41 protein-coding genes and 2 pseudogenes (2 of these 43 cut by a window edge) are annotated in these 57671 nt (G+C 46.6%); 6 read left to right on the top strand and 37 right to left on the bottom strand.

Translation table 11 applies throughout. From position 1 onward, the window contains the following. From C400_RS0106815 to C400_RS0106770, 10 genes are all read right to left on the bottom strand, one after another. On the bottom strand, positions 1 to 2260 hold the 5' portion of the coding sequence (locus C400_RS0106815) for a type I polyketide synthase (RefSeq protein WP_017426438.1). It extends 1775 nt beyond the left edge of the window; 2260 of the gene's 4035 nt are visible here — the first part of the coding sequence; it begins with the start codon at positions 2258 to 2260; its stop codon lies off the left edge, out of view. 3 nt (positions 2261 to 2263) lie between these two features. After that, positions 2264 to 4288 (bottom strand): non-ribosomal peptide synthetase, encoded by a 2025-nt coding sequence (locus C400_RS0106810; protein ID WP_017426437.1) that lies wholly within the window; start codon positions 4286 to 4288, stop codon positions 2264 to 2266. 5 nt (positions 4289 to 4293) lie between these two features. Continuing rightward, complete coding sequence (locus tag C400_RS0106805; protein WP_017426436.1) at positions 4294 to 5505, bottom strand: pyridoxal phosphate-dependent aminotransferase; 1212 nt, start codon at positions 5503 to 5505, stop codon at positions 4294 to 4296. A 31-nt stretch (positions 5506 to 5536) separates the two neighbouring features. Continuing rightward, positions 5537 to 10459, bottom strand: a complete 4923-nt coding sequence (locus C400_RS0106800) for a condensation domain-containing protein (protein ID WP_017426435.1) — start codon at positions 10457 to 10459, stop codon at positions 5537 to 5539. Then, a complete protein-coding gene (locus tag C400_RS0106795; protein ID WP_017426434.1) occupies positions 10456 to 18081 on the bottom strand; it encodes a non-ribosomal peptide synthetase in 7626 nt (2541 codons plus the stop codon). Before C400_RS0106795 ends, C400_RS0106800 begins: the two co-directional genes overlap by 4 nt. A gap of 73 nt (positions 18082 to 18154) precedes the next feature. Next, the gene (locus C400_RS0106790) at positions 18155 to 19303 is read right to left on the bottom strand and encodes an archaeosine biosynthesis radical SAM protein RaSEA (protein WP_017426433.1); all 1149 of its coding nucleotides are present in this window, start codon (positions 19301 to 19303) and stop codon (positions 18155 to 18157) included. A 2-nt stretch (positions 19304 to 19305) separates the two neighbouring features. Next, positions 19306 to 20712, bottom strand: coding sequence for a condensation domain-containing protein (locus C400_RS0106785; protein WP_017426432.1), 1407 nt, complete (start codon positions 20710 to 20712; stop codon positions 19306 to 19308). A 12-nt stretch (positions 20713 to 20724) separates the two neighbouring features. Then, positions 20725 to 21756 (bottom strand): class I SAM-dependent methyltransferase, encoded by a 1032-nt coding sequence (locus tag C400_RS0106780; RefSeq protein WP_017426431.1) that lies wholly within the window; start codon positions 21754 to 21756, stop codon positions 20725 to 20727. Beyond that, positions 21753 to 24668: an excinuclease ABC subunit UvrA gene (gene uvrA, locus C400_RS0106775; protein WP_017426430.1), complete on the bottom strand. Its 2916-nt coding sequence runs from the start codon at positions 24666 to 24668 to the stop codon at positions 21753 to 21755. Before uvrA ends, C400_RS0106780 begins: the two co-directional genes overlap by 4 nt. Before the next feature lie 39 nt (positions 24669 to 24707). Beyond that, a complete protein-coding gene (locus tag C400_RS0106770; RefSeq protein ID WP_232795325.1) occupies positions 24708 to 27797 on the bottom strand; it encodes a cyclic peptide export ABC transporter in 3090 nt (1029 codons plus the stop codon). Positions 27798 to 28387: 590 nt separating this feature from the next. Here C400_RS0106770 and C400_RS27500 point away from each other — a divergent pair. Then, a pseudogene (locus C400_RS27500) lies at positions 28388 to 29268 on the top strand (condensation domain-containing protein). Further along, positions 29228 to 32878 (top strand): non-ribosomal peptide synthetase, encoded by a 3651-nt coding sequence (locus C400_RS0106765; protein WP_232795324.1) that lies wholly within the window; start codon positions 29228 to 29230, stop codon positions 32876 to 32878. The pseudogene C400_RS27500 and the gene C400_RS0106765 overlap by 41 nt, the downstream one beginning before the upstream one ends. A gap of 180 nt (positions 32879 to 33058) precedes the next feature. On the opposite strand, the gene C400_RS0106760 is transcribed toward C400_RS0106765, so the two are convergent. The 26 genes and pseudogenes from C400_RS0106760 to C400_RS0106640 all read right to left on the bottom strand — a co-directional run bounded on the left by C400_RS0106760 (position 33059) and on the right by C400_RS0106640 (position 52638). Next, positions 33059 to 34024, bottom strand: a complete 966-nt coding sequence (locus tag C400_RS0106760; protein ID WP_017426428.1) for a glycoside hydrolase family 25 protein — start codon at positions 34022 to 34024, stop codon at positions 33059 to 33061. Positions 34025 to 34178: 154 nt separating this feature from the next. Further along, positions 34179 to 34625: a phage holin family protein gene (locus C400_RS0106755; RefSeq protein ID WP_016821295.1), complete on the bottom strand. Its 447-nt coding sequence runs from the start codon at positions 34623 to 34625 to the stop codon at positions 34179 to 34181. Positions 34626 to 34716: 91 nt separating this feature from the next. Next, a complete protein-coding gene (locus tag C400_RS27165; protein WP_017426427.1) occupies positions 34717 to 34860 on the bottom strand; it encodes a CD1375 family protein in 144 nt (47 codons plus the stop codon). 59 nt (positions 34861 to 34919) lie between these two features. Continuing rightward, positions 34920 to 35207 (bottom strand): hypothetical protein, encoded by a 288-nt coding sequence (locus C400_RS0106745; protein ID WP_017426426.1) that lies wholly within the window; start codon positions 35205 to 35207, stop codon positions 34920 to 34922. Between the two features lie 15 nt (positions 35208 to 35222). Next, the gene (locus tag C400_RS27495; RefSeq protein WP_017426425.1) at positions 35223 to 35900 is read right to left on the bottom strand and encodes a tail fiber protein; all 678 of its coding nucleotides are present in this window, start codon (positions 35898 to 35900) and stop codon (positions 35223 to 35225) included. Positions 35901 to 35915: 15 nt separating this feature from the next. Then, on the bottom strand, positions 35916 to 36305 hold the full coding sequence (locus C400_RS0106735; RefSeq protein ID WP_017426424.1) for a phage tail-collar fiber domain-containing protein: 390 nt from the start codon (positions 36303 to 36305) through the stop codon (positions 35916 to 35918). 42 nt (positions 36306 to 36347) lie between these two features. Further along, positions 36348 to 37136: a putative phage tail protein gene (locus C400_RS0106730; protein WP_017426423.1), complete on the bottom strand. Its 789-nt coding sequence runs from the start codon at positions 37134 to 37136 to the stop codon at positions 36348 to 36350. 41 nt (positions 37137 to 37177) lie between these two features. Then, the gene (locus C400_RS0106725) at positions 37178 to 37444 is read right to left on the bottom strand and encodes a hypothetical protein (protein WP_017426422.1); all 267 of its coding nucleotides are present in this window, start codon (positions 37442 to 37444) and stop codon (positions 37178 to 37180) included. Between the two features lie 59 nt (positions 37445 to 37503). Next, on the bottom strand, positions 37504 to 38052 hold the full coding sequence (locus C400_RS0106720; RefSeq protein WP_017426421.1) for a hypothetical protein: 549 nt from the start codon (positions 38050 to 38052) through the stop codon (positions 37504 to 37506). 14 nt (positions 38053 to 38066) lie between these two features. Next, a complete protein-coding gene (locus C400_RS0106715) occupies positions 38067 to 40754 on the bottom strand; it encodes a hypothetical protein (protein WP_017426420.1) in 2688 nt (895 codons plus the stop codon). A gap of 1 nt (position 40755) precedes the next feature. Next, the gene (locus C400_RS0106710) at positions 40756 to 41430 is read right to left on the bottom strand and encodes a YmfQ family protein (protein ID WP_017426419.1); all 675 of its coding nucleotides are present in this window, start codon (positions 41428 to 41430) and stop codon (positions 40756 to 40758) included. Further along, entirely contained in the window at positions 41423 to 42574 is a 1152-nt protein-coding gene (locus C400_RS0106705) for a baseplate J/gp47 family protein (RefSeq protein ID WP_017426418.1), read from the bottom strand. The genes C400_RS0106710 and C400_RS0106705 overlap by 8 nt, the downstream gene beginning before the upstream one ends. Next, positions 42574 to 43044 (bottom strand): DUF2634 domain-containing protein, encoded by a 471-nt coding sequence (locus tag C400_RS0106700; RefSeq protein WP_081338585.1) that lies wholly within the window; start codon positions 43042 to 43044, stop codon positions 42574 to 42576. The genes C400_RS0106705 and C400_RS0106700 overlap by 1 nt, the downstream gene beginning before the upstream one ends. Next, a complete protein-coding gene (locus tag C400_RS0106695; RefSeq protein WP_017426416.1) occupies positions 43031 to 43438 on the bottom strand; it encodes a hypothetical protein in 408 nt (135 codons plus the stop codon). The genes C400_RS0106700 and C400_RS0106695 overlap by 14 nt, the downstream gene beginning before the upstream one ends. After that, positions 43431 to 44408, bottom strand: a complete 978-nt coding sequence (locus tag C400_RS0106690) for an XkdQ/YqbQ family protein (protein ID WP_017426415.1) — start codon at positions 44406 to 44408, stop codon at positions 43431 to 43433. Before C400_RS0106690 ends, C400_RS0106695 begins: the two co-directional genes overlap by 8 nt. After that, a complete protein-coding gene (locus C400_RS0106685) occupies positions 44405 to 45046 on the bottom strand; it encodes a LysM peptidoglycan-binding domain-containing protein (RefSeq protein WP_017426414.1) in 642 nt (213 codons plus the stop codon). Before C400_RS0106685 ends, C400_RS0106690 begins: the two co-directional genes overlap by 4 nt. Positions 45047 to 45062: 16 nt before the next feature. Next, positions 45063 to 46940, bottom strand: coding sequence for a hypothetical protein (locus C400_RS0106680; protein WP_017426413.1), 1878 nt, complete (start codon positions 46938 to 46940; stop codon positions 45063 to 45065). 20 nt (positions 46941 to 46960) lie between these two features. After that, positions 46961 to 47089: a hypothetical protein gene (locus C400_RS28400; protein ID WP_013369777.1), complete on the bottom strand. Its 129-nt coding sequence runs from the start codon at positions 47087 to 47089 to the stop codon at positions 46961 to 46963. Positions 47090 to 47112: 23 nt separating this feature from the next. Further along, positions 47113 to 47547: a phage tail assembly chaperone gene (locus tag C400_RS0106670; protein ID WP_007429164.1), complete on the bottom strand. Its 435-nt coding sequence runs from the start codon at positions 47545 to 47547 to the stop codon at positions 47113 to 47115. A gap of 100 nt (positions 47548 to 47647) precedes the next feature. Next, positions 47648 to 48055 (bottom strand): phage tail tube protein, encoded by a 408-nt coding sequence (locus tag C400_RS0106665; RefSeq protein ID WP_013369776.1) that lies wholly within the window; start codon positions 48053 to 48055, stop codon positions 47648 to 47650. 122 nt (positions 48056 to 48177) lie between these two features. After that, on the bottom strand, positions 48178 to 49644 hold the full coding sequence (locus tag C400_RS0106660; protein ID WP_017426412.1) for a phage tail sheath family protein: 1467 nt from the start codon (positions 49642 to 49644) through the stop codon (positions 48178 to 48180). A 2-nt stretch (positions 49645 to 49646) separates the two neighbouring features. Further along, on the bottom strand, positions 49647 to 49865 hold the full coding sequence (locus C400_RS0106655) for a hypothetical protein (RefSeq protein WP_016821321.1): 219 nt from the start codon (positions 49863 to 49865) through the stop codon (positions 49647 to 49649). 10 nt (positions 49866 to 49875) lie between these two features. Then, positions 49876 to 50736: a hypothetical protein gene (locus C400_RS0106650; protein WP_231124955.1), complete on the bottom strand. Its 861-nt coding sequence runs from the start codon at positions 50734 to 50736 to the stop codon at positions 49876 to 49878. After that, positions 50733 to 50867: a hypothetical protein gene (locus C400_RS28395; RefSeq protein WP_258013951.1), complete on the bottom strand. Its 135-nt coding sequence runs from the start codon at positions 50865 to 50867 to the stop codon at positions 50733 to 50735. The genes C400_RS0106650 and C400_RS28395 overlap by 4 nt, the downstream gene beginning before the upstream one ends. Positions 50868 to 51188: 321 nt before the next feature. Next, positions 51189 to 52043: pseudogene (ant(6), locus tag C400_RS0106645) on the bottom strand (aminoglycoside 6-adenylyltransferase). 118 nt (positions 52044 to 52161) lie between these two features. Beyond that, positions 52162 to 52638 carry an ArpU family phage packaging/lysis transcriptional regulator gene (locus C400_RS0106640; protein WP_017426408.1) on the bottom strand — a complete coding sequence of 159 codons (477 nt, stop codon included), beginning with the start codon at positions 52636 to 52638 and terminating at the stop codon, positions 52162 to 52164. A 275-nt stretch (positions 52639 to 52913) separates the two neighbouring features. Between C400_RS0106640 and C400_RS0106635 the strand changes: the two genes are divergently transcribed. The 4 genes from C400_RS0106635 to C400_RS0106620 all read left to right on the top strand — a co-directional run bounded on the left by C400_RS0106635 (position 52914) and on the right by C400_RS0106620 (position 56833). Further along, positions 52914 to 53387, top strand: a complete 474-nt coding sequence (locus C400_RS0106635) for a helix-turn-helix domain-containing protein (RefSeq protein ID WP_017426407.1) — start codon at positions 52914 to 52916, stop codon at positions 53385 to 53387. Between the two features lie 11 nt (positions 53388 to 53398). Next, on the top strand, positions 53399 to 53824 hold the full coding sequence (locus tag C400_RS0106630) for an ImmA/IrrE family metallo-endopeptidase (RefSeq protein ID WP_017426406.1): 426 nt from the start codon (positions 53399 to 53401) through the stop codon (positions 53822 to 53824). A 194-nt stretch (positions 53825 to 54018) separates the two neighbouring features. Beyond that, positions 54019 to 55917, top strand: coding sequence for a 5'-nucleotidase C-terminal domain-containing protein (locus tag C400_RS0106625; protein ID WP_017426405.1), 1899 nt, complete (start codon positions 54019 to 54021; stop codon positions 55915 to 55917). Between the two features lie 244 nt (positions 55918 to 56161). Continuing rightward, positions 56162 to 56833: a 3'-5' exonuclease gene (locus C400_RS0106620; protein ID WP_017426404.1), complete on the top strand. Its 672-nt coding sequence runs from the start codon at positions 56162 to 56164 to the stop codon at positions 56831 to 56833. A gap of 41 nt (positions 56834 to 56874) precedes the next feature. Here C400_RS0106620 and C400_RS0106615 read toward each other — a convergent pair whose 3' ends face one another. Then, a protein-coding gene (locus C400_RS0106615) for a helix-turn-helix transcriptional regulator (protein WP_017426403.1) crosses the window boundary here: on the bottom strand, positions 56875 to 57671 show its 3' portion. The gene runs 187 nt beyond the window's last position; the window shows 797 of its 984 coding nt (coding positions 188-984); its start codon lies beyond the right edge, outside the window — the gene reads right to left on this strand; its stop codon occupies positions 56875 to 56877.

Below are 57671 nucleotides of genomic sequence, written 5' to 3'. Positions count from 1 at the left end.
TCCACAGATGCACGATGCCAGCAAGCTCTGCTCCCCCTTGCGTTTCGGACTCTGCCACGGCTGCAAGCAGCTTGGCATAATCCTCCGCAAAGCCGGGACGAATCCGATAATGTCCCGGATCTACGACCGAAAAAGCAGATGCAGCCTCTACAATGATCGGCGTTTCTCCTTGGGCCTTCATCAACTCACCAAGTGAATCAGCGACCCCTTCTTCATCCGCCAGAATAAGCCAAGATTTCCCGGCAGAAGGCCGCTCTGGGAGGGTAGAATCCGTGAGAGGACTGGCTATCCAATTCAGTTCATAAAACCAATGATCCACCTGTTTCTCCGGTTCAGATTTCATGGCTGGAGAAGTCGCTTCGTGCTCTAGCGCATGCTCGGGAATATACTCCACCCAATGCCGCTTTCCTGAAAATGGATAGACAGGCAAAGGAACACGGCGCCTTTGCTCCAAATCATGCAGGGCAGCCCAATTGATCTCGCTACCTTGCATATATTCATCTACAACCTGCTCCAGACTGGTGTCGGGCTGCACCTTAAAGCTTTTCTCTTCACGGGTTGTCAGACGGGTATAATAAATCCTCTCTCCCGCCAAAGCTGGACGCACAGCTTCATCTGCGTTTGCAAAACGCTCTATCCCTTCCCTAAGCTCATCAAGGCTTGTAGCTACAATTGCAAGCCGATAAGCATAGTGCCCGCGTCCCTGATTGCTTGTGAAACAAATATCTGGCAGTGTATGAGTTGTACGGTCCAAAAATGTACGGTAACGGTCAACCAAAGCATTGAAGGAAGCTTTGCTCTTGGCAGACAACGTAAATACGTACGGCACGTCTTCTACACTGGCGGACAGGCTCCGCTCATCCTGCTCATATTCTTCTAATATGACATGGCAGTTGGTCCCTGCCAGACCAAAAGCACTGACCCCCGCCCGCCGTGGTACTCCTGCCTCCGTCTCCCATGGAACCAGCTCTGTATTCACATATACAGGCGATTCGATGAAATTAATGTGCGGATTCGGCTCGTTAAAATGTAGGGTTGCCGGAATCTCCTTCTTTTGCAACAACAGCACCGTTTTGATCAGACCCGCAATACCAGCTGCGGTGTCCAAATGACCGATGTTTGTTTTTACCGCACCCAGAGCACAAAAATGCCGCTTGTCCGTGTAGCTGCGGAAGGCATTGGTAATGCCTTCGATCTCAATCGGATCACCTAGACGAGTTCCTGTACCGTGAGCCTCGATGTAGGTTACTGTTTCAGGGGGTATGCCCGCATTGCGCCAAGCTTCCTTCATCAGCTCCGTCTGAGCCAAGGCACTTGGGGCGGTAATACCGTTGGACTTTCCATCTGAATTCATGGAACTCCCTTTAATAACGGCGTAGACATGATCCCGATCCTTCTTGGCCTTTTCCAGCGTCTTCAGTACAATGACTCCAAATCCCTCGCCCCAGACAGTTCCATTCGCTGCAGCATCGAAAGTACGAGCGACAGAATCAGGAGAAGCAATGCCGATATCCACCAGACCCTCGTCTACAGGAAACAGGGTTAGGTTTAGTCCTCCAGCTACAGCCATGTCGCAATCTCCTGTAATCAGCCCTTTAACCGCATGATGTACAGCGGCCAAAGATGCCGAGCAAGCAGTATCAATCAGATGACTGCCGCTGGCGAGATTCAGCAAGTAGGCCACCCGACTGGCTACGACTGAAATGGTATTGCCGGGCAAAGCATAAGGCTCCATGTTCTGAATCAACTGCAAGTAGTCGGCATCCGTATCCCCTACGTACACCCCGGTCCGTGAGCCATACAATTCCTTTTCGGCGTATCCAGCATCCTCCAGTGCTTCCCAGGTAACTTCGAGGAAAATGCGCTGCAAAGGGTCCATACAACGGGCTTCCGCTGGCGTGATATTAAAATATTCTGCATCAAAACGGTCAATATGGTCCAAATACGCTCCTCTGCGATACTTAATCTCAGGCGCATATCGTTTGCCTTTAAAATAATCTCGAATAGGCCGATCTACATCCGCTCTGCGACTTTCCGGAAATTCTCTTACGGCATCCATGCCGTTTACGAGATTATCCCAAAATTCATCCGTTCCATTCGCCCCCGGAAAACGGCAAGCCATCCCCACAACAGCAATATCATCGACTTTTACCGTTTTGGCCTCATTTTCGAATAGCTCTTTTAGCATCGGCAGAGCTTCTGTTTTGGAGAGATGTTTTGCAGCCACCTGAGCTAGCAAGTAATTCTGAACCCGTTTCATATGTTATCCCTCCTTCAGATGGTCCAGCGCCCGTATAGACTGGCTTACATCCAGTGAGCCATCTTCAATTTGGTCCAGCAGGCTCATGAGATCCTGATCCAGCTGTTCGTCATCCTTGGATTGATTTTCAAAATGATTCATATACGCTGCAATCGTAGGATAGGAGAACAGCTCAGCGACCGTCGCCTTGCTGCCCAGCGCGTGTTGCATCTTACGATGCAGTCGAACAATCGAGATGGAATTGCCGCCGATTTCAAAAAAACTGTCATGAATGCCGACGTCCTCCGGACTTATATTTAAAATTCCGGCCCAGATTTTGGCCAGCATATGTTCTCTCTCGTTACGGGGCGCCACATATGCGGTTGAACGATGAACTCGCCGCTCCGGCTGTGGCAGATTTTTGCGATCAATCTTTCCGTTAGGAGTAAGCGGCATCTCCAGCAGTTCCATAAAAAATCCTGGAATCATATACTCAGGCAATAATTCACGCAGGTGAGTTGTCAGATCATCCACTTCGAGCCCTTTTTCCAGCGATGTAAAATAACATAAAAGATTGGTTACACCAAACTCATCAGTTTGGGCAACTACAGCCGTTTCCTTAATCCCTGGAAAGACAGATACAGCCCGTTCCACTTCTTTCAGCTCTACGCGATATCCTCGCACCTGAACCTGATCATCCTTACGTCCGCTGTACTCCAGGATGCCATCTGGTCGTAACAAGCCCAGATCTCCCGTACGATATAATCTTTCGCCCGTTTTGGGATGCTGGGTAAAAGCCTTGTCAGTGGCTTCCGGCTTATTCCAGTACCCCGCCGTCAGACCAATGCCGCCGATACAAATTTCGCCTTTGACCTCAAAGGGGCACACCTGCCCCTCCTTATCCAAAATATAGACATGCGTGTTCGCAAGCGGCCTGCCCAATGGAATACTCAACTCACCTTCAGCCGGAGATGCGTCAATCAGGTAACAGGTTGCATAAATAGCTGACTCGGTCATGCCGTAAATGTTGGCAATCTTGGCTTCCTGGAACGTGCTGTACCAGTCTCGCACCCCATTGACGAGCAAAGCTTCGCCTCCATTGAATACCCACTTTAGTTCCGGCAGCGGATGGTCTGTCTCATCGGTCGGAATCGCATCCAAAAAGAGACTCATCTGGGCTGGAACAAACTGGGTAATGGTAACCTTGTCATCTCGCAGCTGTTCATAGAGCCTTTGTGGATCTTTGACCGTATCCGAACTGAAAATGGACAGCTTGGCTCCATAAATCAAGGGCCAGAAGAACTCCCATACCGAGTCGGTGAAGCTGGCGGAAGTCTTCTGCGCAATCACATCTGCTGCGGCCAGACAGAAAGTATCCTGCAACCAAAAAAGCGTGTTCAGCACAGCCTTATGCGTCATCATGACTCCTTTGGGATCTCCCGTGGAGCCTGAGGTGTAAATCAGATATGCCAGATCATTTTCACAGGCAGGACAGTGCCATGAAGCCTTTCCCTGGTGCTCCCAATCCGATCGTTGATACACAGTCAGCTTATCTGTTTGCACCTTTGTTTCGTCGAGGCAGACAGCGGTCGTCATACTCTCCGGCAAATCTTCCAGCATCGTCTGCAGTTTGGCAGACTCGGTGATCAGCACACTGCAGGCACTGTCGCGCAGCATATATTGAATCCGTTTTTTCGGATAATCCGGATCAATAGGTACATAGGCCGCCCCTGCTTTTAATACACCGAAAACAGCCACCAAAAGCTCAATTCCCCGTTCCGCTACCACCGCTACCCGCTGGTTAGGCCGCACACCTACTGCGTACAGTAGGCGGGCCATTCGGTTCGCTTGTTCCTCCAGTTCGGCATATGTGATGGAAGAACCATATTCTTCGATAGCAGTATGCTGAGGGGTTTTCGCGACCTGACGGACAAACAAATCAGGAATCGTCAGCTGTTCCTCATAAGCCTTGCTGGTCTGATTCATCTCCGCAATGACGCGTTCCTCATTTGCCGATAGAATTTCAAATGCATCAAAATCTAGATCCATAGGAGCTACTCCTGAACCGGAATTGCAGCAGATCCAGCCGATTGACCTACCAAGCTATTTGTGAAAAAGTCCACTAATCGGTCTATGCCTTCGTTGTATCGCGTTGTAGAGTAGGACAGGCGCAGCATTTTCGGCAATCCAAAATCAGAACCCGGCACTGTCGCCACTTGTTTGGCTCTCATTATTTGTTCCGCCAGCTCCAAACTTGTCTCAATGCCGTGCTCGTCCATGTATTTCTCACAATCAAGTGTGAAGTAAAAGCTACCTTGAGCAGGAATGGCACGTACGAGTGGAACCTCATTGAACCGCTCCACCGTATAATCCCGTCTTGCTCTGTACAGGCTGACCAGTTGCTCAATCTCTTCGGGATGCGCCAATGCTTCGAGCGCGCCAAACTGCACGACAGGGTCAGCTGTCAACAAGGTATGATGCTGTATGACCGTGAGCGGTGTGACCAGCTCGTCAGGAACGATACAGTAGCCAACGCGCCGACTGTACATCCGGTATCCTTTGGAGAAAGCATTCGTCGTAATAAAAGCTGATTTGGTATCCGTCAGCTCCAGTACCGAGGTGCTTCGTTCATCAAAGCAAACATTGGCATAAATCTCATCATTAATGACTACAGCCTGTCCGTCGATGATTTCATCAATGGCGTACAGTTCTTCTTTCGTTAAAATATTGCCTAACGGATTGCCAGGCGAATTAATTACCACAATTTTGGTTTTATCCGTGAAGTTTTCCCTGAAGGAATCCAGATCGAGTGCCAGCGTATCCAGATTAATATCATAGTAGCGAACGTTCGCCCCTACCAATTGAGCGCAGAAATGATACAGGGAATAATACGGACGCGGCAGCAGTACCTCATCCCCTTCTTTCGCTAATAAATAAAACAAATTCCGGAACAAGGCACTGGTGCCCACATTAATCAAGATATTGTTAGGGTTAATATCCAGATCGTAGGTTTTCTTGTATTCCTCCGCCAAAGCTTCCTTTAATTCCGGCAAGCCCGGTGGGAATACAAGCGAGCTTTTTTCAAAGGTATCTAATGCATCCTTCATCGACTGAATAATATCCTCGTGCAAAGGTAGCTCGGATTTTCCCAAGGTCATCCGAATGACCTCCTTGGAGCCGTTTTTCTCAAATTCATAAGCCATTTGATCCAGAACGAACATTAAAAACCGATTGTCGTAAAATTCAATAGATGATCTCAATTCCATTTGTAATTGCCTCCTTTGAATGAAACGCACGTTAATGGGATACTTTGGACAGGCTAGACACACTACCAGCAATGGTCTTGATTATTTTGTGATACCTCTCCAACATAGAGTGAACATAAGAAGATTCCAGCAAAGCGGTATTCCACCTCAGGGAACAGGTCAGTCCGGTTGTTAATCTCACAACAGACAGTTGCAGTGCTGCTGGTTCTGAGGGATATACACGTAATCCCACTTCCCCTATCACAGGTAAAGAGCTCGTGCAGTCCTCTTCGCAAAAGATGACGTTAAAACGGGTTGAATCCTCCGCCCCGCTCTTCAACACATTAGGGTCCAGCAGCAAATGAAACGGATATAAAACGGCTTGAAGTGCAGCTTGATGCTTGTCCTTCACTTTTTCTAGCAAAGGATTAAACGACGAAAGCCCCTCCATTGAAACTCTGACTGGCACAGGATGCTGGATGCGTAAAGGTACTCCGCTCCCCTGCACCGGATGTCCCTCGGGATGAACGACATGGATCAAAAGCTCCTCCGCTTGCGTCAATTGCCGCAGCAGCAGGAAATAACAGGCGAATAAAATGTCTGTAACACTACTATCATGACTGGAGGCAAAAGTGTGCAGAGCCTCAGTCTCCTCTGTGGCGAGGGTCAACTCGATGGAATCCCATTCAGACGTTGCAGAAGCATCTTCTCCTCGTTTGAACGGCAATCCGATTTGAGGAAGCGGATTTCGTAAAGCTTCGGTCCAGTACGCTTTTTGCGGCTCCAAATATCCTTCCTGCAACAACTGATGCTGCCAATAGGTAAAGTCAATCTGCGGTATGGGCTGAAATGTGTGGACTGCATCCACTACCGAATCCGTAACAGCGGCGGAATAGCGGATAAACAGTCGTTCCAGCCAATCTTTCATGTCCAGACATTCCATTAGTAATGGATGAACAGCCACGATCAATTGGCACCGTTCGTTGTTGTCACACCCCAAGCGAACCCGATACAGCGGCCCTTGTCGTGGCTCAAACGGGTTACGATACTCGGCAGCCACACTAGAATCCGCCCAAGAAGCTGCATCCTCCTCTATGACATCCGTGAATGTGTAATCCAACGGAAGATGTGTCTTCACCTGCTGAGTCGGCTCGGAGATCTCTTCCCTGAAGATTATTCTGAGCGTACTGTGTTCGGCTTGCAGTTCTTCCAACACCCTGACAAATAACGTCTGATCCACCTTGCCTGTCCACGCTGCACAAACGATCACATGAGGAGTTGATCCCCGATGTCGCCATAACTGCTTTTGGTAAAAAGATAAAGGATGCCACTCAGCCTCTGGTCGCGGACAAATCGGAGGAATCGCAAAAGTGGAGTCCTTTGCTCGTCGTTTCCGCTTCATGTTGTCCGCTTCCTCAGGTGAAAAAATCCGGTACTCCGCCAAAGCTTGTTCAGGCTGGTCCAGAATCTGGTCGATCAGGCTGAGCAAGTGTCGTGCAAGTGTAGTGATTGTCTGTTGGTGAAACAACCGGGAATAATACTCAAAGGTGCAATTTAGCTCTCCCTGCATCCCTTGAAAAATGTCGAGCTTCAAATCCATGGTTGAGCTGTGTTTGGCCCAGTCCACCATGTCCAGCGTCACATCTCCCATCGTAAATTGGGTCCTCTGCATCCCCTGATTATGTAAAATAAGCATGGTGTCAAAAATAGGGTTGCGTGAAAGATCACGTTTCTGATCCAGGTGCTCCACCATCTTTTCAAATGGATAATCCTGATGATCATACGCAGCTATAGTCCGATGAGCCACCTCCTTTAAAAAGTCTGTAAAGCAGCGCTCTCCTGCCGGAGTATTACGAATAGGCAAATAGTTCGTAAAAAGACCTATCGTATGCTCTACCCCCGTATAACGTCTTCCAGCAATGAGAGAACCTACAATGACATCCTCCTGCCCTGTGTATTGATACAGCAGCACATTGTATACAGCCAGAAGTGTCATATATAGCGTAGCCCCGTGTTCTTGTCCCAGGGCTCGCAAGCGGTCAGCAGCTACCTTGTCAATCGTGAACGAATACATGCCCCCTTCAAAAGTCATCACAGGCGGCCGTGGATAATCACTGGGCAGATTCAGAACCGGTAGTCCTGCCTCCCGCCCTTCCGTTAACGTCTTCAGCCAAAATTTCTCCTGTTTCAGCAACTGCTCGCTGTGCAGAAAAGCATTTTGCCATACTGCATAGTCCTTATACTGAATACGTAGCGGTGGCAAGCTCTGCCCGCTATAAAGACTGGTAAATTCCCGAATGAGGATTTCCATGGAAACACCATCTGAAACAATATGATGCATGTCAAACATCAGCAAATGCTTGTCCTCTTCATCACGCTGATCCGTTAATCGCAGCAAGCATACACGAAGTAAAGGCGCCTCTCCCAAGGAAAACGGCTGTACAAATTCTTCCATCAGCTTTTGCACATCGGCTTCTTCTGAAGCCACTCCCAGTGATATCGCAAGCTCAGCTTCCGGAAGAACACTTTGCACAATTTCATCCTCTGCGACATCAAACACTGTCCGAAAGGATTCATGACGATGAATGATCGCAGCAAATGCGTCTTTTAAGCGCTCCACGTCCAAACGCCCAGTGATCATAGCCGCTCCGGGCATGTTGTAGCTCAAATTATCTTCTGCCAGCTGCTTCAGAATAAACTGACGCCGCTGTGCGTTGGATACGGGGTAAAATGCTTGTGGAGACACTGGTTCGATAGACGGGTAATCCGTTGTTTCTCCTCCTGAAACAAGCTTGGCAAGCTCACGAATACAAGGGTGTCCAAACAAATCAACCAATGTAATTCTCGTGTGGAACACCTGACTGATGGCTGTAATCAGATCCGTAGCCAGCAGTGAGTCTCCACCCAATTCGAAGAAATCAGCATCTATAGAGAGCTCGTCAATACCCAAAATCCGTCCCCAAATGCGTGCCAGCCTGTCTTCCGTTTCCGTCGGAACATACCCATCACGAAAGGAAACACGTACTTCGTTATAGGCTGTCAACTGTTCGTTACGACCACGGCTTCGACGTTGGATCGGCGGCTCTACCCAGTAGCGCTGCTTGTCCCAGGCGTATGTAGGCAAAGGAACTTTGACACATCCGTCTGCCGAATAATCCTCCAACCAGCGTCTGTTCTCTCCGTTAACATATCGCCGGGCAATCATTCGTGCATCTGTATCCAGCGTCATTTCTGCCAGGGGCAGGGGCTCGCTATATATAGTGCAAAAAATCCCCTGTTGCTCCAGCCCTGTTCCATCCTGACAGACCAATGCGTTATAAGCCTGGCGCAGCTTTGAGCAAAGACTGATCCGATCCGAAACTGGAATTGCCAATCGATAAGCATGATGCTCTCTGCCCGTGTTCAGGACATAACAGATATTTTCCAAAGACGGAATATCGTCACTCTCCAAAAAATCAATATATCGGGCAGTCAATCTTCGCAGTGAATCCTCACTATATGCCGAAAGCGTAAATACTCGTTCCTCACTGCAAGGTACATCGGAGGACGATGATAATGAGGGCCTGCTGACCGGATACTCCTCCAGCACCACGTGACAATTTGTACCGCTTAATCCCCATGAACTGATACCCGCTCTCAGCGGAATCCCGTCCTCACTTCGCCAATCAGCTAGCTTTGTATGAATATAGACCGGAGAACTATGCAAGTTCATCAACGGATTGGGATACGCAAAATGCAGGGTAGGCGGAAGTTTTTTATGCTGTAAAGCCAGAATCATTTTAATTAGCCCTGCCATGCCCGAGACCGAATCCAGATGACCGATATTGCTTTTGACTGAGCCGATTCCACAAAATTGTCTTTTTTGCGTATACCTGCGAAAAGCATTTGTAATCCCTTTGATTTCAATCGGATCTCCAATTTTGGTCCCTGTTCCATGAGCCTCAATGTAAGAGATCGTCGACGGATCAATGCCTGCACGCTTCCAAGCCTCTACAATCACTTCTTCCTGGGCTCGGGCATTCGGGGATGCCAATCCGTTGGAAGCACCATCCTGATTGATAGCACTTGCTTTAATCACCGAGTAAATATAATCGTGATCCTTCTCAGCTTGTTCCAGTGGCTTGATTAGAACAACGCCACAACCTTCACCCCATCCCGTACCATCGGCATCAGCGTCGAAGCTGCGTGATTGTCCTTGCGACGAGGTGATCCCAAGCCCTCCCGGTTCCAATCTGGTGGGTAAAGCGCCAATGGCTACTCCGCCCACCAAAGCCATACTGCAATCTCCAGCAAGCAATCCTTCACATGCAAGATGCAAAGCGACAAGAGAGGAGGAGCAGGCGGTCGCTACACTGAGTGCAGGCCCAGATAGATTCAAGGCATAAGCCAGACGGCTTGCGATCACGGGCGGAAAATTCCCGACAAAAGCGGTGGATGAATCACTTTCGATCAGCTCCTTGTACCTCGCTTCACTATAGCCGACATATACGCCCATCCGTGAGCCACGGATACGTTCTCCGCCATAACCTGCATCCTCAATGGCCTCATAGCCGGTTTCCATAAACATACGCTGCTGTGGGTCCATATATTTGGCTTCCCCTGGAAGAATATTAAAGAATGCAGCGTCAAACGTATCTATTTCGTCTAGATAGCCTGCTGGCATATACGGCCCTTGATTGTGTTCATCCAAAAAAGGACGGATCAGTTCCAAACGTGAGCTTGGAAACGTTCGTATCCCATTCAGACCATGAACCAGATTGTTCCAATATTGCTCCTTGGTATCTGCTTGCGGGAATCGTCCAGCTACGCCGATGATGGCTATATCCCTGTTGCGGTTTATCCCCTCGTGGACTGCAGACGATGACGCAGCTTTGAGCTGAACTTGATATTGCTTGATCAGAGAATACGCATGCTCTTCAGATAATTCCTGTTTGGCTACAAGCTGCAAAATGGCTTCAACAAACGTATCCCTCATATGCTTTCATATCCTTTCATAGCCTCATCCACTGAAATAGCGTCCTCCTTTACCCGCTTGATCAGACTCCGCAAATCCTCATCCGCATGGTCAAGGTCAGAAGCTTTGACCGATGATTGCGGGCCTTCGGTTATCACTTCTCTCGTACTGGCAGCAAGCCTGCCTTCTATAAATTGCGCCAGCTGTGAAACTGTACCGTATGAGAACAGGTCTCCGGCCTCCACTTCAGGATCAACCCGTTCATTCAGAAGACTCAGCACTTTTAAAATAAGCAGGGAATCCCCACCAATTTCAAAAAAATGTTGACTCACATCAATTTCCTCGTATCCCAGCACCTCGGCCCAAATTTGAGCAATCTGCTGTTCCAATTCTGTGTAAGGTTCTGTCGATTTCCCTTTCAGACTGACCTTCACATCTGTCACCAAACGGTTAGGCTTGACGAATGACGGAGCTCCTACCTCCTTAGTGGATTGCGGTACAGCTCGATGTCGATCCGTCAGCATATCCGGTGCAAGCTGAATTTTCATCATCGGCGCCCATTCACGGAGCTTCTGTGTATCAAACTTGCCAATAGCCACTTGATCCAGCGGACAAGACAAGCTCATGTGGAAAGCAGCCAGTGCATCCGGTACAGGCATATAATCCATACAGCCTGGTCCTGTAAGTCCCTCCCATGCGTACCAGTTGATTGCCAACGTCGTTTGCCCCCGCATGTTCCGCTGTGCGCTGAAGGCATCCATAAAAGTGTTGGCAGCCGCATAATCACCACCGCCAGCTCCGCCCCATAGCGAAGCTACCGAAGAGAAGAGAACGAAGAAATCTGTCTCTTGCTCAGCAAGAAGCTTATCCAGTACTAACGTGCCATGAATTTTAGGGCAAAGTACCTTCCTAAAGTCATCCCTATTCTGAACTTCCAGCGGCCGGCTGGTATCGCCGCTAGCTGCTGCGCAATGAACCACTCCTTTAACGGGGCCAAAACGAGCTTGCACATCTTCAAAAATCAGCTGCACCTGCCTAAAATCAGACACATCTCCCGCGTAGTAATGGACCTGTGAGCCGTGTTTTTCCATATCTACAAAGGCTGACAACTTACGATAAGTTGCAGCATCAGCTTGTCTTTCCACCGGATCATTTATAATTTGTGACCAATGCTCTTTTTCCGGCAGCTCTGTCCGATTCAGAATGACCAGATGGATCGGGGCTTGCTGGGACAAATACCGGCAGACCTCAAGTCCCAAGCCTCCTGCACCACCAGTCACGATATACACCGCACCCGGACGAATGGTGACGGAACGCCGAGCTGGAATATTCGGATGATTCCGGGTATCCGGGGTGCTTACCATGTCCGATTCCAGACGAGCCATGCCTTGGATATATCGTTCCTGACGGATGACAACGAATGAGTCTGTTTTATTTTCTTGCAGCTCGGTCATGATCAGATCCGCAACTTGCTCCCTTGTGTGATGGATCGTATCAACATCCAGTCCGAAACATTGCAATTGTGGATGCTCCTGAGAAATAACCTTCACTAAACCGTGAATCGCAGATTTTTCAGGTGATATATACTGTTCATCCGAAATCCGCTGTGTAAAGTTCGAGACCACTCGCAAATCGAGCGTTTCATGTAAGCCCTGATGCAGTAATGCTTTAGTCAGAAAATAAAGGCTATAAACACCTGACTCCAAAGCAACATCAACAGTTTCAATATTGACTGGAATTAACGGGAGATCTGTGCAAGTCCAGAGATGAACGATTCCGTTCAGGTGCTGATTACGTTGTCTCAGTTCACTCATGAGTTGAAGGTAATCTGCTTCTACCCCTGCCCGGATGGTGTATTGATGATGGCTCTGTTTTTCAAACATTTGCCCCGTCTCTACGATCACCACCTGATGACCAGAATGCGCCAATCGAAGCGCCAGCTCGTCACCAATTCCCAGCTTGTCTTTAAAGATTAGCCAGTTCCCCTGAGCCAGTGCACCTTCTCTTGTCTTCTTCAGTTCTTTTGGAGTCCACCGAACACGGTACATTAAATCTTCGATTGTACTTACCTGTGCTTGTTCACTCATTCGACCGATAATCAGTGCGGTCTCCGCCTTGTCCCGGTTTGACAAACGCACAGGGAAGGTCCGTACTTCCGTGAATTGCTCTTCCTTCAACAACTGCTCCCATGTTTCCGTCGGAACCAGTGGAGAATCCTTTCGTATATCCTGATCTTCGAACAGCCACCATCCCTCTGTCATTCCCCACACGAGATTTTCCGCAGGCTCGTTCTGCACCTTTTCGATCATAAACAGGGCTCCACCAGGGGCAAGTACCTTTTTCAACTGGGACAAGGAGGTTCGCAAACGGCTCGTGGCATGAATCACATTCAGACCAATAATGATATCAAACTGTTCCGGCACAAAGCCTTGCGCCAAAGGATCCTCTTCAATATTAAAAGTCTGATATTGAACAAACGGATACGCTGCAAACTGCTTTTGTGCTTCCAAAATGATGCCTCGTCCCAAATCGGTATAGCAATACTCCACTTGGTGACCTGCTATAGCTGGAAAAAGGACCTTACCCACCGTTCCCGAGCCAGCCCCGACTTCCAGAATGCGGAGCCGTTTTCCCGCTTGTGCTAAAATATGCTGCCTTAATGCGTCCAGCGCCATCGTCTCACACAGATCGCCCAGGGTACGTCCCTGATTGGCAAAGCCCTCCAGAAATTGCGGTGTGCCATCGGGAAACAGTACACTCAAAGGCGATCTTTTCCCCGTTAATACAGCCGGATAGGCGTCCAGACAATACTTCAACACCTTGAAGGTTCCAGCAAATGCCGGATATTGCTCGATGTATTGGGTACATAACACCGACAGGTCGGGAACTGACTGATCAACGGTCAGCATTATATTTTCACCGTCCAAGCGGACGTGGCCCTGCTTCTCTACGAAACGCAGCATGAACCGGAAGAGACGCTGATATGTGGAGGTGATCCCTATCGTATGCAGCATTTCAGACTCTTTGTATACTTTTCCAGGTTCTGTGAGCGTCCCCCATTGCCTGAATAGTTCGATGATAAGCTGGGCCGCAAATTCATCAACCGCCTCTTTATATCCCTGGACTACCGCGAATCCGCTCTCCTCCAATAACCGTTCACCGAATTGAAAAACCATCTCGGTAGCCTGCCAGAAATCAGGAGCTCCCTTCTGCGTGTCAGCGATCAATTCCGCACTGGCTGGTACATCCGGTGATTGCTGAACTTTAGGTTCAACCCAGTAGCGCTTCTCTTCAAACGGGTAGCCTGGAAGAGGGACACGCACCCGGTTCTGTCCGCGATAATAGTCATCCCACTCCAGCTCACTGCCCTGCATATAAGCCTCCACCAAACGTTCCAGTGATTCCGCAGGCTGGACTCTGTACGGCGCTGGATTTCCCCCTGTTTTGCCTATCGTATTTACGTATATTCGTTCGCGATCTAGTAATATGGAAGCCACATTTTGATCGCCCTGCTCTGCAAACAGCTTGAGTTTACGCTGTAATTCTTCCTGCGAGCTGACGACGGTAGCCAAACGATAAGCATCGTTTCCACGACTGATATTGGTGCAGTAACAAATGTCTGCCAAAGCTTCGTGGTTATTTCCCAAATAAGCCGCAAACCTCTCGGCATAAGCGTAGAGCGCTTGTTCGGTCCGGGCAGACAAAGTGAACAAATATTCTTCGCCCGGAGGCGGAGCTTCTCTTTGGAGCGTATATTCCTCCAATACAACATGGCAGTTCGTTCCGCTCAGACCAAATGAGCTTACACCTGCACGACGAATCCCGCATTCAGGCATCCATTCCTGAAGTGACGGAGCGACATAAACCGGAGAATTGACAAAATCAATATGCGGGTTAGGCACTTTAAAATGAAGGGATGCTGGAATCTGGCGTTTGGTCATGGCCAGCACTGCCTTCATAAACCCAGCAATCCCTGCTGCTGAATCCAGATGCCCGATATTGCTCTTGACCGATCCTACCGCACAGAACTGTTTACGATTTGTATAGCGTCCAAAAGCCCGCGCAATGCCTTCCATTTCAATAGGATCGCCTAGCTTGGTGCCTGTTCCATGTGTCTCGATATATGAAATTGTCTGTGGATCAATCCCCGCGCGCTTCCAGGCTTCCTCAATCACATCAGCCTGCGCAGCGGCATTAGGAGCGGTCATTCCGTTGGATCGCCCATCCGAGTTAGCCGCGCTTCCTTTGATCACTGCGTAAATATAATCACCATCAGCCACGGCCTGCTCCAGTGACTTGAGTACAACAGCACCTACTCCTTCGCCACCACCTGTACCGTCCGCCGATGCGTCGTACGCTTTCGTCTTGCCATCAGGCGCGGCGATTCCCATGTTGAAGAGATTTTCATCTACCATCGACAGGTACAGATTGACACCGCCAGCCACAGCCATTTCGCAGCCACCAGACGTGATCTCCTGTACCGCATGATGCACAGCCATGAGTGAAGAGGAACAGGCCGTGTTAATGACCTCTGCCGGGCCTGTCCAATTAAAGACATAAGCAATCCTACCGGCAATCACAGCTTGTAAATTCCCCGGTATAGCAGAGGGCTCAATCTGTGGCATCAGGTCCAAATATTGCGGTGTACCTGTTCCTACAAATACTCCCGTCTTCGACCCGTACACCTCTTTTTCCGAGTATCCCGCATTCATCATTGCTTCCCAAACAACTTGTAACAGCAGGCGCTGCTGCGGGTCCATCATTCGTGCTTCATTAGGAGCTATATGAAAAAATGATGCATCGAATCCATCAATTTGCTCCAGATATGCCCCTTGCGGCAACGAGCCTAACTGTCCAGCTACATTATCTGAACCATGAACTATATCTTGTAACCGATGAGTTGGAATGTCGCGAACAGCATCCACTTCACGACACAGATTGTCCCAGAAGGCATCGCAACTGTCCGCCATGGGAAAACGACAAGCCATGCCAATCACAGCAACATCACCGTGTCTTCCCTTGGCTCCAAGCTCAGCCCTGTGGATATGTTGCCGTCTTGTATCCATTTCGCGAAGGGGTTTGATAGGTTTCTCCACACCGCCGGACTGAATGATTTTGGCCTGCATCGCGATCGTATGATGTGTAAAAAGCTGCGGAATGGTCAGCTGAGTCTTCAGTAAATGGTGGATTCTGCTTTGCAGTCGCACGATAGACAACGAGTTGCCACCTGCTTCAAAAAAACTGTCCTCCACACTAACGGCAGGCACGGACAGCAACTTCTTCCAGATATCCGCCAGTTGTTCCTCCAACTCATTACGTGGTGCCACATATGCACGAGTATGGGCTACTCCAATCCGTTGCAAAGGCAGCGCCTTTTTATCCACCTTGCCATTTGCCGTGACAGGCATGGACTCCAGACAAACTACATGTGCCGGAACCATATAGTCCGGTACATATTGCTTCAGGTACAATTGGATGTCATTGGTTCCTAACGGAGATGCTTTCGAGGTCTTCAGCCTCTTCAATGTATAAAAGGCTGCAAGTTCCTCGGTGTGCTCCCCTGATCCATGCGGGATGACCACCGCTTCTTTGATAGACGGATGACTTCTGAGAAGAGACTCAATCTCTCCCAGTTCCACACGCATTCCTCGGATTTTAACCTGATCATCCGATCTGCCGATAAATTCCAGATTATCGTCTGGCAACCATCTCACCAGATCGCCTGTTTTGTACATCCGCTCTGTTTGGATTCCAAACGGGTTCGGCACAAAACGTTCGTCCGTCAAGCGTGGATTGTATAAGTATCCTCGCGCCAATCCAGCTCCAGCGATGAACAGCTCTCCAGTCGCCCCAAAGGGCAGCAAGCGTTGCTGTGGATCTAGAACATACACCTGATAATTTAATAGCGGCTTGCCTATGGGTAGAGTTGCCCGTTGCTCTACAGGTTGGCATTCATACAAAGTCGTATTAATAGCCGCTTCTGTCGGGCCGTAAATGTTAAACAGCTTGTCTATGTTCAGCTTATCGCGTAATTGCTGTACCAGCTCGCCGCTGCAAACCTCACCTGCCATTATGATAAAAGCAAAAGGATGCTCAATATCCGGTGCCTGCTCCAATAGCACTTCCATTAGTGAAGGAACGGTATTTAACACATTAATCCGTTCCTTCCGTATCAGTCCCCAAAAGACGCTTGGGTCTGTCTTGGCTTCTTTTGGAACTAAGTACAACGTCCCTCCGGTAGCTAAAGGCAAAAAAATCTGCTGCACAGAAGGATCGAATGTGAATGGAGCCATCAAAACATGCCTCAACTCTTCATGGAAATCATAGCTATGTTTCAGCCCAGCCAATTGATTAACAATATGTTGATGCTCTATCATCACGCCTTTGGGCGTTCCAGTCGAGCCTGATGTATATATGACATACGCCATATGATCAGGTCTGCCTTGAACTGGCAGATTGGACGTCTCGCCTGTATAGAAGGCGGGATTGGACAGATCAAGCACTGTTCCTTGAAAAGGATGGGTATCCACATACTGTGACGGTGAAATCAGCAACTCCATCCGACTATCCGTAAAAAGCTGCTGTACCCGCTCTGCTGGAAATGCCGGATCTATCGGACAATACGCACCTCCTGCCTTTAGTACCGCCAGGATCGCTACGATAATCTCCACCGTCGGCTCAGTCATGATGCCGACAATATCATCTGGACCCACTCCATGACGTTGTAAAGCACGGGCAAGTTGATTGGCTCTTGCATTTAGCTCTCTGTAACTAATGCAATATTCTGCTTCGACTACAGCAGCTTGCTCAGGCGTTTGTACCACCTGTTCTTCGAACAACTGATGCAGCATATTCACATCCGTCAGTTCTACAGCCGTCTGATTTAAGCCCTTTACTAGAAGCTCTCGTTGCTGTGGAGCCAGCATATTTGCCGCATCATCCTCCAGAGAAACCGCTGATTTCTTAGGCCATTGAGCCAGAACATACAGCAAGTTGGCAGCAAAGGATTCAAGCAAGGACATCGAGTACACCTCAGGTCGATAAACGAGTTGCAGTATCCGACCTTCTTCTTCGTTCGGTACAAGCTTGATTATCAGATCGAATCGATCCAGGTCATCGACCGCCGTTTGTAATCCCTCATCCACACATGCCAGTTGCCACAGTTCTTGCAGCTCTCTCCCATGAAGAGATGTCCACTTGTCATAGAGAAGGGACAAAGAATTGGCCTGATGGTTCAATGTTCGGGAAAACTCGGCCTTCATGTCTTCGTTTAGCTCACGCCACGTTCGACTTCCTTGAACCCGAGGCTTGAGAAAAAGCAGACTCCCTGGCTCGGATTGGGCCTGTACAAGCGTCGTCGTGCCAATACATATATCTTCTGACTGCGAATAGCGATGAAGCAGCCCAGACAGCGCCGTCAAGAACAAAATAAAACGTCCCAGTTCCGAGCCTTTCGACATTTGATCCAGTTGGCGGATTGTCTCCCTGGGAATAACCCGTTCTAGCGTTTCTCTGCGTGCTCCCGGTTGATAGTTAGACTTGCTTTTGCTTACAGGCAATAATTCCCGCGGCAGATCTTGAGACCATTTTTTCATCCAATATTCTTCAATGATCCGGTCTTTCAGATGCGTACTCTTGTCCATACACACTCCCCTCTCTGTCAACCGTTCCCGGCCTTCATGAGCTGACGAATCCACATGATCTTTAATTGGTGGACTACTTGATTAATTCACTATTCAAAATACTCAGTCTCTCCTCAAAAGGAGGATGCACGTGCTTCAATTCTTTCTCCCATTCCGCCTTGCAGCTGCAATCCAGATGCTCCAGAACGCTTGGATCAAGAGTGTGATTATACTCCTTCAACGCCTCCATCACTCGATCACTGCATTGCGGGCAATTGTAAGGCACCCCGACAGGAGAAGGATAAAATTGGAACAATCCGACGATGATCTTCCCCAAATGCGCCGTCCGTTTTACCACCTCAACGATGCTCCAGAGCCATGCCGGTTTATAGGCCTCTTGATCACTTAAATACTGCACCAGTGTATAATCCTGTACGGTACAGCTTTCCAGTGAAACAGTCGTCGTACCGATCTCAAAAGCATGTTCAATCGTTTGTACGGCATGCTCGATAGCCTCTTGTTCCGTAATAAAAGGCGGCTTCAGCAACACATAGCTGCGTAAATTTAGCTCCTGAGTCACCAAGCGGGCGGCCTTGTCAAATTGTTTTAATGAAAAGCCCTTGTTTATGCATACATACCGCAAAAAATCATCAATCATTTCAAGTCCCATGGCGACTTCCACATGCTTATCCGGTAAAAGGCGCTTAATTTCCGCCATATTTTCCTGCGTTACAAACTCGGGTCTGGTTTCAATAACCAGCATTTTGATTTCGGGCTTTTCCCCAACCATGCGTATGATCTCCCACAATGCTTCAGCTGGAACTTCATTGTCGTTGAGAATGGAACCGTTATTATACAGATTGAGTAAAGGATATTTGGTAAAATCAATCCGATTGAACTCCTTCCGAAATTGCTCCAAATAATAATGGGCGGAAAGAGGGCCGTCTTTGCGCGTTTGCTTGGCTAAATGACCGCACATGGTGCAGCCGTTTCCATTTTTCAGAGCCCACTCGCATCCGTTCGACATTAAATACATGACTGCGCGTTGGTAGTTTTTCCCTTGAAAGTTTTCCTCACGAATATCCGTTTCTGTCGCTACTTTGTCCAAATGATACTGTTCATCCGGAATTTTGGCGTGAATTTCCTTCATTAAATTAGCAATGAGTCGGTAATAGTGGGCAGTTTCCTTCGTAGTCATCCATTGATAGGAATCCATTTGTTCCCAGTCCTTCGGCTTTCTCATCTTCATACACCCCTTTTCAAAGTATCCGGGCTATAATCAAATTCAATCGCCCAGACCTCTTGCAGTCCCTTTTCCATCTCCGTCAAGGAGTGAATATCCTGAATAGCACAATCTCTTTCTGTAACCATCAGCCTGAGTAAAGCGACATAACGTTCACATAAGAGTTCTATTGTCGATGTTTCATATGTTGAAGGCTGATACAACATTTGGATGGCTGTTTGCTCCATTTGATGAATACTCACTAGAAGTGAATAATCCGTTACGCTATGCCCGGCAAAGGATTCCAAGGTCAATTCACTTTGTCGATTGATCTCCAGGGGATAATTTTCAATCACGAGCAATGTATCAAATAGAGGCTCTGTGCTTCTGAAATTTCCGTAAGTTTGTATATCCACAAGCGGTGTTGTTTCGTAAGGCTGCCTCGCTATACTCGCTTGCTGAACATCGAGCAGCGCTTGTTGCAGCGTATCGCTATTCCCAGACTGCAACCGCATAGGAACTGTGTTCATCAGAAGACCTACCATTCGTTCAATTCCAGGCAAGCTGCTGGAGCGGCCAGATACTGTTGTGCCGAAAAGCACGTCTTGCCGACCGCTAACCCTTTGTAGCAGAACGCCCCAAGCCGCTGTAAAAAGGGTACCTATCGTTACCGATTCTTCCTTCGCGACAACTTCCAACTCATTCACCAGATCTGGCGGCAATATATACGATTCGCAAGCCGTATCGCTTATTTGTGGGGCAGAAGTGGTATTAAGCAGGTACAGGGGCTGAGCTTCATATCCAGCCAGATAAGCTTGCCAAAATGCCTTGCTTCCGCTCTTATTCTGCTTTCCAAGCCATTTCACGTACTCTCGGAAACGCGGCTTGCTTATCCGTTCCGGTTCTCGGCCTGCACGCAGCGTACGATATGCGTGGATAAACTCACCCAGCACAATACCATTACTCCAGCCATCCATCACAATATGATGATTGCTGACCATCATGATATGACGATCGTGCGTCAGCCTAAACACTGTAATCCGCAATAGTGGGCCCTCGGACAGGTCAAACCCTACGGCGCGATCCGCCTCTCGCAGCTCCTGCAATACCACCTCTTGCTCCATCTCTGCCATTTCTGTGAGGTCATGGAACGCGAAAGATAGTACGCGTCCTTTTAAGATAATCTGAACCGGATTCTGGATCTTTTCCCAGCGGAATACGCTTCTCAGCACTTCATGCTGTTGAATCGTCCATTTCCACGCCTCACAGCAGACAGATAGATCAAGCTGACCACGTAGCGTATAGCTGTATTGTTCAAAATAAGCTCCTGTATCCTTGTCCCGCAAATAGTGATAGAGCATTCCTTCCTGCATGGGAGTCAAACCAATAACATCCTCCACATGTGTTTTGTTCAAAGGACGGTGGGCCATGGTCGTTCCCCCTTACATTTGAATGATGGTGCCAATCCCATATGCGAACAGTCCCTCTTGCGGGTGACGAATAAACGGTTCTCGACAGCCCGTTGGGTCTACAAATTCCTGAAAGGACGGATAGCTTTGTTTCACTTCATCCCAGAAAACGCCAACATCATAACCTCTTCCCCACGTTTCAGGCCGCATGCTGATATCATGAAAAGCAATCATACCGCCCGGCGCCACCAACTCTTGATACATGCGGAAATCCGAACTCACACCACCGTAGGAATGATCTCCATCAATAAATAGCAGGTCAATCTGGCGATTTCCCAGAACCTTTTTCAAATCCTGTTTGGTCGAGCAGTGAAATGAACGATCGCGAATAAAAGAAAACTGCTGTTTCGCGCTGCCGAAACTGGAGTAAAGCTGCACCTCATTGTCATCCTGACCACCTCCATACGGTCCACCCGGATAATCAATACTGACGAGCAGGGCTTCCGGGTCGGCTAGTTGGCTCAAGCAATAAAATACGCCGCCGCTGGCTGTCCCGATCTCAACGACTGTTTTAGGCTTTTGGCGCTTCACGACCTCCAGAAAACGACGCAGCTCATAGGGATTCTGAATGGCTGGAAAAACAGGTACATGCTCAGCGACCTGCTCCAAAATAGCTCTTAACCGGATGGATTGCGGACTGGTTACGTCCTCTTTAAGATTTTCCGGGGAGAGAAGTTCAAACAACTCGGGCACGATAACCTTAGCCAAGAGTCCTTCTACATCAGGCTCATCTTCCCCGTCCACTAACCAGGCTTCCGGCAACTTAGGAAGCTTGTCCTCTGGATTCTCTCCTTTTTCAATGGCTGCTTTGAAGTGACTCGCCTGCTCCCGTGTTAGCTTCACATACCCAGGCTTCCATGCATGAATGAGCAGAAAATCACCTTTCACCTTGATATGATCCAAGCCAAACTTGTGCACCCATGGCAGATCGTTGTATCGCTTTTGCAAATAATAATTTAAGGGGCCTGTCGGAAGAATTCGTAAATGGTCCAATCTGTTACTCATGCTCTCACCTCGTCCTCGTTGAAATCCATTCCGACATTACGCAAAAATGAGCCGGTATGGGAATGCACACAGGCTGCAACCTGCTCAGGGGTTCCAGCCACCACCAGCTGTCCACCTCTGGTCCCTCCTTCGGGACCAAGATCCAACACATAATCTGCCGTTTTGATCAAATGCAGATTATGTTCAATGATGAGGACGGTATTACCTTCATCTACGAGCTGTTGAAGGATGGTTAGCAGACGCTGGATGTCGTCAGGATGCAAGCCTGTGGTCGGTTCATCCAAAATGTATAACTGGCTGCGCCCCTTTTTTAACTGACCTAGCTCCTCCACCAGCTTAATACGCTGGGCTTCCCCGCCAGATAATGTCGTTGCAGACTGACCCAGCTTCATATAACCAAGACCCAGTTGGTTCATAAGCTTCAGCTTGCTGTAAATAACAGGCTGGTCAGCAAAGAAAACTGCAGCTTCTTCAATACTCATCTCCAATACATCCGCAATATTCTTCTCTTGATATGTAATGGCCAGTATATCTTCGCTGTAGCGTCTGCCCCGGCACGTCTCGCACATCATTTCAACGTCAGACATAAACTGCATTTCAGTGACGATCACCCCGAGTCCTGAACAAACTTCACAGCGTCCACCCGGTGAATTGAAGCTAAAATGTGCATCCTTCCGTTGCAGCTGTCTGGCTCTTTCAGTCCTGGCAAACAACTTACGGATAGCGTCAAACACCCCCACATAGGTAGCCGGAGTGGATCGCGATGTTCGTCCAATTGGCTTCTGATCGATACAAATCACCTGATCAATCGACGCTTCTCCTTTCATCTCTACATCGTGCTTCAGATATGCAGGCTTACCATCCAGGTGAGCACGCAATTTTTCATATATAACGTTATGAACCAGCGTGGTTTTCCCTGATCCGGATACCCCTGTGACACAAACCAAGCAACCGAGCGGTATGCGTATGTTCAGGTTCTGTAGATTATTCTCCCTCGCTCCCAGCACCTCCAGATACTTCCCGTCACGAGCCTTTCTCCGCCTTGAGGGCAATGGAATACCTCGCCGGCCGGCCAAATATTGTCCCGTCAAAGAATTGGGATTGCTCATGACTTGTTCCACCGTCCCCTGTGCCACAATTTCACCACCGAGCGCTCCTGCACCAGGTCCAATATCCACAAGATAATCCGCTTGGGCCATAATCTCTTCATCATGTTCGACGACCAAGATGGTGTTTCCCAAATCCCGTAGCCTGTGAAGCATTGCTATCATTTTGCCGGTATCCTTCGGGTGCAATCCGACACTGGGTTCATCCAAAATGTAGATCATCCCCATCAGTCCTGAGCTTAGTTGAGTCGTTAAGCGTACGCGCTGCGATTCACCACCCGAGAGCATCGTCACCGGACGGTTCAGACTTAAATAGTCCAGTCCCATGTCGAGCAGCAACGCCAGACGAGTCTTCATTTCCCGTAAAATAGGCTGTGCGACAGCCGCAAGACTCTGGAAAAATCGGGGGGCCGCTCGCAGTAGTTCATCGCAGTATGCATGCAGCTCAACTAACGGCATATTCGAAAAATCACGGATCGTTTGATCCCCTACACGATACAGAAGACGTTCTGCCTTCAAACGGGCTCCTCCGCAGCTCGGACACACTTGTTCTATCATGACTGCCTTATCTTCCGCTTTCATGGCGCTCATTTCGTCCTTGGCATTAGCGTTGAAGCGCTCATAAATGAGATTCACAATGCCTGCAAATTTTTCATGCATTGGCTTGCCACCTGTAGCAGGATTCTCAATGGCAATCTTTTCCCCTTGAGTACCGTATAGCACAGCGTATAACGCCTCATTCGGCAGATCCTTTACCGCCGTATTCAGGTCAAAATGATACCGGGTCGCCAGTCCCTCTAAAATTTTTCGATTTTTATGAAATTTCTCTTTCTCGCATTGCCAGCCAAGCAGGTGGATCGCTCCTTCGGCCACACTTTTGGATCGATCAGGAATCACACGTTCGAGATTCACTTCATAATGTGTGCCAAGTCCTGTACATGTCGGACAAGCACCCAGAGGACTATTGGATGAAAAAGCTCCTGCCGAGATTTCACTGACCATCATTCCGCAACGGCAACACCCGGAGTTTGGAGTACATGCAGATCGTTTATCGACCATAGGTCGAATTTGCATCCATCCGTCTCCCACATCCAGCGCCTTGTCTACCAGAACTTGAATATCTTTGACTTGCTCCACGGAATTTGAAATCGTCACTTGACCAACCAGTACCTCCAGCCGGTTGTACTCTTTTCCTAGGTGTACTACCTGTGGAGACATACTGGAGAACAAAACTTCTGCTTGCTGTACATCCAGCAATTTTTGGTTCCAATTTAACTGGGTATAGCCCTTTTTTCGTATTTCCTTCAGCAACGCTACAGGCCCGCCATGTGGCATGGAAAGAATTGGCGCATATACATCAATAGATGTATCAGATGGATATTGGAGCACCTGCTCTGTGATTTTCTTTCTGCTTTGAACAGGCAATGCTTCCTGGCAATAGGGACAAACGGCCTGACTTGTTCGTGAAAACAATAACCGCACATAAGAAGAAAGCTCGGTCAATGTTCCCACCGTAGACCTTGGATTCCGGGACAACGTCTTTTGCTCCATCGCAATTGCCGGAGACAGCCCTTCGATCAAGTCCACATCCGCATCTTCCGTTTTTCGCAAGCCCATTCGCTCATATGCGGACAGCGACTCCATTAAGCGTCGCCGTCCTTCTGCATATAGTGTATTGAACACTAGTGACGATTTCCCTGAGCCGCTTACTCCCGTGAAGACGACCAATTGATCACGCGGAATCCGCAAAGAGATATTTTTCAGGTTATGCTGTCTGGCGCCTTTGACAACAATGTAGTTTTGCATGTTTAAGCCCACACTTTTTTATAAATTTTAATGGATTGGTTATGAGCCACTGACTTCAGCACTCAGTACTTCCAGCTCCTTCATCTGTCCCATTTCCATCTTCAGCAGGCGGTCTGCGGTATGAAAATAATGGTCATCATGCGTGATGGCGAACACAATTTTGCCTGCCGCCTTCATTTCAGGCAGAAGTGTATGATAAAAGAACTTTCGGAACTCTGGATCTTGATCCGCAGCCCATTCGTCAAACAAATATACAGGTCGATTCTCCAGATAACAGATCAACAGCGCAAGCCGCTTCCGCTGGCCGCCAGATAGCTTGAGCGTGCTAAAATATCCATCCTTAACCGTTACTTTATCCTCCAATCCCAGCCTTTTCAGATAAAGAACAATGTCAGATTGCTTTTCCTTATAATCAATGTCGTACAAACGCTCAAACAAATGGAAATCAGAGAACACGGTGGAGAAATACTCGCCCGAGGTACGTGGGTCAATGACTTCTCCATTGATCGTGATGTATCCCGTTTGTGGCGGGTAAAGAGCGGTCATTAGCTTGGCAAGCGTTGTTTTACCACTGCCGTTGCCGCCTGTAATAAAAATGATCTGTCCTTTAGCGGCCTCCAGCGTAATAGGTCCGACCACAAAGCTGGACTCTCCAGTCACGTTGCTGTACTCAAAGCTAAGATTGTGAAAACCAATGCGTTCCACAGCAACCTCTTCATCTACCCCATTCGCAGTATCATGTACTTCTCCACTGTCATTAGTTGGCATTTCCGCAATAAAGGTTTTAATTCTTCGCCAGGAGGTCCGAATCTGGAACAACTCCGGCACAGCCTGCAACAACCCGTTGATCGGTCCAATCAAATAAAGAAACACGACAACAAATTGAATTAATGTGTAATCCTTTATGTTCGGGAAAATCGTCGGGAACACAAAGGTTACTACACCTAAAATTAAAATCAGCAGCGTTTCGCCCAGCACCAGCGCATTGGTAAATTTAATACGGGACACCGAGCGTTTTTGCCGATACTGTTCACAGCTATCCTGAATATCGCTCCCGAACTCCGCCTTTTTGCGACCATGCATACTAAGCTCTTTAAAGCCTTTGAGCATGTGATCGATAAACCCCAAATATACGTTTTGGGTATCCCTCGCCTCTTCCCAATAACGGTTAGCCGTACCGCTGACAAGGCTATAAAATGCGGCGATCACCGCAATCACGACCAGCGAGAGAATTGTTCCCCAAAACGAAATCGTACCGAGATAAACAAAGCAGCAGATGACAGTCAGCAAGCTGGTTGCGAACCCGACCGCCACATTAGCCGAGAAGCCGACCATCTCCGTATCATTATTTAAAGTGGCTAAAATTTTGCCGTTGTCCATGCGTTCTAATTTGTCATAAGAGCTGTGCAGCACTCGTTGAATGAGTTCCATCCGTTTTCGATAAATCATGTTATAGGTGATCTTCACTAATTTGGTTTCAATCAGCTTGCGGCCGAAAATATATACTGCCAGCGCCAGCCCGAAATAATACAGCAGGTATTTGAGCGGAATCTCGCTGCCAATCGAGAAATTGACGATAAAAATGACAAAGGCATTCGCCGCACCGCTCAGCAAGCTCATCATCACCAACAAAGGAAGCGAACGTCTAGTTTCATCTGCGTTAGGGAAAAGCGTACCCAGCACCAAGTAGACAAAGCTCAAGAGCAATCCTAGGCCCAAGGCCCCAATCGCAAACGGAAAGCTAAACGGAGACCAGACAATCGCGGTTGTCCAGGAAACCCCCTGCATCGCAGTAGGAACCAGATAAACTCCATACAAAAACGGTGTACTGCAAAGTAAAAACACCAGCCATGTAAGCAGCTTTTTTGGATTCAAAGACTTATAAACACGTTGTTTGCGGATGATGTCCCGTACAACTGTAATCAGCAGAACTCCTACAGCCAGCACATAACATGCCAGCATAATCGTAATGACGGACCATGCATTATCTGTTTTCTGATCCGGCTCATACGGAGACACAGGTTGACGATCTCGTAAAATATCCATCAGGCCGTGACCCGTAATATACGTTAAAGTGGTACCGTTATTCGCCATAATCCCTACAGCGAGCTGATCTTGAGGGCGAAAAACCATATATGCAGAAAAATTCGGATTTAATCCAGCCTTCGACACCTCTCCATTTCCGCTTTGATAATCAGCCCAGCCCATAGCATAAGACGACATATCAAACTTGCTGGGAGCCACAGTGCGGTCAGGCGCATGCGTTTCCATAATTAATGGAGTCATGGGAGATTTCAGGCTGCCCAGTTGATATTTGAGCCAGGTAGCCAGGTCATTACCGTCCATCATGATATAACCAGCAGGACGATTTCCCCTAAAGACAGGGGATTGATATTCACGTGCTTGAAAAAAGCCGTTCTTGTAGCCTGTTGCCAGTGTGGGTGCGGCTTCTGTGGGGTAAAGAGTGGTCTTATGCAGACCCAATGGCTGAAAAATATGGGCCTTCATATAATCTTCGTAAGGCTGCCCCGTGACCTTTTGAATGACAGCCCCCACGATGGCATAGTTAATGGTGGCATATTCAAAGCGTTCGCCAGGACGGTTATGTAATTCTAAGCCATTCACATTCCTCACGACCTGTTCGAGTGAATCGACGCGGTTGGAGATCGGAATGTCGGTAATCGTATACCATGGAATGCCGCTGGAGTGGTGTAGCAACTGTCGCAGTGTAATCTCGACATTTTGGTGTTTGTACTTGGCTTGGAACCATGGAAAATACTTCGAAACAGGATCATCCAGCTTCAACAAACCCTGCTGCTGTAGCTGCAGTACGGCAAGTGCTGTGAATCCTTTAGAACAAGAGGCAATTTCAAAGCTTGTCTCAGGTGTAACAGCAGCTTGCTTGTCCACATTTGCATACCCAAAACTTTTGAGGTAGGCCGTTTCTTTTCCCCGAACCACCACTACTGTCATTCCGGGGATATGACCTTCCTGCATTTTCTCATGAATAAATGCTTCTAGACGTTGAGTCGTGGCTTGATCCAAACCTGCTGCGGCTTCCGCGTGATTAGGCAGAATACATGCCGCCACTAAAGCGAAAATCAGAATAACCGCTGCCATTTTTCTCATGATCATCTTTTTACATTCCATAATCGCTCCAGCTTTCTTTGTAATATGTAATCAAAGCATGCTTGACCAATATATGTAAGACTAATTATCTAGTAATTATATAAAAACACTAGGATAAATAGTATTCAAAACGAAGCATTCAATATGGCGTATAAATATGCGTAATTTTATATTTATTTTATGGATATTTAAGCAATTTATAATGAATATATATTAAATAGGAATGGGTTTATGTGACGAAAAATCGGGAGATTACCAGGTATTGATCTTAATTCGGAGAGTCAATTGCCAAAAATACGTAATAAACTAATAATTATCAATTTAATTGAATTTGTATTAACACCTTAACATTTCATCCCGTTCGGATGTAGTGAGTTAATTCACACTTTTTCGAAATTCCCTAGTAAACCTACAAAAACCTTTTAAAGGGAACTCGTATGTTTAAATTGGTATACAATTGTCGAAAATCTGTTTTATTTTCCTCATAAAAATACAATTTTTCTGCTTGATTGTTTTTATTTGGTCGGATAGCATCATTTTTATGTAGACTCTACGTTTTTCAAAATCTGCATGTATAAGGAGGCTAATGTATGTTCTATGCATTAACGCATGCTCAAAAAAGGATTTGGTATAACGAAAAAATACATGGTACGACGGCCATGCATAATCTGACCGGACTAGTACGCATTCAAAAGGAACTCGAGCTTGATGCACTGGAGAATGCGATTCAGCTCTTCATTTCCAAAACTGAAGGCCTCCGTATCCGGATCGAAGAGCAAGATGGAGAACCCGTACAATACGTTAAGCCTATGAAAAGGAGAATATCGAATATCTCGATTTTAGTCATGAGACTGATCCTGTACAGCATTTTGAACAATGGCTGAAGGTCGTGAGCGGACAAGCGATGCCTCTGTTGAACTCCAAACTATATTCTTTTGTTATCTTTCGGCTGGGACCTGATGATGTTGGTTATTTGGGTAAATTTCATCATATTATTGCAGACGGTTGGGCTTTACATATCGTGTCGGAACGAATTTCGCAGTATTATACTCTACTAGTCAACCACCGTCCTCTCCCTGCTGATGAAGAATATTCCTACATACCTATCATTGATCAAGAACAAGCCTATCTAGCATCTGAACGTTTTATCAAAAATAAAATGTTCTGGAATGAAAAGTTTCAAACCTTACCTGATATGATACCCATCAACAAAAGTAAAGATATTTCGGCCGTTCGCTCATCCTTTGCCATCGATAGCGAAACCTCTCGCATCATCCAGAATTTTATCCAAAGCTCCAAGCTTTCTGTAAATGTGTTATTCGTATCCGCCCTTCTGCTTTACATCTACCGAACGACTCAAGAAACCGATGTAGTCATCGGGACACCTGTCCTGAACAGATCAGGAAAAAAAACAAAAAAATACGTTTGGCATGTTCACCAGCACAATGCCGTTTCGTATCCAAGTGGATGAAGCTTTAGATGCCTACTCCTGGATGAAGCAGGTGGGAACAGAGCTAATGAATTTTTACTTTCATCAAAAATATCCGTATGATCTTCTGGCTGGTGGTTTGGAGCTTGCCCAAAAAGGATATAACGGTCTGTTTGATATGTGTGTTAATTATTACAATATGAAATTTAGTCCCCAATTTGATGGATGCCCCTATGAAGTTCAGGAGGTATTCAGTGGTTATCAGCCTTATGCCCTGCAGCTAGTTATACGTGATTGGGAGGGGAGCGGAAAAATTACGCTGGATTTTGACTATAGAGTGAAGACTTTCAGCGAGCTGCAGATTGCCAAAATGTTTGAGCATCTCATGCATATGATTCGCGAGATGATCGAGCAGCCATACACTCCGATTGCGGAAATTGAAATGCTGTCTACGCAGGAACACAATGAGCTAATCTATGAGCTGAATCAAACTCACTCCCCCTATCCTTCGTCCCTAACCATTACTCAGTTATTTGAACAGCAGGTCGTTGAAAAAGCTAATGAAATTGCCTGTTACTTTGAAGAGCAAACGTTAACCTATCGTGAGTTAAACGAACGAGCTAACCAACTGGCGAGGTTTTTAAAAAGTAGGGGGATTGGCCAAGAGAGTATCGTCGGAATCATGGCGGGGCATTCGTTTGAACTTATCATTTCGATCTTAGCTGTATTGAAATCAGGCGGGGCCTACCTGCCGATAGATCCACACTATCCAGCTGACCGTGTTAGCTTTATGCTGGAGGATTCCGGGGCTGCCTTGCTGCTCACCGACGCACCATTGGATGATGATATCTCTTTTTCCAGAGAAGTCTATCGTATGGATGATGCATCCCTGTACGATGGTGATGACTCCAATCTGGAGCCGAAAATCGGATCGGACCAGCTCGCTTATGTCATTTATACCTCTGGTTCTACAGGCAAACCTAAAGGAGTCGCAGTCCACCACAAGGGACTTGTGAATTACATATATTGGGCGAATAAAACCTACTTTACCGCCGCACGTGAGGTCTTTGCCTGTTATTCGTCAATAGCCTTTGACTTGACCGTCACTTCCATATTCACCCCATTAATCAGCGGTCATGCCATGAGCCTCTACAGGGATGACGATTACAGCGAATTTGTATTGTTTCGCATTCTGAAAGACCAGCGTACAACCATTGTGAAGCTTACTCCCGCCCATTTGTCCCTTCTTCAAGAGTCGAATATTCGTACATCGAACGTCCGCAAATTCATTGTAGGTGGAGAAGATTTCAAAGTCAGTCTTGCCCGGAACGTTCATGACATATTTGGTGGCAATGTTACTCTGTACAATGAGTACGGACCGACAGAAACCGTTGTAGGCTGCATGATCCATATTTATGATTCGAACCGAGATATCCGAAGATCCGTTCCTATCGGCGTACCTTCTGATAACGTGGCTATATATGTGCTGGATGCGTACTTAAAGCCTGTTCCTATGCAGGTAAAAGGAGAAATTTACATTTCCGGTCCCGGAGTGGCGAGAGGATATTTGAATAGACCTGAACTCACAAAAGAAAGATTTCTCGATAATCCTTTTGTTCCAGGAGAACGAATGTATAAAACCGGAGACTTGGGAATACGGCTGGAAAATGGCCTGATTGAATACCTTGGCCGGAAAGATCACCAAGTCAAAATCAAAGGCTTTCGTATCGAACTGGGGGAAATTGAAGGCGCGCTATCCTCATATCAAGGTATTCAGCACGTTGTTGTGAATGTAGTGGAATCGGACGAAGACAATAGCCAGCCTATGTTGTATGCCTACTATGTATCAGATGCTGCTGTCTCTCCCGAGCTTCTCAAAAATTATTTACATGCTTGTCTTCCCCATTACATGGTGCCTAGCCATATAATCCGGCTCGAGACCGTACCACTTACGTCAAATGGTAAGGTCGACAAGCGTAAACTTCCTGTACCAGACTTGTCCTCTGGATTAACGAGCATATATGAGGAAGCTCATAATGAGGTTGAAAATATTCTCGTACAGGTTTGGGGAGAGCTATTCCAGATGGCTAACATAGGTATCCATGATAATTTCTTCGCACTGGGCGGAGACTCTATTAAGGCGATCCAAATGACATCCAAATTAAATAACTATGATCTGGAGATAGGCGTACAGGATATTTTAGCGCATCCCAATATCGCGGAGCTTGCTCATTATACACGTCCAAAGCGTCAGCTATACGATTCAGCTCCAGCCAGCGGAGAAATTCTGCCCACTCCTATCTCCAGTTGGTTTATGGCGCAGACATTTCACAATCCTCATCACTATAATCAATCGATCATGCTTCTGCTGAAAAACGAAATGGATCGTTCCGCTTTGGAAAAGGCCTTTCAGAAGGTGATCGAGCATCACGATGCTTTAAGGATGAGCATGGAGCCTGATGGCAAGTTATTTTATAATCCAGAACTGGCCACCGTCTCGTTCAAGCTGGATTGTTACGATATGATGCATATTTCAGCCGAGGCCCGGCAACATGAATTCAATAACCTGGTGCATAACCTGCAATCCGGTTTCGATCTGTCCCACCGTCTTCCTATCCGCGCAGCTCTATTCGATCACGGACAGGAAACTCGGGAACTGTTCATCACTGCCCATCATCTGGTTGTAGACGGAGTTTCCTGGAGAATTATATTGGAGGATTTATTGAATGCATACCATGCTATAAAAGAAGATGAGGAGGTAAATTTCCCAAGAAAAACAGCCTCAGTTCAAGCCTTTGCTCAAGAACTCCATCACTATTCCACGACTGCGGATCTACGGAAAGAGCTAGAGTTTTGGCGCGAAATAGAGGGTGGAGTCCGCTATTTTCCAGCATCTATCACAAGCCTACCAACCGCTACCGTAAACTATGCTTCATGCGCTGTGGTTGAAGAACATCTGTCTCCTGTCCAAACGCACAAACTGCTCCATGAGATGTCTCAGGCTTACCATACCGAACCTGTAGATTTACTGCTGGCTGCCTTGGCGTTAAGTGTAAAGGAATGGACCGGATTGGACGATTTCACTTATGAGGTTGAGCATCACGGAAGGAGTCTAGATCACATAGATGTATCCAGAACGGTTGGCTGGTTTACTGCGTTATATCCCTTACGTATTCAAATGCCGGGCACAGAAATAGGCAGTATCCTTGCACATGTCAAGGACCTGCGAAGACGTGTCCCCCATCAGGGTATAGGTTATGGCATCTTAAAATATATGCTAGGGGCTATTGAAAAGCATACAGACATTCGTCCTATACGCTTCAATTATCTGGGACAATTCGATCACGAAAGTCAAAGTTCAGACTATGTATATAGGGATACTTCAGACCGTCAAAATGTAGACAACGCCAATCATCTAACAGCCGCCATCGAGGTCAATAGCCTGATTGTTAACGACCAATTGGTGATCGATATGATGTACAGCACAGAAATGTTTGAAGAGGAAAGTATAACTGAATTTATGCATATGTATGTCCAAGCAATTATTCGGATCATTGATTTTACCGTTCGTCAGCAGAATGTTCATTTCACTCCTTCGGACTTTGAAACCGCTCAGATTAGTCAGGAGGATATTGAATTACTTTTCGAGTAAAGATGCATTTTCCATTTACCTTTTTTTGGGATTCAACCTATTCAGAGGTCATAAAAAACATCACTTAACCATAAGGGCAGGCGGCTGCATTTAACCGCCTGTCTATTTAGGCTTCGCTCGTAGTTTCTTTACTCATTTCATATAAAAGTGGGATGGGCAGTGTATAAGTTCTTTCGAAGATCATTTGGCTTTTTTAAACACACCCAGACGGTTCAACACGACCAGTAAGCGATAAAAATCATAACTGCTTGGCAGCTTCGCATCCACAATCGGACTTGCCGGATTAACTGCAACGGCGGCAGCTACCGCTTCCTTGGCCCAGACCGGTACAGGCATAGCCTGACGCGCCTCCAGTTCAGCTACTCGCTGATCCACCTTTTTAATATACGCGCTCTGTTCATTTAAAGTTTGCTTGAGCACATCTTTGCTGTTTTCAAGGGCGTCTATCTGCTGCTGCAGGGCCTTAAATGCCGCTTTTTCCTCTGCTGTCATTGGCTCATCCCCCTCTTCTCCTGCAAATGCTTGGCGTAGCTCGGCCTCTGTTCCGGCATATACATTCAGATCCACAGGCCCTTGAATGCCATCAACCCGTCCACTATCGCTGTATTGCCAGAAATCCCAGCGCTTCCATGCTGTGGTATCACTAGGGAGTCGTGTACTATAACGTGCAATCCACAGATTATAACTACCCAGCGGGTCTTTAAAATGGGCAGCAAAAGCATTGCCCGTATATACCATCGGCTTGCGGCCGCTTACTCGTTCAAATTCCGTCAAAAATGCCAGCGCAATCTCATGAATCGCGGCCGAGCTAAGCTTTCCCGGATTGTTTTCATAATCCATCACCGCTGGTAAGCCGAGCGCTTTCGCGCCTCCCACCTGATCCAGTACCTCGGCGAAATGTCTGGCTTCCCCTTTGGCTGCGTTTACACTGGTTGCATCTACAAAATGGTAAGCTCCCAGCAGAAGCCCGGCTGCCTTGATCCCTTTTGCATTCATGATAAATGTTGGATCAACGTAACGCTGTCCTTGACTTGCTTTAATAAATGCAAACGATTTACCATCGGCTCGTACGCGTTTCCAATCAATCGTTCCCTGATATCGGGACACGTCAATGCCTTCGGCAGCATTAGGGATGCGATTTTGCATAAGGCGCTCCCTCCTTGTCATTCATAATGTTGTAGCACGCTGTCTCTGTTATCCATATGCTTGGACCAAGTAAACGGTCTGGGCTTTTCCATTTTTACGCCGAAAAAGGGCGAAAAGGTAGTCTTCCTTTTTTGTAATGGCGACAGTCAGCACTTTATAAAGCTTTATTTTGCTTGTCAGAAGGATCGGTTGGCTTTATTTTTTCCCCACTCGACTTGGACTCAAAAATGGCTACCGCATTTCGCAAAATATCCGGCATCGGCACTCCCATTCTGCCCACATTTTCTATAATGGACAACAGCTCGTTCGCTAAATAAAAGAAAACGACGGCATCCCGGAAATAGTGTGCATCCCCGAGAATACCGTCGATTAGATGGGCTACCGTAATGAGCAAAAACACGGTAACCTTGCGAAAAATACCGTAATATCCTTGGCGGCTTTTCAGCTCCCCATTAATCCAGGCCGCTGCCCATCCGGTGAAAAAGTCGATCACGACCATCCACCACAGCAACGTCAGCATTGTAGTCCACCCCCCGAAAAAATAACCGATCAAGGTCCCCGTGGAAAACCCCAGCCAAATCTGATCGATCTTTTCATGCATGTTTGTTCCCCCTTTTGAATCTAGGTTTAAAATGAATGCCCTCGGTTAATCCAAGGGCATTAAAAAACACGCTGTGCGCAAGCGTGTTTTCTTATACTTGCTCAGTTCTGGCTAAATCCAAATTCGTCTTAACCATGTCTTGCAGCACTACTGGCACATCTTCAATTGAACGACGACCAGATAAAATAAGTTGTACGAAAGTTACCGCGAATGATTTTTTCATTCTATTATCCACCGTATTACCTCCTCTAGTTATTATGCTGAAGTAAATAGTACCTATCTTTAAAATTCTATTTAAACATTCTGCTGTGACATCACTAATTGAATCAGCCCTGCAATTGTCTCTTTGTTATCTAGATCGGCTTGTTTTAATATCTTAATTTCTTTTCGGAGCTGTTCCTCGAAAGTTGGCTTAGGGCTCAGTGCTGGAATCTTTTCGAAATCACCTGTGTCCGGATGGAATTTACTTCCTAATACTTCGTATCCATCAACTTCAATTACTTTATCACCTGCTGGTGCTTCAATACTCTGCGATACTGCGAAAATTACGCAATCATTATTATACTGAGCAAAATATTTCATACAAACATCCCCACCTTAATTAAATTCTATGACTTCAAAACTTGCAAAAATATAATAATCTCCGCCTCTTTCATGAGTGAATTTGACTTGCGTTGGGCTTATAATGCTGGCCATATGGCTATGATCATCTCCGTAAGTTGTTAAGTTCAACATTGCTTTTCCGACATTGACAGGTGCAATATTTACAATACCGTCAGGCACATTACTGGAAATACTAAATCTTTGTATGCTTTTCACAGAACCAGTCTCCTTTACACTATTAATAAGTTGTCTTAATTCATCACCCATTGCCTTTACCGCACTAGGCGTTGCTGCCTGATCTGTAGCTGTACTCCCTGTGGAAGTATTAAGCTGCACAATCCCTCTCGCCTGTGTTGACGCAGAAGGCAAATCTGATGCAGGGTGACTATGCTGCTTAGGAGCTGCATATTGCTCTGTATACTTCTTGGCATTTCCCTCTGCTGCGCTCCAGGCCGCTTGTTTGGCTGCCGTAACATGGATCTCTGTATTGCTGGCATGATTGTCTAGCGCTTCCTTGGAAGCAATCCCGTTTCCAGCCGGGTCCTTTTTGATATTTTCAACCTGCGCGGCCAATTCCTGATCGTTTGCATAAAGAGTATCAATGGGGACATTCAGAACGTCCGCATGTCCTTGGTCGGTAGTAACAAATCTGCGTGGTTGTTGTATGCTCATATTTCTTCATCCTCCTTAATAAATATCATCAATTTCGAAAACAAACTCCATATCACTGTCCTTGACCTTATTAGTCATCGTACGGACAGCTGTTAATTTACCAGCCGAATCTACCAACGCAAGCTCATTAATAGTCTCACCCACCAATTCATTTTCTGCCAGTGAGCAGGTATACCGAATGGTTGCAGGAGCAATGAATTCTGAATTGGTAATATCCTTCTGAACCAATTCCTTTCTCAACACCTGTTCTGTTCCCTCCAATGGCAGTGGCTTCCCTGCTTGATCCACACCCCCACTACCAAACGCCATTTTTACCACTTTTGTCAGTGTTCCTCCTTCAGCGCGGGCACGTGCCATCTGTTCCCTTGCGTAAGCAGTTGTAACTGTCAGAACTTGTTCTGCCATACTTATCATCCCTTCTATCTTTAAGATAATTTCTTTATATATTTAAATTGAAATGACTTCCTCGGTTGAGCTTAACATCTGACTCCCATCCAGCATCATGCTGCCATCTAATGTCCAATAATGGTTTCGAATTTTCACGTTGGCTTCCTGATGATGATCCATTCGATGCTTGATGACTAGTCTCGTACGGTTGAAATATCGCATAGGTTCCTCTGTCCATCCGGACAAAGAGGCTATCCCGTCCAGTAGCTCGACACCATCTAAGTACCATGGCTTCCCACCAAAAAAGCGGGCTCTCGAACGTAATCGAATACGAGAAACCATTTCATTCTCATGAAGAAATGCAAGCCTAGTTTTGTTATTCATATAAAATGCAAGATGAGCAGGCTTAATATCCTCGATGATCTTTTTGAAATCAATCATATTTTCAGGAATACGGTTTTCAAAACTTATACCAAACTTATATTCCATCGGATGAAAGTCTACTTTCCCTTCCACACCAAAAGAGTTCATGATTTTCCGTACTAAGTCTCCTGAAAATTTACCGCTTCCACGGAGTTTCGACTCCACAACAGAACGTCGCTGTTCCAACGGCTTTTCCAAATCGACCGGGATACCTAACTCCATCTCCCAGCTTTCCAGCGCCCAAGTGGCTGTGCGAACAAAAAATTGCGCCAATGTTTCATCCAGCGCGAGATATAGAGCATCTAGTTCGCTACCCTTTGCATCCATATCTGCATACATTACGCGAGAGGTTTCGTAATAGGCTGGCAGACAGGAGAATAGCTCTTGTCCACGCGAACTGGACATTAGATCCATTCTTTCATACATACTCACTCCTCCTTTGAGTACAGGCATTTTTGCTCTGTGCTCTATACCGTCTTCTTACGGAAAATAGAGCTATACCATTTAACCGTTTCTCGCTGTGCACTAGAACCCTCCATAGATGGTAAATTCTCTACGTTATCCAATTCCAGATCAGAACGATGGGATAAAATCATTTCCAACACTTGTTTACGTTGTTGTTCATTTAAAGCATAGCTTCCAATAATAGATGCTACATGGTCTTCTCCCCGATCATAGCGGGTAATACAGGCATGAGCACAAATGCGTAACTGAGCCTCTGTTAAAACGGTCATAGTTATGACTTCACCTCTTTCAATAGGTCTTTTGAAGTTAAATAGGAGTAAGTACTTGTTTAATTTCCTGTGTTACCAAGCATGAGCTGAGTCAAAGTTAATTCAAGATCTGCTATACGCTGCTTCAATAGATCTGTCTCACTTAGCTGTTGTTCCGATTTTTGCGTCAGTTCTTTAATCGCTGCCCCACTTAATCCTTCACTCCAGAATGTCGTTGGATCTCTTCGTTCTGGGGCTGTAAATGTCTGAGCAAGATATCCCGGCTCGTCACCACGTTCATTTTCCAGCATGTTCTGCCATTCATCATGTAGCTTCTGAAATGCAGCTTGAGATTCCTTGCTGATTTGCTCATTCATCTTCTGGGCTTCTAACAATTTTCCATCATATTCCGCTTCATGGGTTAGCCAGGATTGAATGTCAAAATGAGGCTGGTATAATCCCGGTGGAACTGGAATACCTACGATATAACCAGTAAGTTTTTTTTCCTTCATAGTCTGATTCATGGTTTCTAATGAAGCATAAAAAGGGACGACTCCCACAAAGGCATCGTCCACAAGTTCATCCTCTAGATAGAGGCCGTTTGGATTTACTTTAGGAACCGCTCTCAATTCGGTCACTCCCCTTATTTTGCACGGTATTTAAAATCAAGTATCAAATAAGAATTGTGTACTGCGTTATCGCATTGTATACTGGTCTCGCCTACATATATAGTTGAGGGATAAGGGACACTACCTTCAGCAGAAAGTGCCGCAACCTCCATAGGTCTTTCTGCCTCATAACCGGCTGGTAACATAAATATCTTTGTTCCAAAAGCAGTGACACCTCCGCGAATAAATCCCTGTACATGTACCCAGCCCTGAGAATCCTTACAGTAGCCTAATGGTCTACGAGTATTATCATAGTTAACCCATCCGTTAAGTAACGTAGGTGCTATCCATTTTAAAGTGCTTTTTTGCTCTCTCCTCTCATTTTCAACGACCGATAAAAGTGCACTATTCTGTTGAACACTATCCACCAAGTCAAGCAAAAGCGTTTTTTCGTTGGCTGTGTAAGTTCCGATAAAGGTGGCAACGGGTGAACGATCAAACATTAAGTAGGTAGTATTATAAGACGACGATAAATCGAAATTAGCAGCTAATGTATACACTTGCTCTTTACCATAGGTGGATTGGTATTGATCTGAAACTGCAGCAGTTCTCCATGACAAATCTTTTTTACCATCTTTATAGACGGATAGGATTTTATTTACTTTATTTTTTAAAATACTCGGATCATCTGTACGACCGTTAATATAATAGGCCCCGTTTGTGTAAACAGCCTTTGACCGTTCACGTAGTATAATTCCCGTACCGATTTCAACCTGATTCTCACCCTCCATAAAGGTTAACTGTCCCTCGCTAACGATAGGTTCAACAGTAGGCGCCTCAAGCTGATAAGTGAGTTGTTGCGTTGTCCAATTTCCATACCTTGTGTATGCCAAGGAAGCTATATCTGTTGTTGGTAATGTTGTAACGAAAAACGTTGCAGATGGCGTACCGTTAGCCACATAAATAGAATCTATTGGGCACCACGCCTTGCCTGCTTCTTCGTTATTAAAGGGTTTGCTTACATCCCCTTGTCCCGCAAGATACATCTTCCAACCATTAAAATACGCCTTAATTTCGTCCGGTGTCGGTATATAGCTGTCTCCCCATCCGCTATCTGCAACCGACACCCCTATTTGAAAATTATCGTACGTGCCATTATTACTCGATGAACCTATATTGAGGCTGTCAGATTGACTAGTTACACTTGCATAATCCGATTCTTTAATAACCTTGCCGTCAAACTTGACAAATATCCCAGTACCATTTATGGCTGATATTATTCCGTTGTTTGGTGAGCCTACCGTTTTAATCCCTATTACCGATGTGTAAAACGCATACTCCCGATTATCATCCAGCACTAGGGTTTTCCACTTCTTAGACTTAAAGTATTGGCCCTCCCGCTCAAATACCGTATCAGCATTTTCGCCCGTAACAGGATCGGCATGCAGGTCTGCTTGTAATGCCAGCATGGAGTCTTCACGGGGTTTGAATGGTTTGGCAATGCTTCCAATGTTAAGCATCATTTCTGAAAAGACAAACGTACCAAAAACACCTGTGTCCGCTCCAACTATAATACGCAATCCATATGTCCCCGCAGGAGTTGTAAACGTCTGTGACAAAATATGCTCACCGTTAGCGACTGCATATGGACCAGTGTCTAAGGGTTCTCCAACGTAACTCCCGTAAGCATCTAGTGCGTGAATATTATAGTATCCACCTGCACCAATGACTCCGCCGATATTAGATACTGACACTTTCATAGATAGAGTATAAACTTTACCAGCTGTAGCAGGAAGGTTCCAAGCATACAAGCTATATCCCGCCGTACTTTTAGTGATAGTGGCGACATATGGAGCAGTAATTTTTTTTGAACCTGCAGTCACGCTGTTTTCAGCTTCATAAATGCTAGGCAATAAATTCTCGCCATACCGAATCGCATACGGATTACGCACAGGCATAATGCTGTCTACATATGGATATTTAGTAGATACTTGTTCAGGTGACATGCTATCTAGGGTAGCATATTCTGAAGCGCTGACCTCATAAAGACGAATAGCATCTGCATAAAAAGCTTGGCCAGTTGCTGTTGAAATCGATGAAACTTCCAGGTTTATCGCAGTATCATTTGTCGGTGCACATTTTGTATAGATCGTTACGAATCGACTTTGATCTTTTGACTGCTTGAGGGCCTTATTACCACCTGTTGAAAAGTTTACATAGATATTGTTTGAAGCATTGATGTTTTTAACATCAGCTAGGGCGATATAGTATCTTCCACCAGTAAACTTCAATCCGGTACTATACACGTTATACACACCGGAGGCATTCTTTGCAGTAACCTTGATAGATCCTGCACCCTGCGCCTTATTAGATGTTTCAACTGCAAGATCAGCTTCCCAACCTAAAAGGCTGCCGATTCGGTCACAAGAGCCTGCCCGCCCCAACAAATTCACTAACGTACGCCCGCTCAGCCCCGTCAACGAAAATGGCGCAGCCTTTTCCGCATGAACAATCTGTACCCCAGGTTCCAAAGTTACCGCCTTACGCTCTGTTGTATTCAAACGCTTCTTAATCTCATTCACACCGTCATTCACGTCACCTGCAAATTTATCTACAGACCGCCAGTTTTCATCCAAGTACTTCTCCAGATCAAAATATGTTGTTTTGGGCGATGTGCGGTCAATTTGATTTAAACCAAGATTCGGTGTTTTTTCGCTTGCCATGTTATGCGCCACCTCCTAAATATCTATCCTGTGTTGTATGTTCATTTTCATAGAGGGTCATGGACTCCACTTCCGCAATGGTCAGGTAGCGTAATTTATACTCTACCGCCATATGAGCAGGTTTGATCTCCTCAATGGCTGCTTTAAGATCCTCCACGTTGGGCGGAATTCCGATGGTGTCCATAAATTTGACCGTAAATCCCCATTCAGCAGGGTGAAAAGTAACATCTACTGTGCCTCCGTCATACGCCTCAGCTACATTTTTGACAAGCTTGCCTGAAAAGGTTCCTGCTCCCCGTAGCTTCGATTCCACCACTGCGCGCCGCTGATCCAACGGCTTCCCCAGATCGGTTTCGATCCCCAACTCCATTTCCCAGCGTTCCAGCCCCCAGGTGGCGGTACGTACGAAAAACTGTCCCACCGTTGCATCCATTGCAAGATACAAGGCGTCCAGTTCGCTTCCTTTAGCATCCATATCGGAACGCATCACACGTGAGGTTTCATAATAGGCAGGCAAATAGGAAAGCAACTCGCGTCCCCGCTCGCTGCTCATTTGGCTTACTGTATCTCCCGCTATTGCTAACCGGTTAGCAAAGGTGTCATCACGGTTTACACGTTTTCCCTCGTCAGGGTTATTCAAAAACTCTTCAAAACTGTCCATTCCGTTGTTACTCACTGACGCTCACCGTCCCCAGCACTGCCACCTGACCTGATCCAATCTCAATATTCTGATTGCTCTGTCCGTTGATTTTCAGCTCAGAGAAATCAATAATAATTGGAATGTCCAACAGCACAGCAGAAATCCGGGTGTACCTTACCAACGGATCTGCCTTGTAAAAAGCAAGCTGCTTCAAATACGTCCGCACACCGTTTTCGATCAGCTTTTTGATTTCATCCAGTGTGGACGGCTTCTCTTTGGTGCGCTGTACCTTGACCGAAATGTTTATTTCCACTTCTGCCGCTGGCATGATCGTCACCACAGGACCTGCTGGTGCTAACCCTTCGCCTTGCCCATCCTGGGTCGGATCGATATACTTCTGCACCGCAGCCACGATTTCCGGGCTGGCAGCGCGTTTATCCGTATCCAGCACATATAACCCCACTGTTCCTGGCCCTTTCCAGAGTGGAACAACTTCCACGCCACCCACTCCAGCAATCTCATTCGCCCACTGGGTATACTGCGCCTTGTTGCCGCTTGTACCCTGGTTCCGCACCTTGGCATAAAAACGCTCCAGCAACAGCTGGTCGCTTTCAATGTCTGTGCCGCTTTTGGTTTCCTCCGTATTGATCACGGAGGAAACCCCGCTAATCGGAGTAGCCATCACCTGAATGACACCCGCTGGCACGTTGCCGCTGCGTCCAGGATTGACCGCCCGAATGGCCGCTTCCCCGGTACCCTGTTCATCCAGCGTGACTGAGGTCGTGGTCGCATACTCAATGGAGGCTTCCCCGGATACATCATCTGCCGGAGTCGCCACCAACGTTCCCGCCGGGACGATTGTTCCAGCTGTGCCTGTGAACTTGACCTTCCCTGATGCAGCAACGGCTTCCCGTCGTGTCACTCCATGCTCTGCTGTACGCAAATCCAGTTCCGGCGAGCGAAAATCCGGGTTATCACTGGCTGCTGTGCTGGCAAACCCCCGACGCAGTAGCTCCTGCGCCCAGATTGCCACTTCAGAAAGCATAAATGCCACTGGCGCCTGCGCATCCCAAATAAAAGAGCCCTCGGACTTATCGATGTCCGAAGGCACTTTTTCCAGCATTCGATTTAAAATTTCCTCTTCCGTCTGGTCTACCAAATATTCCGGCAAGTCTGCCATTAGATCACCACACTTTCCACAATTTCTGTCTCATCCCGCACGTTCGTAATCTGGCAGCTAAAATAGCATGCCTCACCTTCCCATCGAAACGTGAACTGATCCACACTAGCCGTACGTGCATCTGCTAGCAACGCCTCTGTGACCATGCGCTTAATTTCACTTTCTTGCACACCGTGCCCATAGCTGCTGCCAATCAGCTCCTCCAGCTCACTTCCATAATCAGGCGAATAGATTACATGACGGTAGCGAGGAGTGCGTATGGCTTTTTCACACCACTGTACCCAAGCTTCTTTCTCGCCTGTAGTCACGATTTTACGGCTAGGGCTCATTACAAACTCCCCAGCTTCAAAATCAAATCTCCAGCTTCGCCCAAATACCGCACGGTTATCCTCCAGCACTTCTGGATTGGTCATATCTGTGTCTGTCCAGATCATATCATCTGTTTCGGGAAACAAATTAGCCACGTCCATTCACCACCTTACATACGACCACCACATCGTTACCACTATTCACCCGCATCGCCAGTACACGATCCCCAGGCTTAAGTCCTTTGTTCAGGCTCAGATTTACATCCTCCAGCTCATCCTCCCCGATATAAAAAGAGGTTTTCAGCTCTTTGCCTTCCCAATTTTCTGATTCTACCGATGTTGAGGTACCTTTGTACATATGGCGTGGTACAGATAGCAGCCCCGGCAGCTCGGCGACCAGATAATCCTGAAGCTCATGTTTAAAATCATCCAGCTTGAGTCCTGTGGAAGTGATGGTACCTAATACTGCACCTACTCCACTCAGCGCTTGCTTGGTGTGTTTATGAAATGAAGATTGCAGCGCAGTGGCTAAATGCCCGTAGGGGTCCTTATTCAAGGTAAAACCTCCTTTTTACATCGTCATACGTTCCGAGTTCTAGCGACATACTGCCAGGGTTGCCCAATTCCCTGCTTACTGAAATCACCAGCAGCTTCATGTTCCCTAACATTACCGCGTCTCCTGCTCGAATCGTATTCATATCTGGCGCATTTACCGATATCGTTTGTTGTATGCCTCTCAGCTTACTTTTGGCCAACTCACGTGCCGCCGCACCCGATTTCACCTCGTCATCCTGTACGATCACCTGAAGTGTTCCATATTTGGCAATATCCTTTTCCTCAAGCGCCATCACCTTGGAAGGAACCTCTTTCCCCGTTTCACTGGCCGCCGTAGCCAGCACCTTCACTCTCGTGGCTGCGCCTTCCAATGTACGGGATTGTGTCGTATCGGTCACTTTCTCCAAAACATATACATCTTTGTTCGTGCCCAGTTCGTACAGCTCCAAGCCGGAAGAAATCATACGTGGATGATACAGCTTGCCGCCCGCCTTGGCCGTCTCCCGCAGATCGCCCAGCATCATGGAATAAATGGACTGCGTCCGGTATACGGCGCGCCCAAGCTGCTTTTTTGTGTCTGGCAAAGAAGCGATTTTCAGCTTCCAATCCCTCGCATATTTCTGAAAACGCTGGGTAGCCGTCTGCTTGGCAGGAAGTAAATATTCATCCTCCGACTTGTCCAAATATACCGTACGGTCATATAGCGTCAGCGTCATACGTTTAAGCCCGTTATTGGAGGTTTCCACTTCCCAGATCACCGCTGGAGACAACAGAGGAACATAGTCTTTTTTACCATAAGGAATACCACTAACCCGGATTGACATCCCTGGAGAAATGACCGGCATATCGGACGTAACGACCAAATTGACCGTCCCCTGATAGGCGATTTGCTCCAGCGAATCTCTCAAATTAATGTTCTCCACAAGTGGCGAAAGATCATATTTATCCTGTAAAATGACTTTATAACTCATGACAGCACCAGCTTTTGCCCCGGTTTAATCGCATTCGGATTTTTCCCGATGACCTTTTTGTTAAGCTGATAAATGCGGTTCCATTGCGAACTATCTCCTAGCTCCAGCTTGGCAATTTTGGACAAGGAATCTCCCGATTTAACCGTGTAAGTTTTCTTTTTTTCTTTCATATCCGTGCGAGGCTTTTTGTTGACTGTCGCGGACTTCGAGCCGGTGCCAGCTTTTTTGGCTACCTTCATTTCACTCCAGGTTCGCAGTGACAAATCAAAATTGACATCCCCATATTCCCCGCCCCGAAAGGTCGAATTATGAGAAGCTACAATTACGGGTACGTTCACAGCTGTCTCCGTAATGATAAAACGTAGCGGACTCTTGGATAACAAAAAGCCATTCAACGTGTTCATGGCCTCCTGCGGATCAGGGATGTCTTCATATGTGCAATATGCTGGATTGTATTCTTTCGGAAAAAAAGAAGAGAAGGAGATTTCCTTCACCTTCTCCCCTTGTGGAAAGTCAAACTCCCCATAGGATAAAATCGTCGTTGTATCAAATCCCTTTTGTCGTGAAATCGTTACTTCCTCAGGATTTACTGGAAACTGAAACTTTTTTCCCTTACCATCCGTCAAACTAAATTCCATACTATTCACCTCCTACTCACACTAGGGCCCTCGCTGTCTTGTTGTTATCCATAGCTTGACGGAATCCTGCTACGAAGCGTTTGCCTACTTCTGAAGCCAAAGCATCAAAATTAACACGTTCACCAACAGCCACCTGAATTGCTCCTGTTGGCATATTCACTTGCATGTTTGATTTATTTCTATTTGTGTTCTTTACTGAATGGACTGCTGCCGTTCTGTGTCTATCATTTGCACGATATGTTCTAGAACTTGCAACTAAATTCCGAGAATATTTATTTGGAGTACTTTTTTTAGCAGCAGTTTTCTCTGTACTCTGAAAAATCTCCCAGTTCAATTTCTCTGGAGAATCCAAGATCATTTGAAGGAAATCGCTTGTTTTTGATGTTGCTTTTTTAACCTTTTCTTTAAAAGGGTCAGCATTTTTCTGAACAAAGTTATTCAATTTATTAGAGAAATTTTTAGTCCCTTCACTAATATTGTTGATTTTCTCCTTGACCCCTTCTGCTAACCCTGGAACATAATCTTTTAATCGATTACTCACACCATTAATCTTGTTTTCAAAAGCTCCCTTTATATTATTAGTCAAATCACTAGATAAAGGTATTTTTTTCGATAGTTTCCCTGTTATATTCTCAACAATTCCGATAGCACTTTCACTTTTGTTCCCAATGAAATTGACAATTTTATTACTCCAAGAATCAATTGTTACAGGAGCAGTAGTCTTTATATTATTCGTTTTATTAGCCACTTCATTATTAAAACCATTCATACTTTGTTTAAAATCTTTGGTAGTAGTATCAATGCCTTCATTTAAGGATTTAGTCCAGCCTTTAAGATGCGTTTTAGCATACCAGACTTTTTCCATAATTTTGCCCCCACCTATACCACCTAACCACTCTCCTGCTGCCCCAAGAACTAATGAGGCAATAGGAGCGATAACTGGTCCCACATAAGGAATAGCCACGGTAGCTCCACCTACACTTTTACCTACTATATTACCTATTTTTGAGCCAACAAATTCACCTATTAGTTTATACTTTTCTTCTCCAGTAGCATTGAGTATTTCAGAAGCATCATATACAATATCTGCAACAACAATGGCGCTTTTGGCTATTTTACCTGCACCCTTCAAACCTGTTTTTACCCAAGATGGCGCACCCGAGTACATAGAGGCTGCTCGTGTGTAAATAGTAGATGTTTTAATTCGATTTACTACATCGTCAATTTTAGTTTTAGCAGTTTGTAACCATGAAGGCATTGCAGCAACTTGTGATGGAGTAATGGCCTTGTAGGCTTTAACAGTTTTATTTAGTGATTCTACAGTATCATTCACCTTACTAAATTTCTTAATGAAAGCCATAGTATTCATAACAGGCTTTATTACAACTATCTTTTCTTTTTCAGTATTTTTAGTCGCAGAGCTCTGAGAAATTACAGATCTACTGGGAGAATTAGATGTGCTAGTTTTTAAGGGCACGCCAGGAGCTGAGGACTTGTTAATGTTTACTTTGTTTTGTAAACCAAGTTGAGACGTGATCTTTTTTTGTAAATTAGTAAAAGAATGGTTAACCCCATTAGAACTGCCCATCTTACTGTGACATGTTGATCTACATTTCGAGCAATCCTTAGAACAGACACATTTAACAGCAATCTTAATTCCAGATAAATTTCGGGTCAGGCGATTTATTTTATATAAACGTGAAGTTAAATTACTCAACGCATTAGAAAGTCGCTTAACTGACTCCGTAGTTTGGTCAATAACTATCTTTTGTCTTTGGTAACTACTAAGCCCAAAATTTCTTGCCCGCTTCTGGATACTCTCAAAGTATCGATCCATAGCTTTTAATTCTTTATTAACTCTACTTAAACTTCTTATATCCAAGATATCATCCACACCTACACCTCCTTTAACTACTACATATTATCTGCTAGAGCATCTAGTTCTTCTTCAGCAAACGCCAGCAGCAGCATGCGCTCACCGCGGGGAAGCCGCCAAAAGTCTCCGGGACGGAGGTGGTGCCGGACCCACAAGTGGTACAGCATCGTCGTCATTCCCCCGGAGCTGATTAGTTTTTTAGATCAGCAATCTCAACGCCAAAACCGGACAGTTCCAGCACTTTATCTCCCACTGCATCCAGTTCACCCGCCAGCAGCATACGGCGGACAGACTGTTCGCCACCGGACAGCTTCAAGCGGCTTGTAATCCGGGGATCGCCCCAACCGTTAAGAGACAGGCCCTTCACTTCCAACTTTCCGGTAGCTTCCGAAATCAACAAGGCGTTGAACGTCTCGGTATCTACCTTTTCGTCTACAGCACCCTTCACAGTTCGGCGAATCGTACAGCGTTCACGAATGCTGTCTACTTTGCTAGAGGTCAGTCCGTGCAGCACAATTTTCATATCCAGGCGCTTGATACGAACGGTTTCCTCGGGCAGTTTTTCAGCGGCTTCAAACAGACTGTCCAAAATTTGTTCTTCTGTCATATTCTCATTCAAGCTCATAAGTCATTCTCCCTTATTGTTAATTTCAGAATTTCGCAAATTCTTATTTGTATTTGGGGAACGAGACACCTGACAGCATCCCAATTCCCCGTTAACCAATTTAGTTTGCTACAATCGGATCAAGCAGCTCATAGCCTTCGAAGGTGAAAGTAGTTTCTTCTGGCACTTCTTCCCCTGCAGTCCAGTTAGCCAATTGAATTTTATCCGGCATGCAGCGAATCAAACGAACGCGTTCATGTCCAAAAGATTCGGGATCGTCCAGCTTGGAAATAATATCGAATTTTTCAAAACCGCGACGAATCATATCAGAAGTTACTTTGTAACCACTCATCGTTCCTGTACCTTTTTTAGCTCCATTTTTATGGACTTTCCAGGTGTTACCAACCAAATTCAATTCTCTTTTATCAATTTCCACGCTAGCTTCCAGCTTGTTAATATGTGTCTGCCATACCCCATCAATATATGCCTGACCAAACGTACCTAAAATAACTCTTGAAGCATCCAACATTTCTTTTTCCTCCTCAAAATAATTCATAATATAGTTCGGGATTCCACAAAATCCTCGTTGTTAAAAAGCTACCTTAATCCTACTGATCGCCACCGAAATGCTTAGGCGCGTAAAATGCTTATTTATTGCACGTAAAATGTGCCGAACAGCTGCTCCATCACGTCGGTGAGCTTCACATTCCATTGCAGGAACACTTGATCCGGCTCCGGTTTGATGACTGGCGCATCACCGTAGTAAGCCGGATCGAGAATGACATCGTAGCCATCCGCCTCGATCACGTTGCTCAGCGACAGCTGTGCCAGGTATTCTTTGATCGCACCGATGAGTGCCAGACGGCCTTCTACTGTGTTGTTGATTTTGCCAATGTAAGTCTCTTCGGCTGCACGCTGCAAGTCAGCGTTAATGGCATCCATGACACGGATGGAACGGATTTTCTTCCACGCATTGTTTTGTCCGGCAGACGGGTTCACCAAGCTGTTGATTCCACGCAGCGCTTTGACCTGACGGCCATCGAAGAACAGGAGGAACACCCCGTTACGGACAGCCTGTTCCTGCTCGGAACGTGTCCAGCGGCGGGTTACATCCTCAAAAGGCGTAACCGCATACGTTGCGGATTGGTTCAACCGTTGGCCTGCGATCAGTCCGGCTACATAGGCAGCCGTTTGGGCGGAGCTGTAGTCCGTACCTGCCAGACGTACGCCTGTGCCCACGTTTACGATGCCTTCATGGTTCAGTGCCAAAGAACGTGCAGAAGCCAAGCTGACAGCCGTTTTGGACACATCATCTGCCGCAGAACCGCCGAATACAGCGATGACGCCTTTGCCTTCATTCCGGACACGTTTGATCCAGGCAGCAAAGCTTTGCAGCAAAGCCAGATCGGCTGCATAATCCAGGGCCAGCACATTAAACTCCTGTCCTTCCAATGCTTCCTGCATGGCGATGTAATCGGCATTAACCAGCTTGCTATTGCCGCTATTGCCACCTGTCAGATGTACGCCGCTGACATCCGCTGGAATGCCGCCTTCGCCGACAACCTCAGCTTTCACCCATACGTTTTCGCTGTTTTCGTTCAGCGCTTTGGCAATCGAAGCAGCCGTACCGTCGCTGCCTTTGTACGTACCCAGCAGTTTGGTTCCTTCATAGAGGCGCACCTCACGAGCTTGCTCGTCGCCCAAAGTTGGCTGTACCGTTACGGCAAAACCATTACCGCGGCTACCTGTGTACAAAGCCTTCAAACGCAGCACGTCGGTCGGGGTCTCGCCACCGCTTTTCAGTGTTACAGACGCTTCAGCAGCCGTGTCATCTGCCAATCGGTAAGCGAGCAGTTTTTTCGGACCGCCCAGCAAAGCCAGATACAACGTGGAATATGCTGTCGCACCGTTCTCACTGTCACCGGAGAAGATTTGGCTAATAGCCGTTTCGCTGCCCACCTCTACAAACTCACGTACAGGGCCCCAATTCGCCTTGACGGGTACAACGACCGTACCACGTGATCCACCTTGAATCGCTGAAGCTGCTGCTGCCTGAAAATTCATATACAAACCCGGTAATACCGGTTTATTCGTGTTTTCCCATGTTCCGCCTGCCATAATTAATCCACCTTCGCTTTCATAAATTGTTCGATTTTAGTGTGTGCTTCTGCTACCGTAAACAGCTTGTCCTGTGTGCCAAAAAAGGCGCCTGCCAGCACTTCTACTTTTACAGAAAATAATTGTTCTGCGTGTTCCTTTAGTTCCTCTAGCGTATAGCGTGGGCCACTTGCTTCCTGCCCGCTATGTAGCGGGGTCTTCTCATGGCTTTCCAAGGTCACTCGGACCACCTCATTTCAAAATAGGATGAATTTCCACTCTGCGAATCAATGCCGCTTCCTCAGCCGGACGCATACGCCGCTGTACCAGCGTCAGCCGAAGCTGACCGTCTAAAATGGCATCCGCCTGCAAATCGGCTGAGGCTTCAGCCGTAGACATATAACGGCCCTTGTCCTGCTCCAGAGGAAGCTGGATTTGAGCGGCAAAGCCTTCGACCAGCGCGGAAGCTGCGCGGTTCTCTTCGGTGGTGACCGGGGCAGTGATATGCCCGATGAACCGTTTGCGGAGCTCATACATGGAGGCTCCTGCCATCCGGGTTTCACAGCCGCTCAGCCGCCATAATACCGCGTGGCTTCCCGGCTGTGCGGGCCATGCGTCGGCGTATACCGACCACAATTCGCCCAGTTGCTTCTGCGTCCAGCCGACCAGTGCTGCCAGCCATTCTTCCGGCTGTGCTGCATCAGGTGCTGAAGCGGCCGATCCACCTTCTGTTTCAGGCACATACACGCCAAAACGCAGCGTTCTATAGGCCTTGCCCGTAACCGTGTCCAGCATTTCTGCATCCCGCACGCCCAAATAGTGCGCGGTAAAAGCAGACGTGTCCTCACCTTTACCTGTCACCGATGCTCGGTGCAGTCCGGCAATCAGGGTATTCGCCCATACATCGGCCTGCGCCAGCCCCGCTTGTCCTGCGTACAGCTTGATGCGGACAACCTGCCGGTAACCGGCCCAGGAAGACTTCCAGATTTCCTCGCCCAGCACCATAACCGCATACGGCTCCTCTGCCGTCTGCGACGGGGGTTGAACATCGTATACACGCCCTTGCAGCGCCGGAATAATGTCTATGAGCTTTTGCTTAAAGGCTTGTCTCATCCTGTGGCATGCCACCCTTGCGTATCCTGTGCTCGCATGCTGTGGCTGTTTAGCCAGGCTTTTTTCCACTTCCATGCTCTCAGCCGGCGTAGCCTTGTACTCATGCATTGCAGCATCCCTTGCTTAGGCAACACGACTCCTCCTTTCTATACATCGAATTCCCGGGAAGTGACAAAGACGATGACCGCATGAAAAAACCGGCCCTATTGGCCGGCTAACGTTTGACGGTGTGTGTCTTCGGTATGTCCTCTTGTCTTGATTCCCGATGATATAATCTTACACCCTTATAACGAATGCGTTGCCGGGGAAATGGACGATAAAAGTAGAGACTAGGGATGAAGTTAGGCGGTATTTTGCGAACGTTTGTTCTTATATTAAAAATGCGTTTAATCTCATTGTTGATGTGCAAACAAAAAAATAACCGCCCTTTAAAAAGGCGGTTATTACATCGTTCAATTCAATGAATTATAAATATTTGCAGTATACCTAGTGATGGCTTCATCGTAATCTGGATACTCATACTCCAAACTTCTGGCCACAGCCTTAGCGTATTTTCTAAACAATGCATAGCAAGTAAGTAAAGACTCCCACATTTCTCGATAGCCATTTTCAGAGTAACTGGATAGTAAACTTTCCCAATCTTCATTAGGAAGGTACTGATTTATAAATTTATAGTTTTTTCCTACGCTAAAGGTGTACCCTTGCTCTGAGCCAATCTTCCAAGCCATCATTCGCAGCAAATTAGGTCGTGCTATCTCGTGCAAATGGTCAATAGCAAACAGGATTTCTTTTCTCGCCAATCCTTTTACGATATAAGTTGAAACCATCCAAAACTCATTACAGCAATCATCAAATTCCTTTGCCGTGGGCTCTTTAATCCAATATTGATGGTCATTTGCGATCACTTCCTCTTGGATCAGCACATCCTTGTCGAGCAGAACCTCAACTAAACCATCGCTATTCGTAAAATAATCCTCTACCTCGTTTATAGGGATCAGTGTCAGATCTAATTTATTTCCATCCTCAAAAAGAATGATATATGAAAATCAGTTACCTAGTTCTGATGGAAAAAGTTCCATATCCTCGGGTTTTTGCATCATAAGCCTATCCCCAAACACGTGGAGCCATTGATCACTTTCCTTGAAAGAATCCATATCTGTTACAAAGTAAGAAATATCATAATCTTGAAATGAATCAGGAGGAATATTGAAGTTTGTACGTGATCCTTCCATCGTGACCAATCGTATTCTTTTATCGTTCATAGCAAACTTTATAAGGATATTCATCATTTCTGGTTCACTTCTCAATACATCCGTCCTCCGTTCCTATTTTAATTGAGACCTATGCTTCTTATTCACCGTTGCGGTTCATACTCCTTGCTGTCTAGGTTAATAGAGCCACAGGTTGTGACCCCTATGCATTTACCTACCCCAGTCTGCGATCCGCACCCTTTTGCAAGTTTGCCAGATTCAGAACGCCTTGGTCTGCCAGCGCTAGCGCCATTTTGTAAAAAGCACGTGTGCGAAGCTTCGTATACGTATCTTTGCTGACTGGCGGGTCCAGCACATAATTGTAAACCTTGTAATCGAACACATCATCATCCTTTAAATAACGTTCACGGATCAGCAACTGTTCACGTTCATTCAAGCGGCTCACTACGGCATCCACCATTTGGCAATAGGCCAAGCGGGCGGCAGGAGCATCTACATTATATACAGCAGTCCGGGCCGTTGGGTCGCTTGTCACATTCGTGGGTCCGTTCGGGCGATCCGTATAGCCAGCAGTAATAAAGCTTTCCCGATCCATAAAGGTTATTGTTTTATAAATCCGGTATTTCTCAAATACACCCTCCAATGCATTCTGCGTTTTGCGACGGTCTAATTCGGGTAAGTTATTTCTCATGAAAAGCAACACTCCTTATATTATGCCTTTTGACAATGATGTATTTTCAAATAAAAACGCACTTGTTTACATTTTGTTCCCCTTTTGTTCGTATCTTGAGTATAACATAACATTATTTAGGATAGGTATCCATCGTGAAAAAAAGCAATATAGCCCCAAAAACAGGATATTCGCTCTACTTTTCTATGCCTTTTGGCATATTACGTGCTTTTACTATTTGCCTAATGGTATAATAAAGCTAATTCTATGATTCTATTGCAGAAAGGAGCTCCATTGTGGAACAGCCAGCATTCGGAACTTACCTAAAACAGCAGCGTGAGCACAAGCAATTGAGCATCAACCAATTAGCAGATGCCGCAGGTATTAGTAATTCACAAATTTCCCGCATCGAAAATGGGCTGCGCGGAGTGCCCAAACCCTCCACCCTCCGCAAAATAGCGGACGCGCTCAGCGTATCCTATACCGAAATGATGAAGGCCGCCGGATATTGGGCGGACGATGATTCAATAGAGCAAAACCCACACGAACTTTATCGTTCTACTGTACCAGAATGGGCAAACTCCAAAGACCGCCGGGATTTTAAAAAAATGTTGGAGGAAGACGACGAATTAATGTTTGATGGCATTCCGCTGGATGAAAAAGACCGGCAACGAATCAAGGACGTACTGACAGGTCTGTTCTGGGAAGCCAAGCAAATGAACAAACATAAAAAGCCCGCCGATCCCGGTGCGAGCAATGATCAGGGATAGTAGGTGATCGTATGAAGGAACTCATTCACCAACTTGTCCGAAAATACCGCACTAATTGCCCCTTCGATATTGCGAAAGCCCTAGGCATCCATATCCGATACTGCGATCTGGGCTCCACAACCAAAGGGTTGTATTATCACAAGTTGCGCAGAAGATTTATCGTCATTCACAATGGCCTTACACCAGAATGGGAACGTTTCGTCTGTGCGCATGAATTGGGACATGACCGACTGCATAAAGGCATTAGCCGTTTTTTTATGGAGGAGCATTCCTACTTTTCTCCAGGAAAATTTGAACAGCAGGCTAATCGCTTTGCCGTGCTTTTGCTGAGTGCAGGCAATCCGCCGCTGGCTGACGAAACATTGGATCACTATTTACCCCGGATCGGGCTGCCCAAAGAGACTGCCCTTTTTTTTGATCACAAAACAGAACAATAGTTCCTATTCTATGAGTTGCTGTCTATTACTGCCTCTACAATATAGGTAACTAGACGGTGTGTTTAACAACCGATATCTCAAAAAAATGTAGTGCTTTGATATAAAATAAGAGTTATTTTTACAATCATCTGATAAAATGTGGACGTAAGCGGTTTCTCTAATTCATTCATTTTATGGGAGGTTGAAGGAACAACATGAACTCATGGAAAAAACTCTCGTCGATCTTGACGACCGCCGCGCTTCTGTTCGGATGTCTCGGTACAGCAGCAGCGGACCCAGCTACTACTGCGGGAACGGGGACAACAATGACTCCAGTCAGCGGTAAACACATCACCATCCTACATACGAATGATACCCATGCTCACGTAGTGGCCAACGATAAGGAAATGGGGTTCGCCAAGCTGGCGGGAATCATCGACCAATATCGCGCCGCTAACCCCAATACATTGCTGCTGGATGACGGGGATACCGTTCATGGGACGACCTTCGCTACTTTGGTCAATGGTGAGAGTATCGTAAAAGTAATCAACAAGCTGCGCTATGATGCAATGGTTCCAGGTAACCATGAGTTTAACTACGGCTGGAAGCATCTGGTTGAGCTGAGTAAAGAGATTCAGTTCCCTGTACTGAGCGCCAACATTAAGCAAACCGACGGAACACGCTTGTTCCAACCGTATACTATTAAAGAAGTCGATGGCGTTAAAATCGGTATTATCGGCCTAACTACGCCTGAAACAGCATATAAAACCAATCCTAAAAATGTGGAGGGCATTCAATTCACCGACCCTGCGGCTGAAGCCAAAGCGGCAGTAGACGAAATCCGCAGCAAAGTAGATGTCGTCGTTGCTCTGGGTCACCTGGGACAAGATGCATCCAGCAAAGACACCAGCCTCAAGGTTGTGAAGGAAGTGCCTGGCATTGATATTTTCATCGATGGACACAGCCATACCGTGCTGGAAAAAGGCCTGGTCGGTGACAATGGCACGTTAATCGCTAGTGCAGGTGAATACACCAAGTATCTAGGTGTGGTGGATCTGTGGGTCGATGGCGGCAAGGTTATCCAAAAGCAAGCGAAGCTGATCGATTCGACTCAAGCTGCTGACGTGCAGCCCAACGCTGAAATTGCTGCATTAATCGCCTCCATTCAGAAGGAGCAAGAACCTATTCTTAAAGAGGTTGCAGCACAAACCAGTGTGGATCTGGAGGGCGCGCGCGAAAAGGTACGTGCGGGTGAAACTAATCTCGGCGACCTGCTCACTGATGCTATGCGTGACGTTTCGGGAGCAGACGTGGCTTTAACGAACGGTGGCGGCATCCGCGCTTCCATCAAAGCAGGAACGGTTACCAAGGGAGACATCATCACCGTACTGCCTTTCGGCAACCAAATCGTTACCCTGAAAGTGAAAGGCTCTGACCTTCAGGCCGCACTGGAAAATGGCGCAGCCTCCTACCCGGAACCAAGCGGGGGCTTCCCTCAGGTATCCGGTATCTCGTTCAAAATAGACACCTCAGCAGCCAAAGGCAACCGTGTTCACTCCATCCTGATCGGTGGAAAAGCCCTTGATCCTGAGGCAACATACACACTGGCTACCAATGATTTTACTGCCGTAGGTGGTGACCAATATACGATGTTCGCTAAATATCCACAGGCAGGTATGTTCGGATCGCTGGATGAAGCGTTAATCCGCTATATACAAAAGGCCGGGTCTACTAGCCTGCAAGTACAAGCGGCCGGCCGTATTCAGGAAGCCAAGGCAGACGGAAAAACTTCTGTCCCTGCCACACAAGCTGTACCGTCTGCTCCAGCCACGACGCCAGCACCTCTGCAGGAGATACCGCAATCCGATTCCACATCGGCTGCGAAACCAGCACCTGTGAAATCGACACCTGCCAAGTCTCAAACTAGCAAGCCACAGCAGGCTTCGGCTACTGCACAAGCTGCAAATAGCCACGTATATGTTGTAAAATCTGGGGATACACTGTATGACATTTCCCGCAAACACGGTACTACCTGGCAACAGCTTCAGCAGTTGAATAAGTTGAAGAATCCTCACCGCATTTATCCGGGTCAAAAGTTGGACCTCCCGGCCTAATTCAATAGCTAGCATAAACAGCATTCGGAATCCAAGTGGTTTCGGATGCTGCTATATGTCAGGATTTTTTAGATATGCGATAGTCCAAGCTCATTTGGACATCGCATATTTTTTTTGAAAGCAAGCCTTTTAACCGCTGACAAGTTGTGAACCGAGAGGTATGATGGAGAAGAGTTATTCGGGCAGAGAACATTTGTCCCGGTATCCATCGGGATCAGTTATGTGTGTGGAAGGAGTCCATTATATGCAATACATTATTTATGATCTTGAATTTACCGTTAGCCGTAACGCCAGATATTCCTCCGAAATTATTGATATCGGTGCCGTCAAAGTTATTCAGGGAGACGATGGCCTATTCGTTGCGGATACATTTCACAGTTTTGTGAGACCATCGAATCGACCTGTGATCTCTACAGATACCGTTCAATTCACGGGTATTACTCAACGAGACATTGATGCCGCTCCACTCTTTCCTGAAGCTGTGAAGCAATTTATTGCCTGGCTCGGTACAGATTCGCCCTATTATTTATGCGCATGGGGACCGGATGACCGTCAGAAGCTGGTATCCCATTGTCGTACCCATCATTTAGATCTCGGTTGGATTCATAATACAAATGATATACAGAAGCAAATTTCCCGTCTGTTTAGTTCCAATGGAAAGTATCGTCAGTTGAGCCTGTCTCAGGCGTTGGAATTGTGCAACATTGACTTTGACGGTCAACAGCATCGGGCACTGGATGATGCCGTGAACACCGCTCAGGTTTTCATGTACCATTTTGATCGTCTTACATTAGTTCATAATGCTGCCGACGATGAGGAAAGTCGCGGCTCAAAGCTCGTCTACTCCTCACCAGAAGAAGAACAGGAGCAGTACAGTCCCTTCGGCAATCTCGCCAACCTGTTTAAGGACCGTTAAGCAGATAGCTCCCCGGCCCGTTCCGGGGGATCTTCCCCCTGTTATTCTTGATTTCCTACCTTTTTATCGAAGTAAAACGCCCCCCAGGTTCGCAGCATTTCTTGCATACGTTTGCGGTACCGTAAAGGTTCCAGAATCTCGGCCTCAGCTCCATAGGATGTGAGCCAATCCAGAAATTCACGGTCATGATTGACCGTCACCTCAAACAACAAACTTCCATCTGGCAAATCCTTGAGAAGAGGCTTGATGAACAGCTCCTCTTCTTTGACCCGATATACAGAATCGGCAGAGAAACGTACGACAAACCGAATATTTTGATTTCCTTTGGTCACCGACCAGGTGCCTTTAAAAAACATTTCCATTTCAGATGTATTTTTTTGAAACGTATACGGCAAAATCCTCATATTCCGAAAACGGCTGATCCGAAAGGTTCTCATGGCGGATTGCTTATGACAAAAACCAAGCATATAGAATCGCCGATCTTGAGGAACCAAACAATAAGGATCTACTTGCACCAATGATACATCTTCATTTTGAGGCGAGCTGTATTCCGCTTCAATTGTCTGCTGCGTAAGACTCGCCAAAACAATCAGCCTGAGCAGATAGGGCTGGTTTTCCCGATCAAGTGTCGAGCCGAGCCGGATGATATTTTTCATTTCCTGCGCGAAGCTCGTCTGGTCCATCTTTTTTTTCTGACTAGAGGCCATCACTTTCTCATAAGCACTTTCAAAAGCTGGCGGTAGAAGAGGCTTTATCGTTTCCATCATCTCTCCCAGCTTGGTAAAAGCCTCTGCCTCTTCTTCTGTCCAATTCAGAGGATACAAAGCAAAATTGCTAA

This window comes from Paenibacillus sp. ICGEB2008 (assembly GCF_000307675.1).
GTDB lineage: Bacteria > Bacillota > Bacilli > Paenibacillales > Paenibacillaceae > Paenibacillus > Paenibacillus polymyxa.
The sequence above is the reverse complement of the archived record's forward strand: the minus strand, read 5'-3'. Positions and strand labels throughout refer to the sequence as shown.

Excerpts from the sequence above, each read along its gene's own strand:
- C400_RS0106755 (WP_016821295.1), bottom strand. The coding sequence starts at position 34,625 with ATGCATGAAAAGATCGATCAGATTTGGCTGGGGTTTTCCACGGGGACC.
- C400_RS28400 (WP_013369777.1), bottom strand. The coding sequence starts at position 47,089 with ATGCTGTACCACTTGTGGGTCCGGCACCACCTCCGTCCCGGAGACTTT.
- C400_RS0106685 (WP_017426414.1), bottom strand. The coding sequence starts at position 45,046 with ATGGAATTTAGTTTGACGGATGGTAAGGGAAAAAAGTTTCAGTTTCCA.
- C400_RS0106670 (WP_007429164.1), bottom strand. The coding sequence starts at position 47,547 with ATGAGCTTGAATGAGAATATGACAGAAGAACAAATTTTGGACAGTCTG.
- C400_RS0106640 (WP_017426408.1), bottom strand. The coding sequence starts at position 52,638 with ATGAGAAATAACTTACCCGAATTAGACCGTCGCAAAACGCAGAATGCA.
- C400_RS0106620 (WP_017426404.1), top strand. The coding sequence starts at position 56,162 with ATGCAATACATTATTTATGATCTTGAATTTACCGTTAGCCGTAACGCC.
- C400_RS0106745 (WP_017426426.1), bottom strand. The coding sequence starts at position 35,207 with ATGAAATATTTTGCTCAGTATAATAATGATTGCGTAATTTTCGCAGTA.
- C400_RS0106715 (WP_017426420.1), bottom strand. The coding sequence starts at position 40,754 with ATGGCAAGCGAAAAAACACCGAATCTTGGTTTAAATCAAATTGACCGC.
- C400_RS0106665 (WP_013369776.1), bottom strand. The coding sequence starts at position 48,055 with ATGTTGGATGCTTCAAGAGTTATTTTAGGTACGTTTGGTCAGGCATAT.
- uvrA (WP_017426430.1), bottom strand. The coding sequence starts at position 24,668 with ATGCAAAACTACATTGTTGTCAAAGGCGCCAGACAGCATAACCTGAAA.
- C400_RS0106790 (WP_017426433.1), bottom strand. The coding sequence starts at position 19,303 with ATGAGAAAGCCGAAGGACTGGGAACAAATGGATTCCTATCAATGGATG.
- C400_RS0106780 (WP_017426431.1), bottom strand. The coding sequence starts at position 21,756 with ATGAGTAACAGATTGGACCATTTACGAATTCTTCCGACAGGCCCCTTA.
- C400_RS0106630 (WP_017426406.1), top strand. The coding sequence starts at position 53,399 with ATGAAGGAACTCATTCACCAACTTGTCCGAAAATACCGCACTAATTGC.
- C400_RS0106660 (WP_017426412.1), bottom strand. The coding sequence starts at position 49,644 with ATGGCAGGCGGAACATGGGAAAACACGAATAAACCGGTATTACCGGGT.
- C400_RS0106805 (WP_017426436.1), bottom strand. The coding sequence starts at position 5,505 with ATGGAATTGAGATCATCTATTGAATTTTACGACAATCGGTTTTTAATG.
- C400_RS0106705 (WP_017426418.1), bottom strand. The coding sequence starts at position 42,574 with ATGGCAGACTTGCCGGAATATTTGGTAGACCAGACGGAAGAGGAAATT.
- C400_RS0106690 (WP_017426415.1), bottom strand. The coding sequence starts at position 44,408 with ATGAGTTATAAAGTCATTTTACAGGATAAATATGATCTTTCGCCACTT.
- C400_RS0106785 (WP_017426432.1), bottom strand. The coding sequence starts at position 20,712 with ATGGCCCACCGTCCTTTGAACAAAACACATGTGGAGGATGTTATTGGT.
- C400_RS0106765 (WP_232795324.1), top strand. The coding sequence starts at position 29,228 with ATGTTCACCAGCACAATGCCGTTTCGTATCCAAGTGGATGAAGCTTTA.
- C400_RS0106800 (WP_017426435.1), bottom strand. The coding sequence starts at position 10,459 with ATGAGGGATACGTTTGTTGAAGCCATTTTGCAGCTTGTAGCCAAACAG.
- C400_RS0106760 (WP_017426428.1), bottom strand. The coding sequence starts at position 34,024 with ATGCAAAATCGCATCCCTAATGCTGCCGAAGGCATTGACGTGTCCCGA.
- C400_RS0106795 (WP_017426434.1), bottom strand. The coding sequence starts at position 18,081 with ATGGACAAGAGTACGCATCTGAAAGACCGGATCATTGAAGAATATTGG.
- C400_RS0106700 (WP_081338585.1), bottom strand. The coding sequence starts at position 43,044 with ATGGACGTGGCTAATTTGTTTCCCGAAACAGATGATATGATCTGGACA.
- C400_RS0106735 (WP_017426424.1), bottom strand. The coding sequence starts at position 36,305 with ATGGCAGAACAAGTTCTGACAGTTACAACTGCTTACGCAAGGGAACAG.
- C400_RS0106650 (WP_231124955.1), bottom strand. The coding sequence starts at position 50,736 with ATGAGACAAGCCTTTAAGCAAAAGCTCATAGACATTATTCCGGCGCTG.
- C400_RS27495 (WP_017426425.1), bottom strand. The coding sequence starts at position 35,900 with ATGAGCATACAACAACCACGCAGATTTGTTACTACCGACCAAGGACAT.
- C400_RS0106770 (WP_232795325.1), bottom strand. The coding sequence starts at position 27,797 with ATGAGAAAAATGGCAGCGGTTATTCTGATTTTCGCTTTAGTGGCGGCA.
- C400_RS0106725 (WP_017426422.1), bottom strand. The coding sequence starts at position 37,444 with ATGACCGTTTTAACAGAGGCTCAGTTACGCATTTGTGCTCATGCCTGT.
- C400_RS0106810 (WP_017426437.1), bottom strand. The coding sequence starts at position 4,288 with ATGGATCTAGATTTTGATGCATTTGAAATTCTATCGGCAAATGAGGAA.
- C400_RS0106625 (WP_017426405.1), top strand. The coding sequence starts at position 54,019 with ATGAACTCATGGAAAAAACTCTCGTCGATCTTGACGACCGCCGCGCTT.
- C400_RS0106730 (WP_017426423.1), bottom strand. The coding sequence starts at position 37,136 with ATGTATGAAAGAATGGATCTAATGTCCAGTTCGCGTGGACAAGAGCTA.